We start from the raw sequence: 57,671 nt of genomic DNA on the forward strand, positions 1-57,671 counted from the left end.
GTGATTTGTAGTTTACTGGTATCCCTGCAAGTCTAGGATAAATAAAAATGAGCTCAAAGCACAATGATTTCATGTCGTTTTGTGCCTTGAGCGAAGCGAAAGGAATGGGTATAAACATGAACAAAAGGTCTCTTTCAGATCGAGGACAAGCAGCCGCTGTACGAATAAGAAGGGTAAAAGGGTTGACGATACACCATTGGAAACGTCTGCTGGTGCTGTCTCTTGGCACTGTGATGCTGCTGTCCGGCTGCAGCGGCGGCGGGGCCGGCGTTGCTCCGAAGCCCGCGAATGAGGGAACGGACGTGCCTAATTCGGATACGAGTCCCGTCACGGTCAAATTTGCGACAAGCGCAGGCATTTTCAACGAAGACGAGTTTAAACTATATGTCACCGAGCCGCTAGCGAAGAAGTATCCCCATATTACGGTCCAGTATATCAATACGTCCCAGCAAGGCTCTACGCTCACGGATCTGGTCGCGGCGGGCAACATTCCTGACATTATCGTCGGCTACGGCGGGCTGCTGAAACAGCTGAAGGATCTGGCACTGCTGTCCGACATGGACCCGCTGATCAAGAAATACAAGCTGGATCTGAACCGGATCATCCCGGAAACGCTCGAATACATTAAAGTGAACGCCAATACGAATTATTTGGGCGGGCTGCCGGCATTCAACAATACGTTCGGCTTGTTCTACAACAAAGCGTTGTTTGACAAGTTCGGCATCCCGTATCCGAAAGACGGGATGACCTGGGAGGAAGCCGGAGACCTCGGCAAACAAATGACGCGAATGTATGACGGCATTCAGTACCGCGGTTTTTTTCCGGATAACGTCAACCGGATGATCAATCAGGTCGTGCAGTATCAGCTGGACAAAAACGACAAATCGACGCTGACGACAGATCCGTGGAAAAACGCCTTCGATTTGTGGAACCGTATCTACAACTACCCCGGCAATGCGGACGCGCCGTACAATACGATGAATTTCAGCAACAACCAGAGCGCCTTCATCAAGGGAGAATTGGCGATGATTGCCGGCTCCAGCTCCACGCTGCTCGCGCTGCGCAAAGCGCCGGATGTGAACTGGGATGTTGTCACGTATCCGCAGCATAAGGCGGCCATGGGCTACAGCACGAATGTGGACACGCCGAATATGTCCATCACGGAGCAAAGCAAAGCGAAGGATGCGGCGATGCGGGTCATCGAATCGATTTTATCCGACGAAGTGCAGCTTGCCCTGGCTCGCAATGCAAAAATGTCCATTCTGGCCAGCGATAAGGTGAAGCAGGAATACGGCAAGGGCATTCCCGAATTCGCAGGCAAGACGCTCAACCTGACCAGCATGACGAAGCTGAAGCCGTCCGTGCCGCGCATCTCCAAATACCAGGGGAGCGATACGAATAAGATTGTGCTTGATGCGTACGAGGCCGTTCTCAGGAAGGAGAAGGACGTCAACACGGCGCTGAGGGATGCGGATGAGGAATTGAACAAACTCGTCGATTTCAAGAAGAAAAACGAGTAATACAAGGCGATGAAGCGGCATCCTTGGCGGTTGACGGCTTCATCGCTTTTATTGTATTTTGAGGGGGATAGTACCATGGCAGGAGATGGAGAGGACGATCGGGGATGCGTCAAGAGAAGAAGGGGTCATTTTTATTATTTGCAGGTTCGTATGCGGAAGCGCCCGAAGACGGATTGTATGCGTATGCGCTTGACAGGACGAGCGGCGCGCTGACCTTGCTGAATCGTTCGGGCGGTTATCGCAATCCGTGCTTCCTAGATCTTGATCACCGCAATCGGAGACTTTACACGGTAGCCGAACGGGAGGCTGACGGAACCGAGACATGCGCGGTCGCGCTGGCATTCGCATTCGACCCGGCAGATGGACAGCTGCAGCTGCTGAGCGAGGAGAAGACGGTTGGCCGGGCAACTTGTCATATTCAATATAATGATGCCGGCCGGTATGTCGTGGCGACCAGCTACTCCGGCGGTGCGGTCGGCTATTTGCCGGTGCTTCCGGACGGACAGCTCGGTCGCATGAGCGATGCGCACCGGCATGAAGGGGCAGGACCGCATCCGACGCGCCAGGATCGGCCGCATCCGCACTCCGCGTATACCGACCCGGAGAACCGGTACGTCTATGTGCCGGATCTCGGCCTGGACCGGATCAAGATCTACAAGCCCGATGCCGCCGGCGGAAAGCTGGAGCCGCATGGCGAAGCGATCGCGCCGCCTGCCTCCGGTCCGCGGCACATGGCGTTTCATCCGTCGAAGCCGTATGTGTACGTGATCAACGAGCTCGATTCGACGATTTCTGCGTACGAGCAGGACCCGGCAAGCGGCGCGCTGCGGCTGATCGAATCCGTGACGACGCTCCCCGAGGACTACGCGCAGCAGGACGACAATACTTGTGCGGAAATTCAGATCACGCCCGACGGGCGGTTCGTGTACGGCTCCAATCGGGGACATGACAGCATCGCGGCGTTCCGGGTCGATGACCGGACAGGGCGGCTGTCGCCGGTACAGATCGTCTCCTCGCTGGGAAGGCGCCCGCGCAACTTTGCCGTCTCTCCGGATGGCCGATATATCGTAGCGGCGCACCAAGACAGCGCGAACCTCGTCGTATTTCGCATCGATGATGAGACCGGCATGCTGCTCGATACCGGCCATCGTGCCGAAGCGTCCAAAGTCGTCTGCGTCAGGTTTTGGAACGAAGACCATACGCCGTCCGTGCAATAAGATACGCGTAGGAACTGACTCCGCCCGAGTGCCTTCGCATAATCAAGTCATGACTCCGCTAGCGCGGGGTCATTTTTTTATGGTTTTATCCAAAAATTACCTTGAAAATATTACCATATCATTGTTTACTAAATGAGGAACGAACGATTGCTGCAAAGGCAGGTGCATTTTGTTGCAGTGCTGCATACGGGAGTATAGGGCAGAGGATTTGGAGCGCGTGTTGGATTTATCCCAGTCGTATTATGCCGGACAGCATGGTTCTTTTTCATTGGTTGACCAATTGGACGGACGACGAATGATGGCGAAGTACGTGATCGCCGACAAGGTGTCCGGGATCGTGTGCGGCTACGGGCTGCTGGCCGAGCAATTTCCGCCGGCGATCAAGCTGAGGCTGGAGCTTGTCGTGCGTGAGGACGGGAGCAAAGGCGAATGGCTGCAGGAGCTGTACGCGCGGATGGAATCCGTCATCTTGAAGGCAGCGCCTTATGCCGTGGAAACGAGACTGTTCCCGGGGGATGCGGAAGAAATTCAATTTTTCAAGCGCAAAGGGTATGCGGAAAACCATCGCATGGTCAAACGGAAGCTGCACGTGCGGCAAGCCCGTCTGGAAGACTATGCGAGAGCCGAGCGGGAGCTGGGCCAACGAGGCATATTCATCAAGACGTTCGCGGAAGAGCAGACCGGCAGCCTTGAATGTATGGAACAAATGAAGCAAATCGTACTCGAAACGAATCCCGATTTCCCCAGCGAGCTTCCGCCGAGGCTGAGGCGGCCCAGTGCGAATACTTCGTGGCTCAGCCGTCCGGATTTGCTGCCGGAAGCGTTCTTTATTGCTGCTTGCCAGGGGAAATATATCGGCTATTCGTATTTGCTCGAAGGGCCGGACCGGGCGTTGATCCAGGGGAATACGGCGATCAGCCGCCCCTACCGGAATCTCGGCATCGCCACGGTGCTCAAGATGAAGGGGATTGCCTACGCGAAAAAGCATGGAATCGAAACGATCTATACCGCCAGCCGATCGACGAACGGCGCGATGGCGCGCGTCAACGAAAAGCTGGGATGGAAGACGTACGAAAGCGAAATTCGGCTGGAGAAAATTATTAATGTAGATTGGAGCTGATCTCAATCGAAGATACGGGACATATCATGATCGCGAACTCGATTGACGTTGAGAATAATTATCAACTACAATAATCCTGTGATTTCCTTATCGACCTACTTCCAAGCGTAAGGACGGGATGACATGATTGACTTGAATGAGGCTGCCGGGTATTTCGCCCGCAGCCTGCTCACGGTTGAAAGGGTGTATCATACGATATTGCCTGCGAACAAACGAATCCATGCCCATACGTCGGAGCATCCTACGCTCAAGAGCGGGTTCGTCTTTGTTATCCGGGGAAACGCTTCATTCCAATTTAATGATACGAAGTACGATCTTAAGCCTGGGATGGTTGTTCACGGGGGACCGGATATGACCCTGCAGATCCGGACCGGGGCAACGGAGCTGGACTATTTTCTCGTTCATTACGCATCGTCCGAGCCTGCAATCGATGCGGAAGGCGCTCGCTGCATGCGAGATCATTTTTTGCTGGATGCGGGTGAAAACCCTAGATTATGGGAGCTGCTCACGCAGCTTCGTGAGGAATACGGCACGCCGGGTAACATTCCGCTGCTGCGGGTGAAGACGTTATTTTATACGATCTTGTACGAGCTGTTTGTTTGCTGCCGCAACCGTCTGCATCAGCAGAACTCGACATTGATCGAGGAAGCGGTCGCCTATATTCATGATCACTATATGGAGCCGCTGAGCCTTCAAGCGCTTGCGGAGCGTTTCTCCATGAACTCCAAGGCGTTCGCCTATTTATTCGGCAAATATACGGGAATTTCGCCGATCGACTATCTCATCCGGCATCGGATCAAGCGGGCCAGCGAAATGCTGGCCCTGGGCAGCAGCCCAGTGAAACAGATTGCCGCCAGCGTCGGTTACAGCGATCCGCACTATTTCAGCCGGATATACAAAAAACATACCGGTCATTCGCCGAGCGAGATTCGGACGGAGTAAACAATAATCCACCTGCGCTTTGATTTTTGTCCATTTTCATGCGGAAGAACTCTTGCTATAATTCGTTGGTAATGAAAATCATTATCAAGGAGTGTCAGCATGTTCAAGATATCTTACCGATGGTTGTATCTGTTCAGTATAGCCGTTCTTTGCATTGCGATGATTACGGGATGCGGCAGCAGCGCGCAAAATCCGGGCGCGAAGAAGGAGTCGTCCCCATCCGCTTCGGAGCCGGCAGGCGCAAAATCCGGAGCCAAGCGAATTGTCGTTACTTATTTTCCTTACGCGGATCATTTATTTGCTCTCGGGCAAGCGGAATTGGTGAAAGGCGTCGTCGGCCTGAGTTCGTTACAGGAATTTACGGTCTACGATCCGTTTCTGAAAAACGGCAAAATCGCCGATCTCGGAACGGAAGCGAATTTGGAGAAAATCGTCGCATTGCAGCCCGATCTGATCATCGCTTCGCAAAATGAGAGCAAAATTGTGGACGAGCTGTCCAAGATCGCAAAGACCGTGACCGTGAATGCGACCTTGAATTGGCAGGATACGATCAAAGGCGTAGGAGCCGCGATTGGGGAGGATGCCAAAGTCCAAGCGTATATCGATCAATTCGTCAAGAAGCAGAACGAAGTGGCGTCCAAGATGGATCGTTCCGGGTTAAAAGGAAAAACGGCGCTGTTCATGATGCCGTGGAAAAAAGATTTCACGTACTGGAGCGGCTCCCGGATGGCTCTTTATTATGAAAAGCTCGGCTTCAAGCCTTTCGACGGATTGAAAAATGTCGGCGAAATTACGCTGGAAGGCATCAGTTCGCTCAATCCGGAATATATTTTTATCGGCAAAGACTACAGCAAAGCGAGCGCGATCAGTCTGGATGAGCTTGCTGCAAGCCCGGTATGGCAGTCGCTGGACGCTGTGAAAAATAAACGAATGTTCGTCGTCGATACGGAAATTTTGGGGCCGCTGGCCATGGGGCAGTACAAGGGACTTGAATATATGGATCAGCTGGTAGGGACCCTCGGCCATTGACAAAATCCTTCACGCTTGATAACGTGGATATGCGTTCGAAGCGTGATCGGTGAAAAGTCCGGACATGTGCCGGTTTGAAGCAACACATAGAAGAGATAAACGGTAGGAGCGGAGCGCTAATATGCTTCAGCTCCTTTTCTCGTTCCGGCGTATTCAGGCGGGGCGGGGATGGGTCCACTGATAAAATGGGAAATTGACGTACGGAGGGAATAACATGAAACCGATTTCCGAAGACGAGGCGCGAGCGCTTGGCGTTGAGGCGATTCACCATGAGATGGATAATGGAGAAAGAAGATTTCGGCTGGTCAGCTCCGACGGCAGCTCATACAGTCGCACGGAGGCGTCCGGTGCGAGCGGCTGGCAGAATAGCCATTACCATCAGGGCGTAACCGAGCTGTACGTCGTGCAAAAGGGCTGGATTGCGTATGCGGAGCTGTCTGCCGGCGGTGAACTGACGATCAGCCTGCTGCAGCAGGGGGATACGGTAACCGTTCGTCCTTACACGCATCATAATGTATATATGTCTGCGTTTGCGGTGACGCACGTGGTTAAATACGGGGATGGTACCGACAAAGGTACCGACAAGGCGGACTGGGTTCCCTCGCCGGCGCTGGACCTGCGGACCAAGCCGGTCACCGAGTCGGAGCTGCTGCATAAGTTCAATTCAACGTAGCAAATAAAGAAACAGACGATCCGCAACGGGAATCGCCTGCTTCAATGGAAAGGTTCCGGCCGACGGATTCGGCCGAAATCCGGGTTACTGCGGCATGTAGCCTTGCGGAGGCATTGGCGCGTTCGGCGCTTGGCCCGTAGGCTGGTACGTATGCAGGAATGTTTTGGCCGTATGATCGTTCATCGTCGGCACCTGATACTGGCCCTGCTGGTTCATCAGCATAAACACTTCGTACGCTTGCTCCGCGCACAAATTCGCGCCGTGCATCAGCATTTGCCTGACGTTCGGATCGGCGCATTCCAGCGCGGCCGCCATGTGCAGCTTGGCCGAGCTTTTGTGGCAGGAGAGCATGGAACGCAAGATTTGCTGGTCGTTCAGCGTACCCTGCATCGTCGGCGCTACGGGAGCGGGCTGCCGCAAGCCGTACTGAATCTGGTTCGGATTCACACCCATCGGGCTGCCGTAAGACGGTGCGGGCTGGCCCTGCGGAGCGGCGCTGTAATCATGCGTGTAGGCGACCAGCTGATCATAGGAACGCATGGCGGTATGCAGATGATGATCAATCATATTTTGCAACTGACGGTTTTGCGTCATTTGGGCATATAGGTGAAAGTGATCGATCAGGTTTAGTTTTTCGTTCAAAATTTCGTGGACTTCCATCGTTTCATGTGCGCCGAATGGCATTATAGCAGCTCCTTTTTTTACAATTCATCTGGGGGTTGTTCATCCCACAGGTTACTTTTTCCAATCGATGACCGGATTATGCATGGCAAAGGAGATGAATCCGTTATGAAGGAACCGAGGGTTCACGAGCTGCTTACGCTCAAAACGATCGCGGAAGCGTTGAATCAATCGAATGAGCTGTCTCCGATGCTGAATGTGGTGCTGAAGCAGCTGCTGGAGCTGACCGGCTTGACGGCGGGGTGGATCTTTTTGTGCGACCCGGAGATGGTCCATTTGCTCCGGGGACGCAGCGGCCATTCGGGGTACATCTGTGTTGCCGATGCCGGTCTGCCGCCGGCGCTGCAGATGAACGACAAGCAGCCGATGCGATGCGGAAGCTGCTGGTGTCTGGACCGGTTTCACAGCGGGCGGCTGCAGCATGCCGTCAATATATTGAACTGCAAGCGGCTGGAAGACGCGGTCGCGCATGAATGGGGCGATACGGAGGGAATCACGCATCACGCCACCGTACCGCTGCGGACCGGCGACCGCAAGATCGGCGTTCTCAACGTGGCGGCGCCGGGCAAGTCGCATTTCACGGAAGAGGAGCTGGCGCTGCTGCAATCGGTGGCGCTTCAGATCGGCGGCGCCGTGGAGCGGATGCGCCTGTACGCAGGCGAGCAGCGCCGGGCCGAGCTGTTCGCGCGGCTGGGCGAATTCGGCCGCGAATTGAGCGCTGCGGCCGGTGCCGATGCCGCGGCACGGCCGGAGCGGCTGTATGAACGCGCCGCGTCGCTCATCGGCGCGCATTTCGACTGGCCCGTCGCGGCGTTGTTCGAGCCGGACGGAGACGATTTCGTCCTGCGCGCTGTCTGCGCGGACGGCTGTACGACGGCGCCGCATGCGCGATTGCCGCGGGACGCCGCAGGCTGGCTCGGCCGCGCCGCAGCCGCGCGCCGCTTCGTCTCCGCGGCCGGCGGCGATGCGGCTGCGCTGATAAGCTGCGGCGAGCTGCGGCCATCGCTGCCGCCGCTCTCGGCGGCGCTGGCGGCGCCGGTGCCATTCGCGGGCCAGCCGGGCGCCGGCGTGCTGCTGGTCGGCGACGGGAATGCCGGCGAGCTGCATCGCGTCGACGGCGAAGTGCTGCAGGCGATCGGCAAGCATGTCGCCGCCGCCGTGGAGACTGCGCGCCTCGCGGAGAACCGCCGCGAGCTGGCCCGCATGGAGGAGCGCCATCGCCTGGCTCGCGACTTACACGACTCGGTCTCCCAGATGCTGTTCTCGATCTCCATGACGGCCAAAGGCGTCGAGAGCATGCTGAGCGGCCTTCCTCCCGACCTGGATTCGTCGCGCTCGGCGGTGAAGGACATGCAGTCGCTGTCGCATCACGCGCTGAAGGAAATGCGCTCGTTCATCATGCAGCTTCGCCCGCAAAGGCTCGAAGGCGGCTTGGCTACGGCGCTCAAAGCCTACGGCGAGAAGCTGAATTTGACCGTACATGTGCGGCTTGGCGCGCTCAGGGAGCTTCCTTCGGCCGTAGAGGATGCCTTATGGCGCATCGGCCAGGAAGCGCTCAACAACGTCTGCAAGCATGCCGGTACCGGCGAGGCGGACATTTGGATCGAGCTGTCTCCGGACGAAGCGGTCCTGCGCATTACCGACCGGGGGCGCGGCATCGCGAAGCGCCGGCCTTCGCCCAGACGGGAGTCGATTGGCCTGTCGACGATGCGGGAACGCGCCGAGGCGCTCGGAGGACAGTTCACGCTGACCAGCGCGTACCGGAAAGGGACGCAGGTGCAGGCGGTTATCCCGCTTCCTCCCCTGAATGAATCGAATGGACTAGGGAGGTGAACGATTACATGACGATCAAACTGCTGCTGGCTGACGATCACCCGATGGTGCGCCGAGGATTGCAGGTGTTTCTGGCAACGCAATCCGACATTCAGCTGGTTGGCGAGGCGGCGAGCGGACGGGAAGCAATCGAGAAGGCGGAGGCTTTGCAGCCCGACATTATCCTGATGGACTTAAAAATGCCGGTCCTGGGCGGCATCGAAGCGACGCGGAAGCTGAAACAATCGCATCCGGACATCAAAGTGATCGTGCTAACTTCGTTTTCCGATCAGGATCACGTGATTCCGGCCATCCGCGCCGGGGCAAGAGGCTACTTGCTGAAGGATATCGAGCCGGAGGAATTGGTCCGCGCCGTCCGGCGCGTATATCAGGGACACGTAGAGCTGCATTCCGAAGCGGCGGGTTTGCTGATGAGCATGGTCGCCGAGCCGGACTCGCTGCCTGTCGATGCGCCTGCCGCATCCGGCCGCGGTCTCGGGCTGCTGGATACGTTGACCCCGCGCGAACGCGAGGTACTGAAGCTGATCGCGCAAGGCAAAAGCAATAAAGAAATCGGCGAATCGCTGTTTATTACCGAGAAGACGGTCAAAACGCATGTCAGCCATCTGCTGGATAAGCTGGGCTTGACCGACCGGACGCAAGCCGCGATTTTGGCCGTCAAACAAGGAATGATCGAGTAAGATTTGTCCTCATATCCGTCGAAAGTCGTAGAAGCGTTCAGCCTTTAGGTTGAACGTTTTTTGCGCTGCAACTTCATTCCTTTCGCCGACGTGCGAAATCGCGGGCTGCGGTACGATAAGAGCATCAACCATCACATGATGATCGCGAAAGGATGAATTTTTATGACGATGAACATTGTCATTATCGCAGGCAGCAACCGCAAGGCCTCCACCGGCACAAGGCTGACGGAATACGCGGAGCGGCTCATGAAACAAGCGGGGCATCAGGTCGCTTTATTCGATTTGTACCGGACGCCGCTTCCTTTCTACTCACCCGACGAATCGCAAGCGGAGCACGCAGGCTTGAAGCAGCTGAAACAACTGATGGCGGCAACCGATGCCATCGTCTTGGCCTCACCGGAGTATCACGGGAGCGTATCCGGCGTTTTGAAGAACGCGCTCGATCATCTCGGGTCGGAGTATTTCAGTGGCAAGCCGGTGCTGTCGGTCAGCTCCTCGGGCGGCGCGGTCGGGGTCAGCTCGCTGCAGCATATGCAGACAATAGTCCGCAATTTGCACGGGATCAACTGCCCGGAATGGATCTCGATCGGAGGCGCGCAGCGCCGCTTTTTCGAGGCTGGCCAGGACAGCTACGAGGTAGGCCAGGAGATCGACGACCGCATCCATCGCGTACTCCGGTCGTTCCTCGAGCTGGCTGCGCGGCTTCGGGGCAAAGGCCACTCCGCTGCGGAGACCACATTATGAGGCGCCGCTCGCGCTCGCTACCGCTAACGGTGGATTGAAATGCCAGGATGGACCGATTTTACCAAAAAGCGTATCGAATGCTGGGAAGTACAGGCCGAAGCGCTGCGAACGAGAGTAAAAAGCTTGATGATGAACGAAAGGACGTGACCATGGTGATTACGCATTTTGCCGATTTGGAACTTTTGACGGTATCGATCGAAGGAGTCAAGCAATGTTACCTTGACCAGCTTGGATTTCCGGTTGTCGATCAATCCGAGGATTTCATCCGTTTTCGCCCGGCGCCTCATGTGACGCTGACCTTTCGGGAGTCGCATGAGCCCGTTTCCCCGGCCCATTTTGCCTTCGAGGTGCCGTACTCGCAATTCGACGCGGTTGTCCGCGCCGTTCGAAGCAGGAAGCTCCTGCTTGCCCGTTGGCCGGACGGCAGCGATGTGAATGCGTTCGATGGAGGGAAAAATATATACTTTCGCGACGGCGACGGCCATTTGCTTGAGTGGATCTGCCATTCGTACATTCGCGAAGACGTGATTGCCCCGCACGGCGCATCGAAGGTGTTGTATATGCGAGAGGTCGGATTCCCGATCGGCGACGTGAACGGTTTCAGGGAATGGCTCAAAAGCGCGCTGGGCATGAAGACGAAAGAGGAGTCGGACACATTCAATTTCGTCGTCGGCGGAACGGCGCATGCCATCGCAGCGTCGACGGGCCGAAGGTGGATACCGATCGGCATGCACGCGTTGCCGCCGAATATGACCGTCACGTTCGGCGTCTCGGAAGCAAGCTTCATTGAACGCGTAAGAGCGTCCCTGCAAGCGCATGAAGTGGTCGCCGAGTCGGACGGCGAGCTGCATTTGATGAAATACGGGTACCGCTTTCGGCTTCGCTGCACCTCGTTTGACCCGGGTATCCCGGCCCGGCTGCCGCTGCCGATATCGATCGAAGGGAAGGAGGAAGGTAGATCCGATGATCAAGAGCTTGTATGAGACGCATGTTCAAGTGACGAGCCTGGGCGCGTCCATTTCATTTTACGAATTGCTCGGGCTCGAGCTGCTGAGTCGCAGCGGAGATCGTCTTGCCTTTATGCGGATCGGCGGAGGGGACAGCATCAGGAGTTAGGGCTGTGGCAGACCAGAGAAGGGGAGTCGGTGTGCTCGCGCCACTTTGCCTTTGAAGTGGATATACACGGTTTGATGGGGGCCAAGCCATGGCTGCAGGAACGAGGCATTGAAACAGTCGGTGTCTTCGGTCGCAGCAACGAAGAACCGGTCGTCCATCCATCCGGACCGATCGCCTCCGTCTATTTCAACGATCCGGACGGAAACATGCTCGAATTTGCAGCCAGGCTGCCCGAGAAGCCCAGGAAGCGGGGTTACATCCCGACGTTAAGCGAGTGGCGCGCGCTGCATCGTTGATCCCGGCTTCCTTACGCCGATGGCTGCTCGCGCTCCATAAGCTGCTTCAGCTTCAATTCTGTCGGGGAATCCGGCGCCGGCGTATAAATGCTGCAGCGCAAGTCAGTATTGCCATGAACCTGCAGTGACGTAAGCTCGAACAGCATTTTCCCCGCTTTGCCATGACGAAATTCCAGCACGACCTCGGGGGCGGAGCTCACCTTGCTGTCTTCCCACAGCCGGTTGAAGTCAGGGTGAACGCTCTTCATTTCCACCAGAAACGATTCGTACCATTCATCGTCGACATATTGGCCGTAATAGGCGCGGAAAATAGCCAAAAACCCGCTGGCGAAGTGCTCCCAGTTGACCGCAAGCCGCTGGAATTCTTTTCTCGTGAACAGCAGGCGGATCATATTGCGCTGCTCGGGCGGAATTTGTTCGAAATCGAGGAAGACATGGGCGGCGGCTTTGTTCCAACCGACAATTTGACATCGCCGGTCGGAGATGATTGTGGGACAATATTTAAGCTCTTGCAATATTTTGGCTAGCGAGGGGCTGATCTGGTACGGTTCTTCCTTGGAGACGCCGGCGCCGGGACTGGTCTCCATGGCCAAGGCATACAAATATTTGCGTTCGTCTACCGTAAGCCGCATCGCGGTGGCGATGCAGTCGAGTACGGAGGCGGACACCCGGATGTCCCGCCCTTGCTCCAGCCATGTATACCAGGTCGTGCTGACGCCCGCCAGCTGAGCGACTTCTTCCCGGCGTAACCCCGGCGTCCTGCGGCGGACTCCGTCGGGCAGCCCAACGGACTGGGGCTGTACTTTGGCACGCTGCGCCTTCAAGAAGGCGGATAAAGCCTGAAGTCTTGTCTGATGATTCATTGCGAAACTCCCTTCCTCGGTATCCGAGTATCATAGTAGTTATTATACTATGATAAACTACAACTTGTAATAGGATAATCAGTGTGACATGATGATTTCCATAACAAAGGTCAGAGGGGGCAATGGATATGGAACGGGTAGTGATTACAGGAACAGGCATCATCTCGCCGCTCGGAAACGATACGGCCGCGTTCTGGAACCGTATGGTTCGGGGAGAGTCAGGCGTTGCGGCCATCGATACATTCGACACGGCGAAGCATAAATCCCGAATCGCCGGGCTCGTACGGGATTTTGACGCCGAAGCGCGATTCGGGCGCAAGGAAGCGCGGCGGATGGACCGATTCTGCCAATATGCCCTTGCGGCAGCGGAGCAGGCGATGGACGACGCCGGACTATCGCAGGCGGAATTGGATCGCGAGCGGCTCGGCGTGTATGTCGGATCAGGCATCGGGGGCATCCAGACGCTGCTCGAGCAGCATACGGTACTGCGAGAACGCGGCCCCGACCGGGTCAGTCCGACGCTCGTGCCGATGATGATCTCGAACATGGCCGCGGCGATGATCAGCATGCGGTTCAGCGCGTACGGGCCAACGCTGTCGCCGGTAACGGCATGCTCCATCGGCAATACGGCGATCGGGGAAGCGATGCGTCTCATTCGCTACGGCGGGGCCGACGTCATTATCGCCGGCGGGGCGGAAGCGGCGCTGACGGATATCGCGCTGGCCAGCTTCAGCAACGCCACCGCCTTGTCGACGAGAAACGAGGAGCCGACCCGGGCCAGCCGCCCGTTCGACGCACAGCGCGACGGCTTTGTCATGGCGGAAGGGGCCGGCATTCTCGTGCTGGAATCGCTGTCGCACGCGCAGCGCAGAAACGCGCGGATCTACGCGGAAGTGATCGGCTACGGGGCAAGCTCGGACGCTTATCATATCGTCGCCACGCATCCGGAAGGACTCGGCGCTTATTTGGCCATGAAGTCTGCGCTGGCCGATGCCGGCATTCAGCCGGATGAGGTGGATGTGATCAGCGCGCATGCGACCAGCACCGATGTCGGGGACAAGTCGGAGACGATGGCAATCAAGAAGCTGTTCGGAGCGCATGCGCATCGCATTCCGGTGACGGCGAACAAGTCGATGACGGGGCACATGCTGGGTGCGGCCGGCGGGGCGGAAGCCATCGCGCTCGTCCGAAGCTTGCAGGAAGGCATGATTCCGCCTACGATCAACCTGGAGGAAGCTGACCCGGCATGCGATCTGGACTATGTGCCGAACGAGGCCCGGCGTGCCGACATGCAGGTGGGCATATCGAATTCATTCGGGTTCGGCGGGCATAATGCGGTCATCGTTTTGAAAAAATATGCCGAGTGAGGCATGAAGCGAAATGGAACGGATAAGGGATAGGGCTTCTCGCTGGAAGAAAGCGGGAGGCTCTTTTTCATTCTTTTTTCCGTGCTGCGGGACAGGAAGCTTGATGCAAATGGACAGGGAGAATAGGCGATTTCGCTTAGAATGAATCTTGATTTATAATCATTCTAATATTATACTTAATCTAAATATTAAATTGGAGGTGCGAGATCATGTCGAGAAAAGGACAGCTGACCGTTCAGCGCAAAGCGATCTATGACGTTGTAATGGAAAGCCCCGATCATCCGAGCGCCGCCGACATTATTGACCGTTTGAAGGAACGGGGTCACAGCTTTGCTTACGGAACGATCTACAATTCCTTGCGTTATTTGACGGATGCCGGCCTCATTCGAGAATTGAAGCTGGAGGGCGATGCGAGCCGTTACGATGCGCGAGTGGAGGATCATCAGCATATCGTATGCCGCGTCTGCGGCAAAGTGGAGGAAGTGTTTACGGCGATCCCGGCGGAGTGGCTGCAAGCGGTGGCCAAAGAAACCGGTTTTACCGTGGAGGATGAGCATATTTTGTTCAAAGGAGTGTGTCCGGCATGCAAAGAACGGAACAAGTAAGTGTTGATTCTGTAGCGGGAGACACGATGCCTTACGGCGAATTTTGCGAAACGACCAGCCGCATTGTCATCGTCAGCCCGTATCCGTCGGCGTTGACGGAGCTGATTCAAGAGCTGACCTTGGGCTGCTACGACGTTCTTGTGTTCCGCCATCTGAATCCGCAGTCCTTGTCGAAGCTTTCACCCGATCTGATTATCGTCGATTTGACCGAAGATCACGGGATGGCTCTGAATGCGATCGCGGTTCCACAAGAAACGCCGTCTTTGTTTCTTGTCGACGGAGAGGGTACGGGTGCAGACGACAAAGAACATACGATGCATTGGCCTTCGGGCCGCTCGCAATTTCTTCCGCGCATCCAGGCGCTCCTTCATGCGCAGCACGGACAGCGGTCGCCCGAGAAGGAAGGCGGCGAATGGAGCTTCAAGGATCTGCGTCTCGATCTGAAACGATTGACATGCTTTATCGGCATGACCCGTGTGGACTTGACCAAGACCGAGTTCGATCTGCTGCTCGCGATCATCGAGGCCGAAGGCGCGGTATTGTCCCGTCAGTCGCTGATGGATCGCGTCTGGGGAGAGAATTACTTCGGCGGCAGCAATACGATCGACGTTCATATGAAGAGCTTGCGGCATAAGTTAAACGATAATCCGAGACAGCCGAAATATATCGCGACTGTGCGCGGCATCGGTTACCGGCTGGCCGACGCATAATTGTACCGTATCATGAGGCAGGCGATACGGGCGATGCGCGGCCAGGCACGTCGTTCCCTGGATCAAGAAAAGAGATAGCACGCGACGGCTTCATGAAATCTTCATCATTCCTTCACTCGGTCTTCATGAACGATCCGGGAGACCGTGTTATTCTATATTCAGAACTTAGATCAAGTCTAAATATAATAATAAAAGAAAGGGGTGGTGAAGCACATGTACGATGTCATCATTATCGGCGGCGGTCCCGCCGGCGCATCGGCCGCCGTGTATACCGCAAGAGGGAAGTTGTCCACGCTGGTGCTGGATAAGTCGCCCAATGCCGGAGCGCTCGCATTGACGCATAAAATCGCCAATTATCCCGGCGTGAGCGAGGAACTGACCGGGGCGCAGCTGCTGGATCGCATAAGGGATCAAGCCCGCAGCTTCGGCGCCGAGTTCAAACATACGACGATTACCGCTGTCGACCTGGAGGGAGAGACGAAATACGTCTTTACCGCGGACGGCATGTACGAAGCCAGAGCGGTCATCATTGCAACCGGCTCCAAAGGCCGCAACCGGATGCTTCCGGGGGAGGAGCGGCTGCTCGGTAAAGGCGTCAGCACATGCGCAACTTGCGACGGCGCATTTTATGCAGGCAAAGAGGTAGCGGTGATCGGCGATTCGGAGGAATCGGTGGACGAGGTGCTTGCCCTCAGCCGGATCGTATCGAAAATTCACTTTATCGTTCCGCGGCCCGAGCTGCAAGGGATTAAGACGCTTCCTGAGTTGCCCCATACGGAAGTCCGGTTCCGGACGCGTCCGCTGGAGATTGTCGGCGAAGACAGAGTGCAGGGGCTGCGCGTCAAGAGTTCTTCTGGCGAGGAGCAGGTTGTCGATGCCGACGGCGTATTCGTCTTCCTATCGGGCAGCAAGCCGGGAACGGATTTCCTGGAAGGGCAAGTACCGCTCGATGCCGACGGCTACATGATTCTCGACGAATTGATGCAAACCGCGGTTCCGGGCGTGTTCGGAGCGGGCGAGGTACGCCGCACGCCGGTGAAACAGGCGGTCATAGCGGCTGCGGACGGCGCGATCGCCGCCATGGCTGCAGATAAATACATCCATCGCCGGGAGCATGCGATCCCGCAATATAAATAAAAGGAGAGATTCCCTATGTCTAGCGAAAAAACACAAGCCATCGTTTACTCCAGCACGACGTGCACGTACTGCGCGCAGCTGAAAAAATATTTGATCGAGCAAAACGTAACGTTCGAAGAACGAAATATTGATACAAGCGAAGCGTATGCCAATGAGCTGCAAGCACTGGGCATGAGCTCGGTTCCGGTAACCGTGATCGGCGAGATGACGATCCTGGGTTTGAATCCGACACGCATCAAGAAAGCGTTGGCCGTTTAGCATCTTTCGCAGCTTCATTCGCTTATATCCATGCACATCAAACCTGAGGAGGAACTCCATATGACAACATCAGCAACAGCAACGGAAATCGTAAAAATCGGCCTGCAAGCGCCTAACTTCAATCTGCCTTCGACCAAAAATTTGCAGACGCTGGAGGAAAACGTGTCGCTCGCCGATTACCGCGGCCGCTGGCTGATCTTATTTTTCTGGCCGTTTGACTTTACTTATGTTTGCCCGACCGAAATCATTGCATTCAGCGACCATTACGACGCGTTCCAGGACTTGGACTGCGATATCATCGGCGCGTCGGTAGACAGCGTGTATACGCACCGCGCCTGGATCCAGACGCCGCGCGACCAGCAGGGCATCGGCGCGATCCGCTACCCGATCGCCTCGGACTTTAAGAAAGAAACGGCTGCCCGCTACGGCGTGCTGGACGAACAAACCGGCGCCGCACACCGCGGACTGTTCATTATCGATCCGGAAGGGATCGTACGCTACCAGGTTGTGACCGATATGAACGTCGGCCGCAGTGTGGACGAAACACTGCGTATTCTTCAAGCGCTGCAAGCGGGCGGATTATGTCCGGCCAACTGGAAGCCGGGAGAGAAGACATTAGGCTAATCGCTTCGAAATGCAGTCTCTGCACGCGTTGTGCAGGGACTTCTTTTTTTGCGCGAAGAAGGAAAAAAGCCGCGGGCATGGAATATAATTGCGTCAGATGCTTGATTCTAAAGGCAATTGTCAAACCAGAGACTTCACAGGAAAGGACTACACAGATGAATGCGTTTGAAATGAATTTGAGCAAATATGCCGAGCTGCTGATCCGGGTCGGCGTCAATATTCAGCCCGGTCAAGTGCTGTTTATCGAATCGCCGCTGGAGACCGTCGCGCTGACGCGCCTACTGGTGCAAAAAGCATACGAAGCCGGCGCAAAATATGTGCAAGTGCAGTGGGACGACGAGGGGGTTACTCGCGCCCGGTACGAATATGCGCCGGACGATTCGTTTACATATTATCCCGAATGGACGGCCCGGATGATGGAACAGCTGGCGGAAGGCGGCGGCGCGCTCCTCAATATCAAAGTGCCGAATCCGGATTTGTTCCAGGGCATTGATTCTGCCAAAGTGGCGACAGCGACAAAGGCGATGGCTATGGCCAGGCAGAAGTACCAGTCCTATGTGAGAAACAACAATTTCAGCTGGTGTCTGGTCAAGGCGCCGACCGAGGCATGGGCGGCCAAAGTATTTCCCGAGCTGCCAAGCGAAGAACGGGTCGCGGCGATGTGGGATACGATCTTTCGGATGAACCGGGTGTATGCGGACAACCCCATCGCCGCGTGGCAGGATCATATCCGCAAGCTGAAAGATGTGCAAAACGTGTTGAATGGCAAAAAATATAAACGGCTGCATTACAAAGCGCCCGGCACGGATTTAAGCGTTGAGCTGCCGGAAGGGCATTTATGGCTCGGGGGCGGCGACACGAATGAACGCGGCGTATACTTTGTCGCGAATATGCCGACCGAAGAGGTGTATACGATGCCGCATCGCGAAGGCGTCAACGGTACGGTGACAAGCACGATGCCGCTTAACTTGAACGGACGACTCGTCGATAAGTTTTCTTTGACGTTCCGTCAGGGCAGAGTGGTCGATTATATGGCCGAAGTCGGGCAAGAGCACCTTAAATCGCTGCTGGACACGGATGAAGGCGCCAAATATTTGGGAGAAATCGCTCTCGTGCCGCATGATTCGCCGATTTCCAATTTGAAACGCATTTTTTACAATACGGGCGTGGACGAGAACGCTTCTTGCCATTTTGCCGTAGGCAGCGCTTATCCGGTCAATATAACGAACGGAACGAAAATGAGCAAAGAGCAGCTGGTCGCGCATGGAGCCAACGTCAGCTTGACGCATGCCGACTTCATGGTCGGCTCGGCGGAGCTGGATATTGATGGCGAGCTGTCCGACGGTACGCTTGAACCGGTATTCCGCAAAGGAAACTGGGCGCTGTAGCACTTATGCAAATATCACCTGTACGGAGCTCAAATAGTTCGCGGTCCGGCGTGACATACTATGACCGTTCCTCATTGAACCTTTCATAATTTATTTTAAACAACGGGAGGTCCTTCCAATGGCGAAAGGCAAAAGCATGAAGCAAAAAATGCAGTCGATGGCTGCCGAAGCGAACAATGCGGCGGAAAACACGGCATTTACAAGTCCGACGTATCATAAAGACAAGCACGAACCGAACCGTCCGTCGATTTAACGATCGGCCAGCGGACGGAATGGGTTTAAACGAGAAAGCCGTCTCTTGTCTCGGTAACGAGATGAAGAGGCGGCTTCTTGTTTATGTTATACTTTGAACATGTCTGCCTGCGAACGAGAAGCAGTAGTTTAGCATTGATAAATTTAACGAGTAATGGGTGCTGATCTCATGCAGTAGAGATTCAAACCGCTTGTGCTCGGCCGTACTGTACGGCGAAGGAGGGAATATTGCACTTGAAGCTGTTATTCATTTATTTGCTCGTCATGAATGTTGCCGTATTTGTCCTGATGGGACACGATAAATCGAGAGCGAGAAAGGGAGGACGCCGCGTGCCGGAGCGGAGGCTGTTCGGGTTGTCCGCTGCCGGCGGGGCGCTCGGCGCATGGGTCGGCATGCGCGTCTGGCGGCACAAGACGAAGCATGTGTCGTTTCAGCTCGGTATCCCGGCGCTGCTGCTGCTGAATGCAGCCGTGGTGTTCGCGCTGCTCCGGTACGTGCTGCCGTTTTACAAGGGAGATTCGTAGTTTTTAGCTTTTTTAGCGCTGTCCCTACGATGGACCGGAAGCCGGTCGGAGCTTTATGCAGCGAGACGCCTTTCATTCCCAAAGCGATGGAATGAAAGGCGTCATTTTTTATGGGAAACGGTCTGTTATGGCGGAACCATTCGTTTAGACGCCGTCGACGATACCTACGCCCCATAGCATGATCAGCAGGGCGAAACCGGCGACGACGGCCAGCCAGTCCCGCCGTTGAAATGAAACCGTCTCCGCCTGGGACGCCGCGGCGGATTTGGTCGTATAGCCTCTCGCTTCCAGCGCGAAGGCCAGATCTTCCGCGTGCTTCATCATCGACAGCAGCAGCGGGATGAAGAACAGCCGTACGTCGCGCAGCCGGATCGTTCCGGGTTTGACGTATGCTTTGCCGCGAGCCGTAACAATGAGCGATAGCCGCTCGATTTCCTGCTGGAACATCGTCACAAACCGATACATCAGCATGGCTGTGAACGTCACAAGCCTTGAAGGAAATTTGAATCGCTCCAGCGGGCGAAGCGCTTGTTCGAGCGCCGTCTGCATGTGCCGCTCGTCGATCGAAGCCATCAGCAGCAGCCCGAGCGCCATAATGAGCAGGTAGCGAAGCAGCAGCTTGACGGTCACGAGCGCAGGCCCCGCCTCGATGCCGAGCTGCAGCGGCCCTGTGTCAATGCGCAAGCCGGACAGCAGGGCGGAGATGACGATGAACACGGCGAAGAAGCGAAGCGCCTTGCTCCCGAGAATCAATCGGCTTCCGCCGGAGGCTGCCGCGATAATCGTGCACAGCGCCGCCGCCGCGCCGAGGCCGGTCCAGCCTTGCTGCAGCAGCACTCCCGCGGACAAGCAGATATAGCTTATCCATTTGGCAATCGGGTGCAGCTCGCGGACCGTTGGACCCGCTCGCTCGGCAGCCCTGCTTCCGTAGGCGATGGCGGAGTCCAAGACCGGGGCGTCGTGCCCGTCCCCATCAGGCGGGCTTGCTGCCTCACGAATGTCCGGCAGGGAGGAAGCTGCCTCTGATGCCGATCCTGCCGCTGCGGTATGCTCCGCGGCCCCCCTCGCCGCTGCCGGCATGGCTGCGACAGCCTCTGCAGTAGCGGCTGCCGCCGCGACGCCCGCAGCTTGAAGCGGTGCAGCGTCGGCGGGCACAGCCGCTTGCTTCGCTCGCAGCCCTGCTGCAATCGCTGCGGCCGCGTCCTCGGGCGTCAGCGGGCAGCGGCCGATGGGGAAGCCTTGCGCGAGCAGCGCGGCCGTCAGCCGCACCTGCTCCGGCCAGCCTACTTCCGCGCGGGCCAGCAGCTCCGGCGCGTCGCAGCATTGCTGCGGCGTCAGCTCTGCGGCCACCGCTCCGTCCTTCAGCAGGACAACGCGGTCGGCGAGGGGGAGGAACGCCTCCAGATCGTGGCTGGCGACGATGACGCCGCCCCCTGCGGCACAATGGGCTTGCAGCATACGCAGCAGCGGCTGGATGCCTTCTGAATCCATGCCGGAGGTCGGTTCATCGAGCAGCAGCCACCGCGGCTCGGCGATGACGGTTGCGGCGAAGGCAACCTTCCGCTTGGTGCCCTCGGACAGCGTTAGCACCGGCTCGTCCAGCATGGACGGCGGCAGATGAACCGCGCGGAGCGCTTCCTCGATCATCCGTTCCTTGTCCTGTCTGGACGGGCGCAGCGGCCGCAGCGAATAGGCCAGCTCCTTGCGCACGCTTTCCGCGAACAGCTGGCGCTCCGGGTATTGAAAGGCGATGCCGACGGAAGCGGCCGCTTGCGGATGAGTCCGCCGCTGTTCCGTCCAGAGCGGAATGTCATCATACCGGATGTCGCCTTCGGCAAGCGGGATCAGTCCGGCCAGCGCATGCAGTAACGTGCTTTTGCCGGCACCGCTTTTGCCGGCCAGCAGCGTCATCGTCCCGGCTTCGAAGGCCGCATCGATGCGGTGCAGCAGCGGGCGATCCGCCAATGCCTGATGTCTCGGCGGACGCACCGTCACGCCGCGCATGCGGATGCTCATAAAGCGCTCACCGCCTTGCTCAGTTCCTCAGGGGAAACCGGGAGAGGGCGGAGGTTCCAGCCTGACGCCAGCAGCAGCAGGGCCGTTTGTACCGTGAATGGCGGGACGAAGCCCAATTGTTCGCAAGGGCTAGGCGCTGTCCGTTCCCCTCCGACTTCTTCTCCATAGAAGAACGATTGCTTGCTCTCGTCGAACACGATTGCTCCATCCTCCATGCCGATCACCCGGTCGCACCAGGCGAGCTCGTCGAGCAGCTGCGTAATCCAGATGATTGTTCGTCCTTCGCGGTGCAGCTCCCGCACGACGTCCAGCACGTTTTGGCGCGACTGCGGGTCCAGCATCGACGTCGATTCGTCGAATACGTAAACCGCCGGCTTCAGCGCCAGACAGGAGGCGATGTTCAGCAACTGCTTCTGCCCGCCGGACAATGCCGCCGTACGGGCGTGCCTGCGCCCGTCCAACCCGACGCGCCGCAGAGCGGCCATGGCGCGCGGCTCGATGTTCTCCGCTGCCGCGCCGAAATGCCCGAGACCGAAGCTTACTTCTTCATATACCGTATCACGGATCATTTGCGTTTCCGGATTTTGAAATACGAGCTGCACGGCCGGTCGCCGCTCCGCGCGGCATATCATATGGCCGCCGGACGGCCGCACCAATCCGGCGATTACCTTCGCAAGCGTGCTTTTCCCGCAGCCGTTCGATCCGACGACGGCGATCCATTCTCCCTGTTCGATGGACAAGCGAATGGAGCGCAGCGCCGGTTTCGCCTGATCTTCCGCGCCGTAGGTGAGCGTAAGGTCCTGCAATTCGATAATCGGATCAAATAATGAATTCATTGGAAATATACTCTTTTCTAAATCGGGTTTGTTATGTTAAAATGTCAACTGCCGGAAACAATATTAGGTTAACAAATAAAAGGAGCCATTGCAATGAAAACAAAATTGACGGTGAAAGGCATCGTATTTAGCGCCTTGTTTGCCGCACTGCTGATCGTATCCAGCTATTTAAACATTCATTTAGGTTTTTCGCCCGTCCCGATCACAATGCAAAATTTCGCCGTGATGATTACCGGTGTTCTGCTGGGACCGCTCTACGGTTTCATCGCCGTGGCACTTGTCATCGTGCTGACCGCGCTCGGACTGCCGCTCTTGCACGGAAGCGGAGGGCTGCCGCTTGTGCTCGGGCCGACAGGCGGATTCATCTGGATGTACCCGTTCGCCGCGCTGCTCATTGGTCTCGTCTCGAAGCGGATCAAGGGCAGCGGTCCTGTTGCGGTGGTACTGCTGTTTATTACGCTGGAGCTGTTCGGCTCGCTGCTGCTGTACGTCACGGGAGTTCCTTGGTATGCGCATACAGCCGGCTTCACCTTGAATAAGGCGCTTGCCCTCAGCTGCTATCCGTTTTTGCCGGGGGATGCGATCAAAGCCGTCGCAGCCGCGCTGATCACCATCCCGATCCGCCGTGTGTTTCCGCTCTCCCGCATTACCGGTTGAAGCGGCGCAGCATTTCGCAATGCTGCGGTCTCCAGCGAAGAGCAGGGCTCTCCGCTGTAATGCGACGACGCCCTTTCTCCGCATGATTATTGCTGATCGGGACACGATAAGGCATGACGGAGGAGGGATGCAGATGCCAGATCCACATCAACACAAGAGCAAGCAGCCGAGAGGCAACAAAGATACGCAGACACATGAACGGCAAGGGCTGCGGGTGAACGATGACGACCCCCATGTCGATCTGAACGAAGACGGCGCCATTCAGGAAATCGAAGGGCAGAACTTATGGGGCTAAAAGAGTCCATACATCAACGTTCTTCAAACGGCAATCAAATCATATCATAGAAAACGATAGGATGACTCGTATGGAGCCCAAAGAGGTCGAACAAAAGCTGGCCGAGCTGCTGTCCGAAGGCGAGATGGAGACGTTGCCTCAAGAGCAGGCGGTAAAACGAAAGCTGCCGTTCAAAACCGAAATCCGCATCCGGACCGAGCATGATCCGGTCGCAGCGGAAACGAAAGCATACCGCCGCATGGCCAAAGAAGTAGATGACCGGTATGACCGGTATGAAGATTAGTGCATCGTATCGCACATGAATCCGCAGGATTTGCCCTGTACGGCTCGGTGTGCTGACAGCAAACGAGGGAGAGCTCCCTCGTTTTTTCGCGCTTTATTAACGTTCCGTTGTGTGATACCCTGTTTCGTAACAGCGGACAAGGGAGGCAGCGTATGGAACGATTGCTTGTCACCGGGTATAAAGCAAGCGAGCTGGGCATATTCTCGCTCAAGCATCCCGGCATCGGCATTATCAAAAAAGCGATCAAGAAGAAGCTGATCGCACTCATGGATGACGGCCTGGAATGGGTTATCGTCAGCGGCCAATGGGGCGTGGAGCTGTGGGCGGCGGAAGCGGCGCTGGAGCTGAAGGAAACGTACGGCCAGCTTCGTTTGGCGGTCATTACCCCGTTTCTGGAGCAGGACGAGCAGTGGAGCGAAGAGAAGCAGACATATTACCGGCAAATACTGCAGCGGGCGGACTACGTGAACAGCGTCACGAAGAGCAAATACGTCGGCCCATGGCAGTTTAAGGAGAAAAATAAATTTTTGCTGCGTAATTCGGACGGATTGCTGCTGCTGTACGATGATGAGAAGGAAGGATCGCCGAAATTCATGAGAGAGCTTGCGCTGCAGCAGGCGGCTTCGCAGCCGTACCCGATCGTCGGCATTACGGCCTTCGATCTTCAAGAGCTGGCGGATGAGGAACAGCAGGCGGAGGAGAGCGGCTTCGATCGCTATGAATGATACATAGACGGCCCCGGACGTCGCTTGCGTTCAAGGCCGTTTCAACGCGCGCGAATTTCTCGCGGGAGCGCCATCGTCATCGTCGCCGCCTGACGGCTGATCGCCGCGCTGCGTCTAACTGATGCGCAGCCCGGCGGTCTGCCGCTTGCCGTCATGCGGCTCGCTAGCCCATGTCCGCCGCTCTTCGCGCTTCAGGCAAGCGTCACGTCGGGCGCTTTTTGATTTTGAACATATAGGCGATCGCGTTGATCTCGCCGCACAATATAATGATGAATGCCGACAAGTAGCACCAGGTCAGCAGCACGATGACGCCGCCGAGACTGCCATACGTCGCGCTGTAATTGCCCCAGTGATTGACATAGAAGGAGAAGCCGAGCGAGGTCAACTGCCAGCCGATTGCGGCGAGCAGCGCTCCGGGGAGCACCTCTTTGCAAGTCAGGCACGTATTGGGCGCGATAAAATAAAGGCCGAGAAACACGATGAACAAAATGGCGAAATTGATGATCCAGCTCAGCACGTTCCATAGGTGCAGCTGGTCTAGCGGAACGAGGGAGTGCAGCGCCAGCCAGCCGCCGATTGTGCGGCCGAACACGCTTAGCAGGAAAGCGGAAAAGACGACGACGAGCATGCCCAGCGTCAGCACGATGGCCAGCACCCGGGAGTGGATGATGCTTTTCCGCTCGGGGAGTCCATACGCTTTGTTGACCGCCACTACAATCGCGTTCATCGCTGCGCTGGCGCTGATCAGCGAGAGGACGAGGCCGAAGGACAGCGTGCCGCTCCGCTTGATGTCGAGTATTTCGCGGAATTCGCGCTCCAGTCCCGAGGTGACGCCCTGCGGCAAATATTGCTTGATATAGGACAGCATGTCCTCCGTGGAAATCGGCAAAAATCCGATCAAACTGACGACGAAGATAAGAAACGGAAACAGTGCCAGCAAAAAATAATACGCGCACTGCGCAGCCAGCCCGAAAGCGTCGTCGGCAATCGTCTGCTTGTACAGCTCTTTAAGGAATGATTTGATCATCAGAACAAGGCTCCCTTCGCTGGTACTTACCCCATTATTACCACGAAATAGCCAAAGTAAGCAGCCTGTCCGGAAATAGGGCTTATTCGCTATCCTATGATCGTTCGTTTATTATAGAAGTATCGTATCACATCACGGCACCGAAAGGCGGGTATTATCATGACAACGAAGGCGCAATGGACAACAATCGGTTTTATCGGCACGGGCGTCATGGGGAAGAGCATGGCGTCCCATTTGCAGCGGGCGGGCTATTCGCTGCACGTGTACAGCCGCACTCGTTCCAAGGCGGAAGAGCTGATCGAGAACGGTGCGGTATGGCATGACGCGCCCGGGACGCTGGCGGAAGCGTGCGATGCCGTCATTACGATGGTCGGCTATCCGCAGGACGTGGAAGAGATTTACCTTGGTGCAGACGGTCTTGTGAATCGCGCACAGCCGGGCAGCTTCCTGATCGACATGACGACGTCGAGCCCGGCGCTCGCCCGGCGGATCGCGGAAGCGGCAGCGGCACGCGGGCTGCATGCGCTGGACGCGCCGGTATCCGGCGGCGATGTCGGCGCGCGGGAAGCGCGGCTGTCGATCATGGTCGGCGGGGAACTCGAGGCGTTCGAGGCAGCTTTGCCGCTGCTTCAGAAGCTGGGGACCAACATCGTGCATCAAGGCGATGCGGGAGCGGGACAGTATACCAAGATGTGCAATCAGATTGCCATCGCTTCCAATATGATAGGCGTGTGCGAGGCGCTAGTGTATGCGGAGCAGGCCGGTCTCGACCCGTCCACCGTGCTGAAGAGCATCGAATCCGGCGCGGCCGGGAGCTGGTCGCTCAGCAATTTGGCGCCGCGGATCATAGGCGGCAATTTCGCTCCGGGCTTCTACGTCAAGCACTTCATCAAAGACATGCGCATCGCGCTCGATTCGGCCCGGGAAATGCAGCTGGAGCTGCCGGGTCTTGCGCTCGCCTACTCGCTGTATGAGAGGCTTGCCGCGATGGGCGAAGCGGACAGCGGGACGCAAGCGCTGTACAAGGTCATCGCCGCGCAGCGGCAGTAACAACGCATATTCATTTTACGGCTGACGGCAGCCGGCTCGCAATCGATCATTGCGGGCCGGCTTTTTTGCGGTACTTCCGGGACTGCCGTCAACACCGAGACCCACGGGCAGTGTATATCGGTTATAAGCATTGAGGCGGCAGACCTGTTAAAAATAATGCGGACTAATATTTTTCGACATAGATCTGCTTTTTAATCAGCAGTGCTCTTGTATAATGGAAAAAGTTATGCATACATAACGGCATCCATCGCGAGAAAGGAAGTAGACCCATTGAAATTATTTCCGTTGAAAACGGTAACAGCCTTGTGCGTCTTTACGCTGCTTGGCGGGATGGGCAGTGCCGCGGCACAGAACGGCAACGAAGGGAAAGTCCATTGGCAAACGGAGGAAATGAACGGCGAGGCTTATGTCAAAGCATCGGATGTCGTTCGCGCCCTGGGAGGCAGCGGCACATACCTCGCGGATGCGGGCGAATTCGTCTATACGTCGCCGGCCTCGATATCGGAAGTGGTCAAGCGCGTGTCACCCTCTATCGTCGGCATTATCGGCAAGCAGGGAGACCGGAACGGGAAGGTGTCGGATAACCGATTCAGCCTGGCGCATGGCACCGGCATTATTATCGATGCCGACGGCTTGATCGTGACGAATGCGCATGTAGTGAAAGACTTGAAGCAGATGATCGTCGTCACGTCCGACGGCAAGCAGTATGCCGGTCAAGTGATGCATTCGGATGAGGAGAGCGACCTGGCGCTCGTCTCGATCGCCGCCTCCGGCCTGCAGCCGGCGACATTTGCGGAGACGGCGCAAGTGGAAGTTGGCGAGACGGTTGTCGCCATCGGCACCCCGATCTCGTTTGCGCTCCGCAATTCGGTCACCGTCGGCGTCGTCAGCGGGATGGACCGCACGCTGCATTCGACGTACCGGCTCATTCAGACGGATGCGGCGATCAATCCCGGCAACAGCGGCGGCGCGCTCGTCAACATGAACGGCGAAGTGATCGGCATCAACTCGCTCAAGCTGGCCGCCGCCGGAATCGACGGTCTTGGCTTCGCCATTCCAGCCGATACGGTGCAGTATGTGCTGCGCCATTTCGAAGCGTACGGCAAAGTGAAGCATCCGTCGTTAGGGCTCGATCTGGAAGAAAGCTGGGCCGCGATCGTCGGCTTGCCGACGGAGGAGCCGCTCAAGGTCGCGCGCTTGCATCAAGGCTCTTCTGCAGCCGATGCCGGTATTCGCGAAGGCGACGTGCTATTCTCCATCGATCAATACAACATCAAATCGCTGGTCGACTTGAACGAGCGGTTGAAGAAATATTTGCCCGGCGACAAAGTGACCCTGACAATGCAGTCGAACGGCGACATCGTGCAAAAAGAAATTACATTAATTGAAGCGAAACAATAAAATGGAGAGTGTTTTATGCCGATTTTGCGAAAAGCTTGCATTCCCGCTATCATTTTATGCGCCGCCCTGCTGCCGTTTTCCGCATATGCGGACGAGGCGCCTGCGGCTAGCGCCGTCAGCATTCAGCTGAAGCTGGGCGAAGACCAGATTACGATTAACGAGCAGTCCGTCGCCGTGGAGAAGCCGTATGTGTCCGAAGGCGCGACGCTAGTGCCGCTTCGCGTCATTACTTCCGCGTTCGGAGCTGCGCTCAGCTGGGATTCGGAGACGCAGACGGTTGGCCTGAAGCGCGGGACGACGACGATCACGATTCAAATCGGCAGCAAAACTGCGACCGTCAACGGGAAGAGCCAGCCATTGGAGGCGGCCGCCGAGCTGAGCAACGGAACGACGATGGTACCGCTGCGGTTCATCGCCGAAGCGTTCGGCGCGAAAGTTACGTTCGACGAGCAGACGGCAAGCGTCAGCATCACCGGTGCGCAGTCCGCCGCATCATCCGACTTGGCCGGCATCGACTCCGATCTCGGGAAGACGCACATCGGCAACAGCTTCCACGGCTGGTCGATGAAATATCCTGCCGGACTCATTAAAGATTTTCAAAGCTTTACGGAGGATTACGTCTCGTTCGAGGATGCGAACGGCGAATTCACTCTGGACGTTTCCGTCGACTCGGACATGGCCGAAGGCTTGTCGCAGGATGCGCTGCTCGGCTTGTTGGCCGATCAGGCAGACGAGACGATACTGGAGAAAAACTACGTGACGGAAGGCGGACGCTCGTACGCCCGCATCGTGACCAAAGGCAGCGGCGAAATGTACGAATACCGCGCGTACCAGAACGGCGATAAGGTGTATTACCTTTATTTGACGATAAACAAAGCGGACAACTACAAAAATCCGGTCAAGTACAGCGCATATAAAGACCTGCTGGACAGCTTCAAAACGTCCTTCGCAGCCAATGATCCATCGGTGAAAGACTTGTCGATGGTCAAGGAGGGCTTGCGTACGTATACCGACGAAACGTACGGATTTTCGCTGAAGCTGCCCGCAGATTGGAAGAAAGGCTCTTCCCGGGGAGAAACGATTACGTTTACCGATGCCAAGGGCAAGAACAGCATCGGCTTTCACGTCACCTCCAAAAAGACCGGTGAAACGGTTCAAACCTGGGCGGATCGAACGCATAAGATGTTCGTCGATCTGTGGGTTCCGGAATACCGGAAATCGGAGCCGGAGCGCAAGCTGACCGTTGACGGGACGGAGGCGCTCGCCAGACGCACGCATAATACGTTTGATTCCAAGGGATGGGACGCAACGGAAAACGTATATATGATCAAGGGCGATTACAAATACTTTATGTATTTTCAGTTTGAAAAGCAGGACACGTTGTCCGAAAGCTTCATCCAGTCGACCTTGGCATCTATCAGCATCGGCAAGCCGTCCGCATCGATCGGCACGATCAAAGATGGGAGCGAGAGCTATGATCGGTCCTTGACAAGCGTGGTCAAAAACAAAAACTATAATTATTCGATCAGCATACCGACCTACTGGAAAGCCGAGTCGACCAAAAGCTCGAACGATCTCCTTCGCTTCTCTTACGATTTCGGCGGATTCTTCATCGCGGTCGAGGACGGTCTGGAGCTGACTCCGTCAGTGGTCATAAGCACCATGAAAGAGGGACTGCAGCCCAAAGGCCGGTCTATCCCGATCAAGGAGATCGAGAACCGGACGGAAACGGTTGCCGGCGTGCAGGCGCAGTGGGCCGTATGGGAGTCGCAGGAATTCGTAACGACCGCATGCTCGTTCCAGACGAACGGGATGACTTTTTTGGCGTATGCTGGTCATCCGAAGGCCGTCAACACGGATTTTATGAAAAAACTGATCAGCGATACGATCAAATCGATACAGGTTACCAAATAAAATGATGAAATGTCGAAATCGCTCCATTGCGTAGAAGGCTGCACGTCAACCGGCCGCCGAATGGGGCGATTTCGATTATACCGCGACAGGAGGATGGCTGATGCTGCATGTATACGAGGATCAATTAAACGGTTTTGAACGGACAGGAAATTTGAAGGAGGATGTGTACTGGTTTCTCGTTCACGGCAAGTGTCCGAAGACGGCAGAGCACTGTATGAAGGTCGGCGCGGAAGCAGGCAGAATCGCGCGTCTGGCCGGCGCAGATCCGGCAGCGGCGGAGGCGGCGGGTTATTTGCACGACATCAGCGCCGTATACCCGAACGACCGGCGCATAGCGGTCGCCCTCCAGCTTGGAATCGAGGTGCTGCCGGAAGAAGAGGCGTTCCCACTTATCGTACATCAGAAGATATCGAGAGCGATGGCCGAGCATATATTTGGTGTAACGGACGCATCCATCCTGGACGCGGTCGGCTGCCATACAACGCTGAGAGCGCATTCCTCGCTGTTCGACAAAGTGCTGTTCGTTGCCGACAAGATCGAGTGGGATCAGCAGGGTACGCCGCCGTACATTACGGAGCTGCTGGCGCAGCTGGACGTATCGCTGGATCATGCGGCGTTTGCTTATATCGATTATTTGTGGCAGCGGAGGGATACGCTCAAGGTTGTGCACCCGTGGCTTCGCGAAGCGCATGCGGAGCTTAAGCGGCAGCTGATGTAATCGGCTTCCGCACGGAGGGCTGCTATGCTGAGACAGCGTCTTAAGCACGCGCCGACAGCGCAACGAAAAAAATTCAAAAAAAATTTGTAAATCGACAGGAATTTAAAGCCGGATGTAGAAATGATTTTTATAACTTAATTTTTCTAATGGAAAAAGTAACTTAAAAAATGGGGAATCCAACATTGCCGAGAAAGAAAGATGTGATACGTACCGGGAATCATCAGTTGATTAAAGAGATCAATCAGGTGCTTATATTCAACGCCATTCGGCAGCGGGGTCCGATATCGCGGTCGCAGCTAGCGAAGGAGCTTTCGCTAAGCCCGACGACCGTTACCGTCATCGTCGATTATTTTATGGAGAACGGGTTTTTGATCGAAACGGGCAAAGGCGATTCCAGCGGCGGGAGAAAGCCGATTCTTGTCAAGCTGGCGCCGAACGCGGGCATTGTGATCGCCGTCGATTTGGAGCAGAACCGGGCGGCGGTGCTCAACATGGAAGCGGAAATTTTGTTCCTGAAGCAGCTGCAGTCGCCGGAGAAAACCGGCTGGGTTCCTTCATTAATCCGTGTTATTGACGAGCTGATCCACGAATACCAGGAAGTTCATAATTTGCGGCTGCTCGGCATCGGCATTGCGGTGCCGGGGATCATCGACCTGGAAAAGGGCAAGGTGATTACGGCAGCCAACATGAACATCAACCATCTGTCGTTGAAGGAAGAGCTGCAAAAGCATTTTCAAGTGCCGATCCTGCTGGAGAACGATGCGAATGCGGCAGCGTACGGCGAATACTTATACGGACGCGGTCTGATGGTGCAGGATTTCCTGTACGTTCATGTCGGCCGTGGCGTCGGCAGCGGGCTGTTCTTGTCCGGGAACTTATTTACCGGAGGCGCCGGCGGTGCCGGGGAATTCGGTCATATTACGGTCGACGAGAATGGACCGGTATGCCATTGCGGCAATACCGGCTGCGTGGGCCATATGATCAGCGAAGCGGCGCTGCTCGCCAAGTGGAATGAATGGACCGGAGGGAAGGCGCCGGTACCGACGCTAAGAGAGCTGGTGGAGCTGAGCAACAGCGGGAACGAAGCCGCGCTTCGACTGATGGATTTTGCCGGTGAACTGCTCGGCCGTGGCATCATTACGCTCGTACATTTGTTTAATCCGTCGTTGATCATATTGGGAGGTGAGTTGGCACTAGACAATACAAGACTAATCCAAAAGGTAAAGCAGCAGATCGAACGCCGCACGATGAAGATGTTTTCCCAGCATGTCCGTATCGAGGAGAGCTTCAAAAGGCTGGATGCGGGTATCGTCGGAGCGGGATCGCTTGCGCTGCATCATTTTTTTGAAAATTTAAATGTGGATCTCATTACGAGCAAGCCTATGCTTACGAAGTAGGCAAGCTTCTTGAGAAAGTGCTCTGTGGAAGTAAAGATAATGCCCGGTTTATGCTTACGAAGAAGGCATTGCTATCGCAATGCCCTGAGGAGGATATTTCATGTTCAGAATTGGATTGGTCGGAGCCGGCACGATGGGCAATACGCACAGCCGGGCATACCGCCAAATCGAAGATGCTGCAATCGTCGCCGTGTGCGATATTGACGCGGGAAAAGCCAATAAGCTTGCAGCGCCTTGGAGCGCGGCGGTGTACAGCTCGCTTGAAGAGATGCTCAAGAACGGCGAATTCGACGCCGTCGATATTTGCCTGCCGACGGATTTGCACCGTGAAGCGGCTGAGCTTGCGGCTGCATACGGCAAGCACGTATTTTGCGAGAAGCCGATTGCGCTCAATGAAGAAGACGCCTCGGCCATCATTGATGCATGCAAGAAGGCCGGCGTGAAGCTGATGGTCGGACACGTGGTCCGTTTCTTCCCGGAATACCGTTCGGCCAGAGACCAGGTCCGTTCGGGACGTCTCGGCAACCTGGGCGTCGTTCGCACAGTGCGCTCCGGCGCGTTTCCGCTTTGGTCGGAATGGTTCAAGGATGACAGCCGCAGCGGAGGTCCGCTGCTCGATCTGGCGATTCACGACTTCGACTACTTGCGCTGGACCTTCGGTCCGGTGAAGCGCGTATTCAGCCGGGTGCTGCCGGTACAGCCGGACGGCCCTGCGCATACGCTGACCGTGCTTCGCTTCGAGAGCGGGGTTATGGCTCACGTGGAAGCGAGCTGGGGATACCCGCAAGGCTCGCCGTTCCAGACCGCTATCGAGATTACCGGTTCGAACGGCATGGTGCAATTCGATAAAGACAAATCGAACTCGATCGTCCAATTCGGCGGCTCGCAGAAGCCTTCCGGCGTACCGGACAGCCCGCTGGCGAAAAGCCCGTACGCGCTGGAGCTGGAGCATTTTATCGACTGCGTCAAAAACGACAAAGAGCCTTTGACGTCCGGCGAGGAATCGCTGGCCTCGCTTCGCATCGGCCTTGCGGCCCGCCGTTCCGCTGAGACGAAGCAGCCTGTTGAATTGGAGGGTGTGCATCAATGAAAACGATCCGGATCGGAATGATCAGTCTTGCCCATAAAGGACACGCGTACGGCTACGCGAACGGGCTTCTTAAAGTGCCGGGCGTCGAAATCGTCGGCATTTACGACGAAGTGGCCGAGCGCGGTCAAGCGGGGGCGAACCAGTTTAAAACCAAATTTTACGAAGATTACAACGCGCTGATTAGCGAAGTCGACGGGGTTGTCATTTCCTCGGACAACAGTAGGCATCATCAATACGCGATGGCGGCAGCGAACGCTGGCGTACATATTTTGGTGGAAAAACCGATCACGACGGTCGGCGAAGATGCGCGCGAGCTGATCGACAAGTGCAGCGAGAAGGGGCTTGTGCTGCAGACGGCTTTCCCCGTCCGGCTGAGCACCGCGGTACATAAGGTGAAGCAGCAAATCGACAAAGGCGAGCTCGGCGACATTGTCGCGATCTCGGCAACGAACCACGGCAAAATGCCGGGCGGCTGGTTCGTCGATCCGGCGCTGTCCGGCGGCGGGGCCGTGCTCGATCATACCGTTCACGTCGTCGATATTATGAGATGGATGCTGGGGAGCGAAGTGAAGGAAGTGTACGCCGAGATGGATACGCGGCTTCACGATATCCCGGTCGACGACTGCGGCCTGTTATCGATGGAATTCGATAACGGCGTCGTGGCGACGCTGGACACGAGCTGGTCGAGACCGACCTCCTTCTCCTTCTGGGGCGACGTGACGATGCGCATCGTCGGCACGAAAGGCGTCATTCATCTGGACTGCTACGCCCAGACGGGAGAGCTGTGGGAGAACGGAGCGGCTCTTACGCACAGGTATTTGTCGTGGGGAGACAACACGAACCAGGCGCTTGTGGCCGAATTCGTCGCCGCTGTCCGCGAAGGACGCCCGTCGTTCATTACCGGCCTCGACGGCCTGCGCGCCGCCGAAACGGCTTGGGCCGCTTATGAATCGGCCAAGGCCGGCAAGCCGGTTGCCGTAACGCATTACTAAGTAGCAATACTTATTCGCACCACAACGCTTCCTCGTCAGTCAAACGCAAACACGCATACTCGCAACTCACATCACGAGATCGGATAGGCGAACCTGGTTCGTCTCTCCGGTCCTCCATAAGCCAAGCTTCCATTCCATGTTACGAATGCCTGTTTCATCGCTAAGCTTCGATCGCAATTTCTTGTCACCTTGAACATCATGAACGGAGGTGAACGCCATTGGATCAAGTTTCTTTGAACGAACGGAACATTCAGGCACGACCGCAGCATAAGCGTAAGCGAAATGTGTTCACGCCGTTTCTTCGTAACTGGGAGCTCTACGTCATTATTTCTCCCGTGCTCGCATACTACCTTATTTTTGAATATTTCCCGATGTACGGCGTGCAGATCGCGTTCAAAAATTTCGTCGCGACCAAAGGCATCTGGGGAAGTCCGTGGGTCGGCTTCCGGCATTTCGAGCGGTTTTTCGACAGTTATTATTTTTGGCGGCTGATCAAAAACACGCTCGGCATCAGCCTGTTCCAGCTGGCCGTCGGCTTTCCGGTGCCCATCCTGCTCGCGCTGATGATTAACGAAGCGAAATCCAAATGGTTCAAAAAAACGGTGCAAACCGTAACGTATGCTCCGCATTTTTTATCGACGGTCGTACTTGTCGGCATGGTCGTCATCTTCTTGTCGCCGCAAAGCGGCATCGTCAACCAGATCATCGTCCTGTTCGGAGGCCAGCCGATTTTGTTTATGATTGAGCCGTCGTGGTTCAAGACGATCTACGTCACATCTGGTGTATGGCAGCAGATGGGGTGGAGCTCGATCATTTATCTTGCGGCGCTGGCCGGCATCGATCCGCAGCTGCACGAAGCGGCCAAAGTCGACGGAGCCACAAGGCTGCAGCGCATCTGGCATGTCAATCTCCCCGGCATTATGCCGACGATCGTCATTTTGTTAATTTTGAACATGGGCTCGATTATGGGCGTCGGCTTCGAAAAAATATATTTGATGCAAAACGACCTCACGCTCGAAAGCTCCGAGGTCATCTCGACCTATGTATACAAGAGCGGCATCATTCAAGCGCAGTACAGCTTCTCCGCCGCCGTAGGACTGTTTAATTCCGTCATTAATATGATTTTGCTCGTCGCGGTGAATTATATTGCAAGACGTTTGAATGAAACGAGTCTGTGGTAGGAGGGACCATCGAATGGACCGGAGCCGGGAAGACCGCATTTTCGATAGTATCAATGTGCTGCTGCTCGTCTTGATTACGATCATCGTCTTGTATCCGCTGCTGTTCGTGCTCAGCGCTTCCGTCAGCGACCCTGCCATTGTCGTCAAGGGTCAGCTGTGGCTTTGGCCCAAAGGGTTCAACCTGGACGGGTACGAGCGCGTGTTCCAAAATAACGATATTGTCACCGGTTACGGAAATACGATTTTGTATACCGTTGTCGGCACTGTCATCAACGTCGTCCTGACGATTTGCGCCGCCTATCCGCTCTCCCGCAAAGATTTTCGCGGACGCCATGTCATCACCGCAATCATCACCTTCACGCTATTTTTCAGCGGAGGATTGATTCCGACCTACCTGCTTGTCAAAAAGCTGGGCATGCTCGGCACAATCTGGGCGCTGGTCATCCCCAATGCCGTTGCCGTATGGAATATTATCATCATGCGGACCTTCTTCCAAACGAGTATCCCTTATGAAATTCAAGAATCGGCCGCCATCGACGGATGCGGCAACTTCCGGATCATGCTCAACATCGTTCTCCCGCTGTCGACGCCGATCATTGCCGTAATGGTGCTGTTCTATGCGGTGGGCCACTGGAACGCGTTCTTTAACGCGCTGATTTACCTTAACGACCGGAGTCAATACCCGCTGCAGCTCATCCTTCGGGAAATTCTGCTTCAGGGTCAAATGCAGGCCATGATTGATATGGCGGATGACTCGCTTGCCAAAAAGCTAATGGAGGTGGAAGGCATCAAGTACGCGGTCGTCGTGATCGCCAATTTGCCGGTGTTGCTGCTGTATCCGTTTTTGCAGAAGTACTTTGTCAAAGGCATGATGATTGGGGCGCTCAAGGGGTAAGGAGAGAACATGACCTTAAGGGAGGATCAGCGTATGAACAAATCGATGAAGTGGACGTCTCTCGTATTGACCGCTGCCGTGACGGCAGGGATGGTATCCGGCTGTAGCGGGGAACAGGGGGCATCCTCGGGGAGCAAGGATGCGACGAAGGCGGGCGAAGCGGCGATCAACGGGACCGGCTTTCCGATTGTGAAGGAGCCGCTCAAGATGACATTCCTGACGGCGAAGGCGCCGACGACGGCGAACAACTGGAACGAAACGATGCTGTGGCAGGAATATGCCAAGATGACGAACATGAATATCGATTTTCAGTTGGTGCCGTTCGACGCCTTTACCGAGAAGCGCAACCTTGCGCTGGCCAGCGGCGATTATCCGGATGTGATCTATCTCGCACGCATGTCGACGGATGATTTGATGAAGTACGGAAGCCAGGGTGTGCTGATCAAGCTGAACGATCTGATCGACAAGTACGCGCCGAACTTCAAAAAGCTGATGGATCAATATCCCGAAGTGAAAAAAGCGATCACGATGCCGGACGGCAACATCTACAGCTTCCCGAACATGCTCGCTCCCGAATTTACGTCCGTACGCATGGGCGCCAAGCTGTGGATTAAGAAAGACTGGCTTGACGCGTTGAAGATGAAGGAGCCGACGACGACCGAGGAGTTTTACAATTACTTGAAGGCGGTCAAGAGCACCGATCTGAACAAGAACGGCAAAGCCGACGAAATTCCGCTGGGCGGCACGAAGCTCAAAGATATCGTCAGCCATTTCAAGGGCTTCTTCGGGCTGATGAATCGCGGAACGAGCCACCCGAACGTCGACGTCGACGCGAGCGGCAAGCTTCGGTTCATTCCGATCGACGACCGGTATAAGGAACTGCTCCAATACATGAATAAGCTGTATGCGGAAGGCTTGATCGACAAGGACATTTTGCCCAACGAGAAGGATGCGAACAAGTTTTACGCCAAGGGTGCGGAAGGCGTATACGGCGCGATCAAAATCACGAGCCCGTTCACGCTGATGAAGCAGTCCGGCTTCGTCGGACTCGGCGCGCTGCAAGGGCCGAAGGGCGACAAGCTGTACTCGGAGTTCCGTCCGTCCGTCAACGGAGCAGGTGCTTTCGTCATTACCGACAAGAACAAAAATGCGGCCGCCACCGTTCGCTGGATGGATTACTTCTACGGCGAGGAAGGCAACAAAATGTTCTTCATGGGCTTCAAGGACAAGAGCTACATCGAGAAGCCGGACGGCACGCTCGCGTATACGGACGAAATTACGAAAAATCCGCAGGGCCTCACGCTGGAGCAAGCGCTGGTCAAATACGTCACGTGGCCGGGCGGCGGTTATCCGGGAATTGTGAGACAAAAGTATTTCAGCGGAGCCGAAAGCTTGCCGGAATCGATCGATGCGGCGAAGAAGGCCGAAGCGAACTTGCCGAAGGAAGTATGGCCGGCATTCAGCTATACGGATAAGGAAAGCGAGCAAATGGTCGCGATGAGTACGGATCTCACCAACTACATCGATGAAATGACGACCAAGTTCGTGACCGGTGCGGCGCCATTCTCCGATTGGGATAAATATGTGGCCGCCATCAAAAAGATGAAGCTGGATGACTACATGAAAAATTATCAAGCGGCGTATGACCGTTACAAAAAATAATCCGCTGCGATGGAAGGCCGCATTCAATAATAAAGAAAGCGAGGGATGGCATTGATGGAGGGTAAGCGCTTAATCCAATTTCGCAGCTTATGGTTCATCGCGATGGTAGTTTTGCTGGCTACGACTCCCGTGTATCGCGCCTTCGCCTCTCCCGACTCCGGCTTGGCCGGGGACGGGAAGGGCACGGTTCAGCCTGCGCTCAAGCTGAAGGCGATGTCTTATCAGATCAACAGCGGCAAGGGGACCGACAATGTGGTCGATCTGGACCGGATCGCGGATGTCATACGCGCCTCCGGCGCCGACGTGATCGGATTGCAGGCGGTCGACAAGCATTATTCCAGCCGCAGCAGCTACGAGGATCAAGCCAAGCGAATCGCGGATGCGCTCGGCATGCACTATGCATACGGACCTACGGTGGATCTTGCGCCGGAGCAGGGCAAGACCGAGCGGCGGCAGTTCGGCACGGCGATCTTGAGCAAGTATCCGATCGAGAGCGCTGTGCTGCACCCGCTGTCCAATTCGGGAACTGAGAAACGCGCTCTGTTCGAAGCGCGGATTGACGTGAACGGCACGGCTGTCCGTTTCTACACAACGCACATGGACACGAGCGCTGCCGTGCGAGTGAAGCAGGCCGATGAGATCCTCTCGATCCTCGGCGGGCAGACCGGCCCGAAGATCGCCGCCGTGTACGCCAACGCGCTCGACACGAGCGCCGAAGTGAAGCGGCTGCTGACTTCGTTGAGCGATGCTTTCTTCGATCAGACGGGCGTCTACACGAACCCGGCCTACTTGCCGGCCAAACGGATCAGCTACATCATGCCTTCTTATGATTGGGAGCTGGGCGAAGCACGGGCGATCCCTTCGCTGGCGTCGATTCACCTTCCGATCGTGAGCGAGCTGACGCTGAACCCGGATGCGCATGCGAACCCTTCGCTGAAAGCGCTGGCGTTCACCGACAAAGCGATATCAGAAATGGTGGGGAATGAAATGAATGTGAAGCTGAATGCTTATTACACGAACGGAACCGTTAAGGAGGTTACCTCCAGCGCAAGCTACGCCAGCCGCCAGCCGGAGGTGGCCGACATGCCTTCGCCGGGGCTTGTCCGCGCTCAAGCGGCCGGCAAGACGGAGATCACCGCCACGTACGGGCAGTTGACCGCTGAGCTGCCGGTAGCGGTCTATATGACCCGAAATGCGGAGCTCGCTTCGCTTCAGATCGACGGCGAACCGTTGGCATCGTTTGCGCCGGACCGGTTGTTCTACCGGACGATCGTTCCGCGCGAAGCGAAGCAAGTGCCTGTCGTCACCGCGCAGCCTGCGGATCCGAACGCCAGCGTGGAGGTGTTGGCGCCGTCGTCGCTTCCGGGCATTGCGTATGTGGTCGTGACCGCCGATGACGGCAAGACGACGGCCGAATACCGGGTGCAGTTTACGGCGGGTCGGACGGAGCTGGATGTGCCGGTCCGGATCATGTCCTTCAACATCCACCATGGCGCCGATTCCGGCGACACGTACGATCTGGAGAAGACGGCGGATGCGATCCGGCAGTCCGGCGCGGAGGTGATCGGGCTCCAGGAGGTGGACCGGTATTACTCGACGCGCAGTAATCTGGAGGACACGGTCGCCCGGCTGGCCGACATGCTCGGCATGCATTACGCGTACGGCCCCAATCTGGACCGCGCTCCGCAGCAGCCGGGTTTGCCGAACAGCCAATATGGAACGGCGGTGCTGAGCAAATATCCGATCGTGGAGCAGCGCAATTACGCTTTGACGAGCTATGGGCAGGAGCAGAGAGGCTTGCTTGAGACGCGGATCGATATGGATGGCGTTCCGGTCTATTTTTACTCAACCCATCTGGGGCTCGACGCCGTGCAGCAGCAAACCCAGACCGACGAAATATTGGCGATTGCCGGAGAAAAAGACGGCCCCGTCATCATCGTCGGCGACTTCAACGCAAGACCGTATTCGCCGGATATGAGACGAATTGCTGCGGCGTACCAGGAGCCTTTCGTCAGCAAGCCGGATGCCTACACAATCGCGTCCAATCGGCCGTATGCCAAAATCGATTATATTTGGGCGAACGACAAGCTGCTGCTCGGCGATGCGGAGCGGGCGGAAGTGGTTCAAACCGAGGTGTCCGATCATTTCCCGATCGTCAGCGACTTGTATGTGAAGCGCGAGCTGAACGATTTGCTTCTCGGCGCAGGCGAGTAAAGCGCCTCTGCCAGCGACCGGATCGCCCGAAGCTGCAGCCGACCGGCTAGTACTGCGAAGGCTGCGCGAAGGATCATGCGGGCTGAGGCGGCGCAGGGCGTGCCCGGCGAAGCCTTGGCCACGGCAGCGGCGGAGGGCGGGAGCATGGGCGGTAAACCGCGTCCGTTGGTTTGAACCGCCGTTTGCTCCCTTGCCGCTCAATCAAAGGAAGGAAACAGCCTCCGGCATGCCTTAATGATTGCAAAAATTGTACCCGATATATACGAAGGACGAATGGTGAGGAGCTGTTATCGATGACGAAAAAAACGACCTACATGGCTTGTCTTGCGCTGATGACCGCTGCGTTGTCCGGCTGCGCCAGCGGCAGCGCGCCGGCTGGCGGCACGGGCAGCACGCCCGCTCCGGCGGCGAAGGCGGAGGATACGAAGCCCAAGGAGCCTGTGACTATCACGATGTACAATCATTTCAACAACATATCGGATGAACGAGTACAGCAGTTTATCGTCGAGCCGTTGAAGAAGGAGCTGCCGAACGTCACGTTCGAGCTTGTGAAGCATCAGAACGGATCGAAGCTGGAGGAGCTGGTAGCTGCCGGCAATTTCACCGACCTGTACTACGGCAGTAACGTAGGCTTCCCGTCGTATATGAACGTAGAGCTGCAATATGATATGCGCGACCTGATGAAGCGGCACAACATCGATACGAGCCGGTTCGAGCCGTGGAGCCTCGATGCGATCAAGCTGTACGGCGAGAAGGGAGAAGTATTCGGCATTCCGTTCTCCGCGAACTACGCCTCCCTCATTTATAATAAAGACATTTTCGACCGGTTCGGCGTCCCGTATCCGAAGGACGGCATGACCTGGGAGGAAGTGATCGAGCTGGGCCGCAAGCTGACGCGCGTCGAGAACGGCGTGCAGTACATCGGCTTCGATCCGGCCAAGCCGACCGATATGGGATCGGGCTTGTCGCTGTCCTATGTCGACGAGAAAGCCAATAAGTCGCTTGTCAACAGCAACGAGTGGAGACGGGTGCTCGGCGTGTTCAAGGATGCGTACAGCGTTCCGGGCTATGTGCAAAGCGGCAAGTTCGATTACGGGACGAACGGCTTCCTGAAAGACAAGGCCGTCGCGATGATGCCGATCTGGTCGCTGCAAATCCTGAACTTCCAGAAAGAGCTCGAGGGTATGAACTGGGATATCGTCTCGTATCCGACCTTCAAGGAGCAGCCGGAGCGGGGCCGGGAAGTCGACATCCATATGCTGGCGATCTCGACCGTGAGCAAGAACAAGGACGCGGCGATGGAAGTGCTGAAGGTGATCACGTCGGACGAGGTGCAGATGATGATGAGCCAGCTAGGGACCGCGAGCGTACTTAAGAAGGAGGACATCAAGAAGGCGTACGGCTCCAAGCTTCCGATGTATCAGGGGAAAAATATGCAGGCGCTGTTCAAGACGAAGCCCGGCGTCCCGCATGTCATTACGAAAAAAGACGGCGTCGTCCGCACGCTGGTCGATAACGTGCGCAAGGAAATCGCTGCGTCCGGAAAAGACTTGAACACGCTTGTAAGAGAGCTGGAGGAGCAGTCGAATCAAAAGCTGGCTGAGACGAAATAGGCGGGACGCGCACGATCGGCATGACCTGATATGAAAATATCCGTAGCTTAAAACGAGACGGATATTGTATGATACTGGAAGAAACAACCGTTTCGCCAAGTCATTCGCACCATCAAACTACCAAACAATCGAACAACGAACAGGACAGAAAGAGGTATTGAACGTGACTATTCAAGCGATGACGTTTAACCTGCGCTATCATGAGCCGAAGGACGGCGACGATGCGTGGCCGCACCGGATCGGCAAAGTAGCGGATATCATCGAGGCGAACGCGCCGGACGTAATTGGAACCCAGGAAGGACAAGCTCCGATGCTGGAGGATTTGCAGCAGCGTCTGGACGGCTACCGCTGGATCGGAAAGCCGCGCGACGACGGGGCGCGAAGCGAGCATTGCGCGGTGCTTTACCGCGAGGCGCGGCTGGAGCCGCTGGAGGAAGGGCAGTTCTGGCTGTCGGAGACGCCGGAAGCGACGGCATCCAAGAGCTGGGATACGAGCATCACGCGCATTTGCACATGGGTTCGATTTCGCGACAAGCAGACGGGAGATTCGTTCGCGGTATTCAACACGCATCTGGACCATCGGGGCGAAGAGGCGAGAAGAAACGGAGCGGCGCTCGTCTACGAAAGAATGTCTGCGTACCGGGAGAAGCACGGCATTCCGCTGCTTCTGATGGGCGACATGAACTGCACGCCGGCGTCGGATGCGATCCGGTTTTTCCGTGGCGAGCTGCCGCACGGGCCGGTGACGACGGATTTGCAGGATGTATTCGACCATGTGGAGAAGCCTGTCGGCGCTACGTTCAACGGGTTCAAGGGACGCGTGGAGGGGGAGCCGATCGACTATATTTTTACGACAAAGGATTGGATCGTGATTCGCGCCCTTATCGACCGGACACAGTACGGCGGCGCCTATCCGTCGGATCACTACCCGGTTATCGCCACACTGGAAATGACACGATAAGAAGCAAGACCGCAGCCCTGCCAATCGGGCTGGTGTATACATAACATTATGCAGAGCAGTCCGGACCCTGGTGCCGGGCTGCTTTTGCATGATTGCAGGACGAATGTGAAATGCCAAATTTAGCGAATCGTTTCTTTATATAACATACATAAATATATTAAAAGTATAAAAAGTATTGACAAACGGAACCTGCCGAAATAATATTTTAACAGTAAAGGAAAGCTTATCTTATAGCGCCTTGCCGTCATTCGAATTCATTTCCGCAGGAGGCTTTGTATGCCGCACCAACAAACGAACCGCAAGATGGTTACGCTCGGATTGCTCGCCGCGCTATTCATCGGGGCGCTGGACGTCACCGTCGTAAGCACCGCAATGCCACACATCATTAACGATCTCAGCGGCCTTAGCCTCGTAAGCTGGGTATTCTCGATCTATACGCTGACGACTTGCGTCGCGACGCCGATCTTCGGCAAATTGACGGATCTGTTCGGTCGGCGCTCCGTCTTCACGATCGGTCTGATCCTGTTCGTGCTCGGCTCGATTCTATGCGGAGCGGCGCAGTCCATGACCGCCTTGATCTGGTTCCGCGCGCTGCAGGGGATCGGGGCGGGGGCGCTCACTCCCGTCACGTTCACGATTATCGGCGATTTGTATCCCGGCGAGCAGCGCGGGAAGATGCAGGGCGTCTTCGCCTCGGTCTGGTCGGTCGCGGGGCTGCTGGGACCGCTGGTCGGCGGCTATTTTGTCGATTATGTCAACTGGCGCTGGATCTTTTACATGAACATTCCGATTGGGATCGTTTCTTTTTTCCTCGTATTCGTCTTTTTGCGCGAGCAGTTCGAGAAGAAAGCGAAAAGCATCGACTACGGGGGCGCGGCTGCGTTCACGATCGGCATATCGGCGCTGCTGTACGCGCTGCTGAGCGGCGGGGAGCGCTACCCGTGGACTTCCGCCACAATTCTCGGCTTGTTTGTGGTCGCAGCCGCGGCGCTGATCCTTTTCGTCTGGATCGAGAAGCACGCCAAGGAGCCGATGATCCCGTTGTCGATCTTCCGGAACCGCGTCATGAACGTATCGAATATAAGCGGCTTCCTGGCGTTCAGCGTATCCACCGGAACGTCGATTTACGCGCCGATGTGGATCCAGACGCTGCTTGGCTTCAGCGCCACCGCATCCGGACTGATGGTCATGCCGATGTCCATCGCCTGGCCGGTCGCCGCTAACTTGGCGGGGCGGTATATGTACCGCATCGGCGCCAAGAAGATCGTCATCTTCGGCGCGCTTGTCGTCCTGCTCGGCGGAGTGTGGCTGACGGCGCTGACGCTGCAGTCGCCTTACTGGTTTCTCGTCGGCATCCTGACCGTCATCGGGTTCGGCATGGGCTGCGTCTCGACGCCGGCCACCGTGCTCGTGCAATCCGTCGTTGGCTGGCAGCAGCGCGGCGTTGCCACCGCCGCCAACTCGCTGATGCGCTCGCTCGGTCAAACCGTCGGCGTGGCCGTCTTCGGCACGCTGTTCAACAGCTATCTCGTCGAGCACACACCCGCGGAAATCGCAGGGGGCATTCATGCTGTGTTCCTGGCGATCTTCATTATCGCCGTGCTGAATACCGTTGCCGTATGCTTCCTTCCGGCGCAGCGCCAAATCGTCGAGATGCAGAAGGCGAATGAAAGCTGAAGCGAAGCCCATGGTCTATTAATCCTATCCATTAAGAAAACCTCAGCAATTACTGTTTTCGGGATAGGAGAGGTCTGAGCTTTTTACGCCTTTGAACGGGTAAATGCCGTTGTTTGTACTCGCATAAGCGCGCATTTTCTTTCGGTGCGACGACCTCCCGCAGGGTAGCCCCAATTTTATAGACATTGAACTGGCGAATGGTCTGTGAAATAGTGGAAATCTTGATTCCTTAAAAGTAAACTAAAGTTACTGTTGGTTCGAAGGGATTGGTTCAATGAACATTAATTTCAGAAATGCAATTCCTAAAGATGAAGATGAACTGTTTGATTTATCCGCAAAACTTTCAACTAGTTTTAAGTTGAACAAAACGGATTTCACACGAATCTATCATGAAGTTTTGAATAACAAAGATGCAGACTTATTCGTTGCAGAGATGGAAACAGGAATAATTGGATATGTATTAGGTTTTCATCACTCCACTTTTTATGCAAATGGAATAATCAGTTGGGTAGAAGAGTTATTCGTCTTAGAAGATTATAGAGGACAGAGTGTCGGAAAGAATCTTATGGTGCTTATTGAAGAAAAAGCGGCTGACCGTGGTTCAAAGCTGGTTGCATTAGCCACAAGAAGAGCAAGTGATTTCTATAAAGCCATTGGATATGATGAATCCGCTGTATATTTCAAAAAAACCTTACCGAGAGCTGACGAAGCGGGGTACGATAGCATAATGACATAAAAGGCTATCCCCAAAAGGATAGCCTTACAACGATTACACCAGTTGCTAAAGGCTTTGGTTCATTAATTCTGACTCCACCTGAAGTCGTAGTTCCTCAACAATTGAAAAATTCGTTGCAGCCGTATAAAAGGATTTAATCTTTGAATCGATGGCTTCAGCTACCGCCAAATATGAGGTGGCTTCCTTCATTTTTGCCGAATATCGTTCTTTAATTGCGGCAATTTCAGCTGCATAGGTTTCATCCGTCCCTGGGCTCATGGTGCGTTCATACATATCCAAGATCTCATCTCCGTCCCGATCCGGGAAGTATTCATGAGGGGCGGTGCTGTCGAAAATGGCTGTGCTCAGCTTCGGGAAGATCAGCATATCTAGGCTGTTTGGATCAAAACCGCAATGATACACTTGAACCTCGATGCCTTGCTTCTCGGTCGCAGCAGCAAGCTTTTTCAGAAGCGTGGATTTACCGGATCCCGGTCTTCCTTTGATAAAAATCCGCCTGTTCAACGAAGCTGTCAAGCGTTGAATAAAATCAAACGCTCCCTTCGGAGTCGCTGCCCCGAAAAACAAGTGACGTCCAACGGTGGGTGTCCCGGTTTCATGACCAACGTACAATTCCTGAATCAGTTCCTGAGTGAGTTGGTCTGCCTTATCGAAGTCCATGCTTTCGATATAAAATTTTTCCCATTCGTCATGAATCCGTAAGGCGGTAGCAAAGGATTCATAGGCTTTGGAATAAGCATCGATAAGCTCTCCTTTGAGCTCATCAATCATTCCAAGAGTCTCCGTGGAAACACCTCTGTTATCAAGCGCCGCTCCAAAATCGAACTCAATGGTTGCACCTGGGCCGTCCTCTATGATCCACTCACAAGCTTGCCTGTCGACAATACCAACCTTTAATTCGGTTGCTATCATGCCGTCCAGTTCATCCGGTCGAAGCGGGGAATGGAAGCATTGCACGTGCTGCCCTCTGTCCGTCAGACTGTCCGCCAATCTGCGAATAATTGTGGATTTACCTGTTCCAGGTGGGCCTGTTAGGACGAGAATCTTATCAAGCCCTTGGAAAGCCGATTTATACAAAAAATGAGCTCCGTGTGCTGTGTTGCCGCGGGCAAAATAGTGGGATACATTTTCAATCAACCTGAACACTCCTTTTCGCGCTTATCCTGTACCCTGAATCGGCAGGGGCATAAGCGCATACGGGATAGATGCCTATGGTTCAACTTATTCCGGTGGGCGCACAGAGGTGTTTATAATTTTGAATAAACTAAGGGCAGTCGTGTGAAAATCAGTTGAACAATCGGTGACGATGCATTATATTTTAATTAATCAAATTGATTTATAAACTAAATGAAGGAGGTGGGGCGCAAAAGGAACGCAGACGTCAAGCCATGCGTGCGTATGGGCACTGCGCTGCGGCCTGTGTATCCCACGCGCTAGCGTGGACGGCTCAGTTTGTTTTGAAAGCGATTACGTAATGAGAAATTCGTATTTTGCAACGAACGATTGAAGAGAGAGGTGAACTCATGTTCATGTTGAACGTACCACGAATCGCCGCATGGCGTCTTGGTATTGCGATGCTTGCAGGACTATGCGTACTGTCTCTGCCTGTTCCGTTCGCCGCAGCTTCCGGCGCTTCACCGGTCTGGCAGACGTCGGAAGAGCACGGGTATGCGGTTTCTCCGGGCGTCAACCACATGACCCGTACCTTGACGGGGGGCGGGCTTCGCGAGTCCGTCCAGATGCTGGAGGTGGATCCGGCGAATCCGTACGTTCGTCTGGAGGCCGTTTCTTCTCACGGCGAAGTATCGGGCCACGAGACGGTATACGGTATGCTGCAGCAGCTGGAAGAAGCGGGGAAACGTCCGGTTGCGGGAGTGAACGGAGATTTCTTCAGCACGGTCGGCGTGCCGTCGGGTCTGATGATCGCTAACGGCGAATTGGTAAGCGCTCCTTCCACAAGCAAGATTGCGATGGCCATCATGCCCGATCATACGATTAAAATGGAAGAAAGCGTGACGATGACGTCCAAGCTGACCAAGGATAACGGGGAGTCACTGACGCTGACCATGATCAACCGGACGCGCGTCGAATCGCATACGAACCACGCCTTTCTGTACAATTGGCGATTCGGCGCAAGCACCCGCACGCCGTCCGGCGGCGTGGAGGTTGTCGTGAAAGCCGACGATCCCGGATACAAGCTTATTGCGGGGCAGCCGGTCAGCGGTACCGTCCTGTCGATCAACGAAACGTCGGACACGCCGATTGAAGACGGAACTTACATACTCTCGGCGACGGGCAGCAAGGCGGACTGGATTCGGCAGAAGCTGGCGGAAGGCACGAGACTCCGGCTGGACATCGCCTTCAGCAAAGGGTTCGGCGGCGCGGAGCAGGTGATATCGGGAAATTCTACGCTCGGCTACGTGCTGCTTAAGAACGGTGCGGTTCCAGCGGCGCTGCTGGACACCGCGGATCCGAATATGACGGAACGCCACCCCCGCACGATGGTTGCCGCCAAGCAAGGGAAGCTGTATCTGGTCGCCGTCGACGGGCGCCAGCCGGGGTACTCCGACGGCATGACACTGGCGGAAGGGGCTTATTACTTGCAAAGCCTCGGGATGGAGAATGCCCTCAATATCGACGGGGGAGGATCTACAACGTACTATGTGCGGGAGCCAGGCGATTCGGGCGTCAGCCTGCAGAATCGTCCGTCCGACGGACATGACCGGGCCGTCGGTAATGCGCTGGCCGTCTTGTCGACGGCGCCGTCCTCCGCGCTTCACCAGCTTGTTGCGTTCCCGGATTCTCCGGTGAAGGTGCTGGCCGGCAGCAAGCTGCCGTTTCGCATCAAAGGACAGGACGCGTATGGGAACGGCGTCCCGGTTCGGGCGGAAGAGCTGAGCTGGTCGGTGCAAGGGGCGATCGGTATGGTAACCGGCTCCGGTGTATTCACGGCGGCCGGCAATCCCGGGACGGGCAAGGTTGTCATCCGAAGCGGCGATGTCGTGAAGGACGTGGACATTCAAATTACCGACCGCGTGAACACGCTGTCGCTGACGCCGAGCCCGGCCGTCATCGAGCCTGGAGTGTCTTTCCGGTTCGAAGCTGCGGCAGCTGATGCGGAAGGCCGGGCCGTATGGGTTTCCCCGGACCGGATCGAATGGACGGTAGAAGGCGCAATCGGAACATTGCGGCCGGATGGCACGCTGGATGCGATCAACGGGTCCGCGGACGGCAAAGTGATCGCGCGGATCGGCAGCGTCGCCGCGCAGGCGATCGTTCAAGTCGGCAAGCAGCCCCAGATGATCGAGCCGTTCGAGAGTGCAAGCGGCATGCAGATCAGCAGCTCCAATGCGATAGCGGGATCCGTCACGATGACCGCGGTCGCGCGGCCGAATCCGGTGCGGTACGGGACGAAGTCATTGAAGCTTACCTACGATTTCACCGGGAAAAAAGGCAGCTCGAACGCCTACGTGAATTTCCTCGATTCCACCGGCGCGGCCGGCCGCGAAATCGAAGGCAAGCCTTACCGGATCGGCTTATGGGTATATGGGGATTCGAACCGCCATATGCTGCGCCTGGGCGTTGCCGACGGCGCGGGAACGAACCGGATCTTCAACCTGACCGAGCCGGGAGGACTGGATTGGAGCGGCTGGAAGTATGTTGCCGTGGAAGTGCCCGCGAATACGATCTATCCGCTGAAAGTGCGCTATATCGTCGTGAACGAAACCGACGAGACGAACAAAGGCAGCGGCGTGGTGTACTACGATAATTTGCGGGCGGAGTATATGGATCTCGGCGAAGATGTGGACGGACCTTCATTCGAGCAGCCGCTTCCGGCGCCGGATTCGGAGGTGCGCTCGCTGCGGCCGGTCATTGCGATCGGCGTCAAGGATGCCGGCAGCGGCGTCGACCCTGCCTCGATTGCTGTCACTGTCGACGGTACGGCGCTGGAGCATACGTATGACGCGACCGCAGGCATCATTCACGCCGTTCCCGCAGCGGACTTGGCGGAAGGACGGCACGAGGTGAAGGTGGAGGCGGCCGATGCTGCCGGAACGTATGCAGTTCCTCCGGCAGTGTGGAGCTTCCGCGTGAAAGCTCCGGATACCGATCCTCCGAGCTGGCCCGGAGGATCGGGCCTTACGGTGACGGACGCCACGTACCATTCCCTTCAGCTCAGCTGGAACGCGGCGGCGGACAACGAAGGCGTGCAGCAGTACCGCGTGCTCCTGAACGGGATCTCGGTCGGAACGGTGACCGCTTCCGCCTATGGCCCGCTCGTATGGAAGGCGGAAGGCTTGACCGGGAACACCGTGTACCGGTTCCAGATCGAAGCTTCCGACGCTGCAGGGAACAGCTCGCGCACGGAGGTGCTCGAAGCGCTAACGGCTAAAGACGCCGCCGCACCGGGCATGCCTGCCCATGTGCGTGTCACGGCGCTAAGCGGCCATGAGCTGTTGATTTCGTTTGCGGTGCCGGCAGACCCGGATTATGCCGGCATGCGGATTGACGTTGTACGGAAAGGCGAAGCTGGCGGCAGGGAGGGAGCGGGTGAAGCGCTGTTCGCTCCGGCCGGCACGACCGCCGTTCGTACGGGAGAGCTGATGCACGGCCAGTATGAAGTGATCGTGCAGGCGCAGGATACGAGCGGCAATGTTTCCGCTGCGGTCACGGTGAAAGCGAAGCTGAACGAGGGAGTCGGTAAAGGAAAGAACGAGCCGTAAACAGCACAAGCGATGTCGGGAGCCGCATATTCGAGACGGATCCGATAGACGCAATGAAACATGCTTCAGACACGCTTAAATAAATATATCCGGATCACGTGCTGGGGAGCTGCACAGCGTTCCGTCGAACCCCACGCGGAGCGACGGAGGCATGCAAGGGATGAAGCTCATGCGCGGCTTGGCGTAAGTATGAAGTAAAAGAGTCTGTACCTCGACGGTACAGACTCTTTTTGCTCGAAAATCATTCGACTGGTCCCCTAAATAATGCGGATGATCGAACGAAACATGGAAGCAACCGCCAACCGTCACAATAACGAAGCGGCCTACGTCTGACGGAATTCCAGACGCAGGCCGCTTGCCGATGGATGATGCATTTGCGGGTAAACGGTTTCCCCGATAGTCCGCGCTCATCGGACTGGAACGGGAATGCTTATCTATCGCCTTCGCGGTTAAGGCTCGTCGATATATTCGTCCTGGTCCGCGAACCGGTCGGCTGGCGCATCGGCCTGACCGAGATTCACATTGGCGCAAGCGTCACTGGTCAGCGCGGTTTCTTCCTGTTCCTGCCGATCCGCTTGCTTGTCGTTGTATTTCGCCATGGAAGCAACCTCCTTTCGATTGGATAGCATTCCCCATTGTCGGTCATTTCAGCCCCGTTACGCCCAAATATTGCCGAATAAAAACTTTGGTTGCCGAGGAGAGCAGCCGGTTTTTCAAAAAGGCAACGCCGATCTTGCGGGACGGAATCGGTTCGTCGAGGCGAATTTCTCGGAGCTTGCCGGCATCAAGCTCATTTTGCACGAATTGCCGCGTCACGAACGATACGCCAAGCCCGGCCTTGGCGAATTCGATCAGCAGATCGACGCTGGCCAGCTCGATTTCCGGCTCGAGCAGCACCCCGTGCGATCGGGCGAAGTTCTCGATAAATTGGCGCGAGCTGCTTGTTTTCGTAAACAGGATGAGCGGGTGGGCAGCCAGCTCGGCCAAGGGGAGCGCCTCTTCGGCCAGATGGAAGAAGCGCGGCCCCGCAACGAACCGGTCCTGCACCTCGATCGTTTCCATGACGACGAGGGCGGGATCATCGACCGGCAGGCGAACGATACCGAAATCGATGCGGTCCTCCTTGATCAGCCGAATGATCTCGGGCGTTGTCCCGTGCGCCACGTCAATGCGCAGCCGCGGATGCTCGCTGCAAAACCGGCCGAGATGCGGCAGCAAATAATATTTGCACAGCGAATCGCTGCTGCCCAGCCGCAGCTCGCCGCGCATCAGCTGGTGCCTTTCCGCGATATGCCGCTCGGCGGTCTCGATGGAGCGGAACGCTTTGTCCACCTGATCCATGAGCAGCCTGCCTTCCTCCGTCAGCTTGACCCCCTTGGAGCCGCGATGAAACAATGCGACGCCCAGCTCCGTTTCCAGCTGCTTGATCGCATGGCTGACGCTGGGCTGGGTGATGTACAGCCGCTCCGCCGCGCGGGACAAGTTGAGTTCTTTGGCTGTCCAGTAGAAGACACGGTACAGCTCCAAATTTTGAATCATGGTATTACTCCCATCTATATCAGATATGTGAATTATCGATTTCATAAATACCATCTTCGTCTATTATAATCGGTCGTAGAGCAAATGAACATCTGCAGCGAACCTGCGGAAAGTTGAAGGAGGAGTTCAAATGGTTATTCAGCCGAATCAATCGATTGAGGCGTTATCGATCACGACGATCCGCATGCTGGCCGTCGACGCGGTCAATCGCGCCAATTCGGGGCATCCCGGCATGCCGATGGGGGCAGCGCCGATGGCTTATACGTTATGGTCAAAGTATATGAAGCACAGCCCGAGCCGCCCGGACTGGATCAACCGCGACCGGTTCGTTCTGTCCGCCGGGCACGGGTCCATGCTGCTGTACAGCCTGCTGCATCTATTCGGCTACGACTTGCCGATGGAGGAGCTGAAGCAGTTTCGGCAATGGGGGAGCCGGACGCCCGGGCACCCGGAGTACGGCCATACGCCCGGCGTCGACGCAACAACCGGCCCGCTCGGGCAAGGCTTCGGCATGGCGGTCGGGATGGCGATCGCCGAGGCGCATCTGGGGGGCGTATACAACCGTGAGCATTACCCTGTAATCGATCATTACACGTACGTTCTTTGCGGCGACGGCGACATGATGGAAGGGGTGACGGGTGAGGCGGCATCGCTGGCCGGCCATTTGCAGCTTGGCAAGCTGATCGTGCTGTACGATTCGAACGATATTTCGCTTGACGGCGATTTGAGCATGTCGTATTCGGAAAATGTGCAGCTGCGCTTTGCCGGCTACGGCTGGCATACGGTGCGGGTGGAGGACGGCAACGATCTGGAGGCGATCGGCCGGGCGTTGTCTGCTGCGCAGACCGACCCGCGCCCCTCGCTCATTGAGGTGAAGACGGTCATCGGCTACGGCAGTCCGAATAAGAGCGGCAAATCGGGAGAGAACGGATCCCACGGCGTCCCGCTCGGTCAAGAGGAGGCGCTGCTGACGAAGCGGTTTTTCGGCTGGCCGGCGGAGCCGGAGTTTTACGTTCCCGAGGAAGTGAAGCCGCATTTTGCCGCGCTGAAGCAAGCGGGCGACCGCGAGGAAACGGCATGGCGCGAGATGATGGGAAGCTACCGCAACGCTTACCCGGAGCTTGCTGCGCAGTTCGACACAGCGGTCGCCGGGCGGTTGCCGGAAGGCTGGGACGCAGCACTGCCGCAATACGGCCCCGATGACCCGGCCATCGCGACGCGCTCGGCATCCGAACGGGCAATTCAGGCCATCGCCCAGGCGATGCCGTCATTGATCGGCGGGGCGGCGGATCTGGAGTCGTCCGTCAAGACGAACATTAAGGGATCAGGCCGGCTGGCCTTCCCGGATTATGCCGGCCGCAACGTGTTTTTCGGGGTGCGGGAATTTGCGATGGGCGCAGCGGTCAACGGGATGCTGCTCCATCGGGGAGTCCGCCCGTTTTGCGCCACGTTTCTCGTCTTTTCCGATTATTTGCGGCCGGCGATTCGGCTCGCTTCGCTCATGCGGCTGCCGGCGGTATACGTCTTCACGCATGACAGCATCGCGGTCGGCGAAGACGGTCCGACGCACGAGCCGATCGAGCAGCTCGCCGCGCTCCGTGCCATACCGGGACTCACGGTGCTGCGTCCGGCCGACGCGAACGAAACGACGGCGGCGTGGAAGTTTGCCGCAGCGCAGAGCGACGGTCCTTGCGCGCTCATACTGACGCGGCAGCCGCTGCCGATTTTGCCGCGTACGGCAGAGCGGGCGCCGGACGGCGTCGAGCGCGGGGCGTACGTCCTGTCGGACGGAGAGGGCGCCGTCCCGGACGCCCTGCTCATCGCCACGGGCTCGGAAGTGCAGCTGGCCTTGGAAGCGCAGCAGCTCCTTCGGCGGCAGGGGATTGAGGCGCGGGTCGTCAGCATGCCGAGCTGGGAGCTGTTCGAGAAGCAGCCGGACGACTACAAGCGCGCGGTGCTGCCGCCGGAGTCTGTCCGGCTCACCCTGGAGATGGGGGCGACGCAAGGATGGCGGGAATATGCGGGAGACCGGGGAGCGATGCTCGGCATCGACCGGTTCGGCGCCTCCGCTCCGGCTGCTCAGTTAATCAAGCATTTCGGATTTACGGCCGAAGAAGCCGTGCGCCGGGTGGAGCGGCTGCTGAAATCTCCAAAAGCAGAATAAGAGGAACCTCTCGCGCATATGCTAGATTAACAGCGACTACATTGAAAATGAGAGATTGCCATGGAGCGAAATTGGTTTACCGAATTGCTGCTGGATTTGTTCAAAATCGTATTATTTCAACTGTATATTATTGTGTTCAAGCATGCCCCGTGGATTCGTCTGCCCATGGTGAAGGAGATCATGCTGCTCTATTCGCTCGTCTTCTTCGGCATCTTTTTTGCCTCGCTTTGCTCGCCCTTCGGGGCGGCCAAGTCTGCGAAATCCGGCATGCGCCGGGAAGCGGCTTGACGAGGGGAGCGGAATCGTCACATGCGTACACAGCAAGAAAGACAGCCTCGCGAGGCTGTCTTTTTTGCTGTTCCTTATGACTAGGCGGTCATGTGCTGTTCGCTTTCATGCTCCTTCAACCATTGGGACATGACTTGCAGCGAGTCGCGCAAGTCGATCAGCTCCCTTGCGGAAGCTTGGCGCATCGTCGACTGCAACTGCTGCGACAGCTCTTCCCCCAAAATATCCGACAAATGCAGCTCCAACTCCGGCACGGGTGTTGTTTCGCAATTTTTGTTCATCATACTGCCTCCTCGAATGGTGTGCTGCAGCCGGAAGCCGCTGATGTGCGGGCATTCCTTGCTTTACGCGAAAGGAAGGCAGGATGTACAGCCTTATCTTTCGGCAGCTGGCTGACATTGTGCATGTACACTGTAGTCCCTTTAGCTTTGCGTCCCTGACTTTCGTCAGGTTTGCCGTTATCGAGATAAACGTAATATGAGTTCATTATACTACAAGACTCGCTAAAAATCGAGTTTATCACGCTGTTCGTAGTTCCGAATGCCTATGACTTGCCGTCTCGTCGTGAATCGGAGGCATCCAGAAGCGGAACCAGGTCGCTGAGCGTTGTGACGGCGTGGAAAGGCTGCGTGCTGAGGGAAGCGGTGTCCTGCCCCCGGTGATTGATCCAGATCCCCTTGATCCCGAGCCGCTGCGGCGCTGCCACTTCCCATTCGAAATTGTCGCCGGCCATCCACGACTCTTCCGGCTCCACTTGCAGACGGTTCAAGACCATCTGATAAATGGCATGCTCCGGTTTGCCGACCCCGCATTCTTCTTCGACAAAAATATCGTCGAAGTAAGAGGGAAGCGCAAAGCGGTTGATTTTGCTCCGCTGACCTGTCGAGCTCCCGTTCGTAATGAGCGCGAGCTTGATCCCGCGCGCGCGGATGTGCTCTAGCGTCTCGATCGCGCCGGGGAAGGGACGAATCGCCGCATCCCGCGACCGGCCGTAGTCGTCGGCGATCGGATGCACGCTGGACGCTTCGTTCTGCGTCAGGAGTCCCGCCCCCATCAGCGCAGTTTCGACGATATACCGTCTCGTCTCATCCATGCGCAGCCGGCCGGTACGGTGTCTATCCGCATCGCTCCAGTACCATCGGGCGCGTTTTTTAATCGCTTGGACCGCCTCGTCGACAGCCTCATCAGTCCACTCGGGAAAGCGGCTCGCGCAGGCGTTTTTCCAGCAGGCATCCAGGTCGATGCCGTAATCGAAAGTCGTAATCGTATCGTCCAAATCCAGCAATATCGCTTTTGGCAGCATGAGCTGTCCACCTCCGGAAAGTTCTTCCATGATTATAAAGGAAACGGGCTGTTTCGTCTGTCTATTTTCCAAATTATGCTATAATGGAAATCAAAGATTCCAAGTCAAGCAGGTGGTTGAATGGAAGCCGAGAAGGCAAGGACGTGTCCGATCTGCGGCGGCGACAACGATTGCGGCAATGCCGCAGACAGACCGCCGGGGACATGCTGGTGCGGCAGCGAATATTTCCCGCAAGCGATCTTTGCGCTCGTGAAGCCGGAGCTGCGGGGCAAAGCTTGCATCTGCATCGCTTGCGTGCAGCGATTCAGGGAGCGACACGAAACGACATCATAGGGCCGAGCGGTTTACTGTGGCGCGGAGGAGATGAATGCACAAGGAGGAACGGCCATGACTGTAAGCAGAAGCGTATTGGACCGTCTGCGCTGGAAGCCGATGTGGGTGTCGCATCTGGGAAGTATGAAAGGTTGTCTCGATTATTTGAATATTCCGGTTACGGAGGCATGGCTGATGGGAGCGACAGGGCATGCGTTCCTGCTCAATATGGACTCCCGCGCGACGGCGGCCGGGCCTACCGCATGGAATAACGAGAGGCTGATGCGCCTTGCAAGCAACGTAGGCTGCGTCATTCATGCCGTGCGCGGATGGGAGTCGGCGCCGGATTTTCACACCAGACAGCAGCTGGCCTGGGACCATACGAAACGAGCGATCGACCAAGGATTGCCGTGCTACGGGTGGGAGCTCGGGCTGCCCGAATATTACGTCGTCTGCGGGTACAACGAGCAAGGATATTATTATTCTGGGATTGGCACGGCGGATTACCGGGCGGAGGTAGACCGAAGACATAAAGCCGATCTGATGGAGGGCCGCATGTCCGCCGGCCTGCAGGCGGAGCTGGCGCAATTCGGCATTGCCGTATCCACGGAAACCGAGGTCCGGCAGCGCTTCGGCTGCTTCGTATTCACGGACGTGAAGACCGGCAAGCTGCATTCCGTCCTGGAGGCGGCGGACGGCAGGCTGCTGGTCCACGACGATTACGACCGGAGCGGCGGCTGCAAGCCGTGGCGGGAGCTTGGCGTCTCGCGAACCGGCTTCATGGAAATGTGCTGGGTCGAGCCCGGCCTTACGCCGGACGATGCCGTTACGGTGAAGCAAGCGCTGGAGTTCGCGCTGGACGCTGCGGAGGAAGGCTCCCCATGGATATTCCCCGGCTTCAAGTCCGGGCTGGCCGGCTTCGACTTGTGGATCCATGCGGTGGAGACGAGGACAGCCGACGGACTCGGACTCGCCTATCATGCGGCGGTGTGGAGCGAATGCCGGTATTTCGCCGCGCAGTTCATGCGGGAAGCGAGGGAACGGCTGCCAGGACCGCTAAGCGGGCTGTTCGACGAAGGCGAAGCGTTGTATGCGCATGTTCACCATCATCTCCAATGCGTGGCGGAGCTGTTCCCGTTCCACCAGCGGCAGCCGAGTCACATAAGTGACACGGACCGGCTGGAAGCGGCGTTACGTCATTTGCGGGAAGCCAAGCAGTACGAGGACCGAGCGCTCGAAACGCTTCGTTCGATTTACCGAAAGCTGGATGAAACGACTTCCTGCCTGTAACCTTCCAAATGATAGCTCTTATACCACATTGTGCAGCGATCAACGCGGCCATTTCCTATGGTCTCGCTCTGAATGAATAGAGTGAGGCTTTTCTTTTGTTAGGGTCGAAAAGCAACTGCCAGAACCGGTTTATATGAACGTTCCTGCGGAAAACAGAGCGGATAGGGACGGTAGCGCCCGCCAGTGCAGGATTAGCCTCCAATTTGCGACATTTCAATTTTGGGCAAGGAGTGCGTATTGGTCATTCGATCTTCCGAATAGCTGTCTGACCTTGCGGTCCAAACGTCTTCAATGAACTTGGCGATGTCGCGATCCGTTTGATCGGATCGAAGAAGCGCACGCAAATCGTGCCCACGGGAAGCAAATAAACAAGTGTACAGCTTCCCTTCTGCGGAAATTCTCGCACGTGAGCATGTAGAGCAAAAAGCTTCGCTGACCGACGAGATAATTCCGATTTCTTCATTACTCCCCTTGTAGCGGTACCGTGAAGCGACCTCACCGTTGTAAAGCGCGTCCACCGGTTCAAGCGGCATGCTCTCCTGGATGATTTCCAGTATTTCTTTTTTGGTGACTACGTTATCCAGCTTCCAGCCGTTCGTATTGCCGACATCCATAAATTCGATGAATCGAAGCGAATGCTTCCTTTCCCGGAAATACGATGCCATCGGTAAAATATCCTGATCGTTGATCCCCTTCTGGACGACCATATTAATTTTCACTTTCATGCCTGATTGCTCTGCCGCTTCAATGCCATCCAATACAGGCTGAACCCCGCTTTTTCCGCCGTTCATCAAACGGAATCGCGCATCGTCCAGGGAATCGAGACTGACGGTAACCCGCTTGAGGCCCGCTTCCCTAAGCGCTTTGGCGTATTTCGGAAGAAGGACGCCATTGGTCGTCATCGCGATGTCCTCAACGCCCTCAATCTGGTTCAACGCGCGGATGAGCGTAGGGAGGTCTTTCCTCATCAACGGCTCTCCGCCGGTAATACGCAATTTTTTGACGCCAGAAGAGACGAAGATTCGGGCTAAGCGGGTCATCTCTTCGTAGGTCAGTATGCTGTCTTTAGGCAAAAATTCATAATCTGGCCCGAAAATTTCGGAGGGCATGCAATAGCGGCAGCGGAAATTG

At 56.3% G+C, this 57,671-nt stretch carries 56 protein-coding genes and 1 riboswitch (1 of these 57 running past the window's edge); of the genes, 45 read left to right on the top strand and 11 right to left on the bottom strand.

Annotated features, from left to right (window positions below):
* Positions 1-182 precede the first annotated feature (182 nt).
* The 6 genes from KXG62_RS22220 (at position 183) to KXG62_RS22245 (ending at position 6,501) form a co-directional block, all read left to right on the top strand.
* A complete protein-coding gene (locus tag KXG62_RS22220; protein ID WP_218094207.1) occupies positions 183-1,520 on the top strand; it encodes an ABC transporter substrate-binding protein in 1,338 nt (445 codons plus the stop codon).
* Between the two features lie 104 nt (positions 1,521-1,624).
* Positions 1,625-2,737 (top strand): lactonase family protein, encoded by a 1,113-nt coding sequence (locus tag KXG62_RS22225; protein ID WP_218094208.1) that lies wholly within the window; start codon positions 1,625-1,627, stop codon positions 2,735-2,737.
* Positions 2,738-2,954: 217 nt separating this feature from the next.
* Complete coding sequence (locus KXG62_RS22230) at positions 2,955-3,857, top strand: GNAT family N-acetyltransferase (RefSeq protein ID WP_218094209.1); 903 nt, start codon at positions 2,955-2,957, stop codon at positions 3,855-3,857.
* A 123-nt stretch (positions 3,858-3,980) separates the two neighbouring features.
* On the top strand, positions 3,981-4,799 hold the full coding sequence (locus KXG62_RS22235) for an AraC family transcriptional regulator (protein ID WP_218094210.1): 819 nt from the start codon (positions 3,981-3,983) through the stop codon (positions 4,797-4,799).
* A gap of 99 nt (positions 4,800-4,898) precedes the next feature.
* Positions 4,899-5,828: an ABC transporter substrate-binding protein gene (locus tag KXG62_RS22240; protein WP_218094211.1), complete on the top strand. Its 930-nt coding sequence runs from the start codon at positions 4,899-4,901 to the stop codon at positions 5,826-5,828.
* Between the two features lie 214 nt (positions 5,829-6,042).
* Positions 6,043-6,501 carry a hypothetical protein gene (locus tag KXG62_RS22245; RefSeq protein WP_218094212.1) on the top strand — a complete coding sequence of 153 codons (459 nt, stop codon included), beginning with the start codon at positions 6,043-6,045 and terminating at the stop codon, positions 6,499-6,501.
* Positions 6,502-6,585: 84 nt separating this feature from the next.
* On the opposite strand, the gene KXG62_RS22250 is transcribed toward KXG62_RS22245, so the two are convergent.
* The gene (locus KXG62_RS22250; RefSeq protein ID WP_218094213.1) at positions 6,586-7,185 is read right to left on the bottom strand and encodes a spore coat protein; all 600 of its coding nucleotides are present in this window, start codon (positions 7,183-7,185) and stop codon (positions 6,586-6,588) included.
* Between the two features lie 105 nt (positions 7,186-7,290).
* Between KXG62_RS22250 and KXG62_RS34415 the strand changes: the two genes are divergently transcribed.
* The 6 genes from KXG62_RS34415 (at position 7,291) to KXG62_RS34185 (ending at position 11,851) form a co-directional block, all read left to right on the top strand.
* Positions 7,291-9,015, top strand: a complete 1,725-nt coding sequence (locus KXG62_RS34415) for a GAF domain-containing sensor histidine kinase (RefSeq protein WP_281426948.1) — start codon at positions 7,291-7,293, stop codon at positions 9,013-9,015.
* 8 nt (positions 9,016-9,023) lie between these two features.
* Complete coding sequence (locus KXG62_RS22260; RefSeq protein ID WP_246627582.1) at positions 9,024-9,695, top strand: response regulator; 672 nt, start codon at positions 9,024-9,026, stop codon at positions 9,693-9,695.
* 162 nt (positions 9,696-9,857) lie between these two features.
* Positions 9,858-10,439: an NADPH-dependent FMN reductase gene (locus tag KXG62_RS22265; RefSeq protein ID WP_425517370.1), complete on the top strand. Its 582-nt coding sequence runs from the start codon at positions 9,858-9,860 to the stop codon at positions 10,437-10,439.
* 47 nt (positions 10,440-10,486) lie between these two features.
* A complete protein-coding gene (locus tag KXG62_RS22270) occupies positions 10,487-11,422 on the top strand; it encodes a VOC family protein (protein WP_246627583.1) in 936 nt (311 codons plus the stop codon).
* Complete coding sequence (locus tag KXG62_RS34180) at positions 11,403-11,555, top strand: VOC family protein (RefSeq protein ID WP_246627584.1); 153 nt, start codon at positions 11,403-11,405, stop codon at positions 11,553-11,555. The genes KXG62_RS22270 and KXG62_RS34180 overlap by 20 nt, the downstream gene beginning before the upstream one ends.
* A gap of 29 nt (positions 11,556-11,584) precedes the next feature.
* On the top strand, positions 11,585-11,851 hold the full coding sequence (locus KXG62_RS34185) for a VOC family protein (protein ID WP_246627585.1): 267 nt from the start codon (positions 11,585-11,587) through the stop codon (positions 11,849-11,851).
* 11 nt (positions 11,852-11,862) lie between these two features.
* Here the strand turns inward: KXG62_RS34185 and KXG62_RS22280 are convergent, their stop codons facing one another.
* Positions 11,863-12,714, bottom strand: a complete 852-nt coding sequence (locus tag KXG62_RS22280; RefSeq protein WP_218094214.1) for a helix-turn-helix transcriptional regulator — start codon at positions 12,712-12,714, stop codon at positions 11,863-11,865.
* A gap of 128 nt (positions 12,715-12,842) precedes the next feature.
* On the opposite strand from KXG62_RS22280, the gene fabF reads away from it, so the two are divergent.
* The 9 genes from fabF (at position 12,843) to KXG62_RS22320 (ending at position 19,580) form a co-directional block, all read left to right on the top strand.
* On the top strand, positions 12,843-14,081 hold the full coding sequence (gene fabF / locus KXG62_RS22285) for a beta-ketoacyl-ACP synthase II (RefSeq protein ID WP_218094215.1): 1,239 nt from the start codon (positions 12,843-12,845) through the stop codon (positions 14,079-14,081).
* A 209-nt stretch (positions 14,082-14,290) separates the two neighbouring features.
* Positions 14,291-14,686 (top strand): Fur family transcriptional regulator, encoded by a 396-nt coding sequence (locus tag KXG62_RS22290; RefSeq protein WP_218094216.1) that lies wholly within the window; start codon positions 14,291-14,293, stop codon positions 14,684-14,686.
* Entirely contained in the window at positions 14,665-15,396 is a 732-nt protein-coding gene (locus tag KXG62_RS22295) for a winged helix-turn-helix transcriptional regulator (protein ID WP_246627586.1), read from the top strand. The genes KXG62_RS22290 and KXG62_RS22295 overlap by 22 nt, the downstream gene beginning before the upstream one ends.
* Positions 15,397-15,609: 213 nt before the next feature.
* A complete protein-coding gene (locus KXG62_RS22300; RefSeq protein WP_218094217.1) occupies positions 15,610-16,533 on the top strand; it encodes an NAD(P)/FAD-dependent oxidoreductase in 924 nt (307 codons plus the stop codon).
* A gap of 15 nt (positions 16,534-16,548) precedes the next feature.
* Complete coding sequence (locus KXG62_RS22305; protein ID WP_218094218.1) at positions 16,549-16,791, top strand: glutaredoxin family protein; 243 nt, start codon at positions 16,549-16,551, stop codon at positions 16,789-16,791.
* 60 nt (positions 16,792-16,851) lie between these two features.
* Entirely contained in the window at positions 16,852-17,415 is a 564-nt protein-coding gene (locus KXG62_RS22310; protein ID WP_218094219.1) for a peroxiredoxin, read from the top strand.
* A gap of 155 nt (positions 17,416-17,570) precedes the next feature.
* On the top strand, positions 17,571-18,803 hold the full coding sequence (locus KXG62_RS22315) for an aminopeptidase (protein ID WP_218094220.1): 1,233 nt from the start codon (positions 17,571-17,573) through the stop codon (positions 18,801-18,803).
* A 118-nt stretch (positions 18,804-18,921) separates the two neighbouring features.
* Entirely contained in the window at positions 18,922-19,056 is a 135-nt protein-coding gene (locus KXG62_RS34420) for a hypothetical protein (protein ID WP_281426950.1), read from the top strand.
* A 233-nt stretch (positions 19,057-19,289) separates the two neighbouring features.
* Positions 19,290-19,580 carry a DUF1294 domain-containing protein gene (locus tag KXG62_RS22320; RefSeq protein ID WP_218094221.1) on the top strand — a complete coding sequence of 97 codons (291 nt, stop codon included), beginning with the start codon at positions 19,290-19,292 and terminating at the stop codon, positions 19,578-19,580.
* A gap of 144 nt (positions 19,581-19,724) precedes the next feature.
* On the opposite strand, the gene KXG62_RS22325 is transcribed toward KXG62_RS22320, so the two are convergent.
* Both KXG62_RS22325 and KXG62_RS22330 read right to left on the bottom strand, forming a co-directional pair.
* Positions 19,725-21,596, bottom strand: a complete 1,872-nt coding sequence (locus KXG62_RS22325; protein ID WP_218094222.1) for an ATP-binding cassette domain-containing protein — start codon at positions 21,594-21,596, stop codon at positions 19,725-19,727.
* The gene (locus tag KXG62_RS22330) at positions 21,593-22,432 is read right to left on the bottom strand and encodes an energy-coupling factor ABC transporter ATP-binding protein (RefSeq protein ID WP_218094223.1); all 840 of its coding nucleotides are present in this window, start codon (positions 22,430-22,432) and stop codon (positions 21,593-21,595) included. Before KXG62_RS22330 ends, KXG62_RS22325 begins: the two co-directional genes overlap by 4 nt.
* Before the next feature lie 93 nt (positions 22,433-22,525).
* Between KXG62_RS22330 and KXG62_RS22335 the strand changes: the two genes are divergently transcribed.
* The 4 genes from KXG62_RS22335 to KXG62_RS22350 all read left to right on the top strand — a co-directional run bounded on the left by KXG62_RS22335 (position 22,526) and on the right by KXG62_RS22350 (position 24,392).
* Positions 22,526-23,089 (top strand): biotin transporter BioY, encoded by a 564-nt coding sequence (locus KXG62_RS22335; RefSeq protein WP_218094224.1) that lies wholly within the window; start codon positions 22,526-22,528, stop codon positions 23,087-23,089.
* A gap of 133 nt (positions 23,090-23,222) precedes the next feature.
* The gene (locus tag KXG62_RS22340; protein ID WP_218094225.1) at positions 23,223-23,384 is read left to right on the top strand and encodes a hypothetical protein; all 162 of its coding nucleotides are present in this window, start codon (positions 23,223-23,225) and stop codon (positions 23,382-23,384) included.
* A gap of 70 nt (positions 23,385-23,454) precedes the next feature.
* Positions 23,455-23,667, top strand: coding sequence for a hypothetical protein (locus KXG62_RS22345; protein ID WP_218094226.1), 213 nt, complete (start codon positions 23,455-23,457; stop codon positions 23,665-23,667).
* A gap of 152 nt (positions 23,668-23,819) precedes the next feature.
* Positions 23,820-24,392, top strand: a complete 573-nt coding sequence (locus KXG62_RS22350) for an SLOG family protein (protein WP_218094227.1) — start codon at positions 23,820-23,822, stop codon at positions 24,390-24,392.
* Positions 24,393-24,594: 202 nt separating this feature from the next.
* Here KXG62_RS22350 and KXG62_RS22355 read toward each other — a convergent pair whose 3' ends face one another.
* Positions 24,595-25,419 (bottom strand): YihY/virulence factor BrkB family protein, encoded by an 825-nt coding sequence (locus KXG62_RS22355; RefSeq protein WP_246627587.1) that lies wholly within the window; start codon positions 25,417-25,419, stop codon positions 24,595-24,597.
* A 159-nt stretch (positions 25,420-25,578) separates the two neighbouring features.
* Between KXG62_RS22355 and KXG62_RS22360 the strand changes: the two genes are divergently transcribed.
* The 15 genes from KXG62_RS22360 to KXG62_RS22430 all read left to right on the top strand — a co-directional run bounded on the left by KXG62_RS22360 (position 25,579) and on the right by KXG62_RS22430 (position 44,920).
* Entirely contained in the window at positions 25,579-26,469 is an 891-nt protein-coding gene (locus KXG62_RS22360; RefSeq protein WP_218094228.1) for an NAD(P)-dependent oxidoreductase, read from the top strand.
* 270 nt (positions 26,470-26,739) lie between these two features.
* On the top strand, positions 26,740-27,870 hold the full coding sequence (locus KXG62_RS22365; RefSeq protein WP_246627588.1) for a S1C family serine protease: 1,131 nt from the start codon (positions 26,740-26,742) through the stop codon (positions 27,868-27,870).
* Positions 27,871-27,885: 15 nt separating this feature from the next.
* Positions 27,886-29,784, top strand: a complete 1,899-nt coding sequence (locus KXG62_RS22370; RefSeq protein WP_218094229.1) for a copper amine oxidase N-terminal domain-containing protein — start codon at positions 27,886-27,888, stop codon at positions 29,782-29,784.
* A 100-nt stretch (positions 29,785-29,884) separates the two neighbouring features.
* Complete coding sequence (gene yqeK, locus KXG62_RS22375) at positions 29,885-30,502, top strand: bis(5'-nucleosyl)-tetraphosphatase (symmetrical) YqeK (protein ID WP_218094230.1); 618 nt, start codon at positions 29,885-29,887, stop codon at positions 30,500-30,502.
* A gap of 182 nt (positions 30,503-30,684) precedes the next feature.
* Positions 30,685-31,899 (top strand): ROK family transcriptional regulator, encoded by a 1,215-nt coding sequence (locus KXG62_RS22380; protein ID WP_218094231.1) that lies wholly within the window; start codon positions 30,685-30,687, stop codon positions 31,897-31,899.
* 100 nt (positions 31,900-31,999) lie between these two features.
* Entirely contained in the window at positions 32,000-32,989 is a 990-nt protein-coding gene (locus KXG62_RS22385) for a Gfo/Idh/MocA family protein (protein ID WP_218094232.1), read from the top strand.
* Positions 32,986-33,981, top strand: a complete 996-nt coding sequence (locus KXG62_RS22390; protein WP_343223505.1) for a Gfo/Idh/MocA family protein — start codon at positions 32,986-32,988, stop codon at positions 33,979-33,981. The genes KXG62_RS22385 and KXG62_RS22390 overlap by 4 nt, the downstream gene beginning before the upstream one ends.
* Before the next feature lie 248 nt (positions 33,982-34,229).
* Positions 34,230-35,162, top strand: coding sequence for an ABC transporter permease (locus KXG62_RS22395; RefSeq protein ID WP_246627593.1), 933 nt, complete (start codon positions 34,230-34,232; stop codon positions 35,160-35,162).
* 13 nt (positions 35,163-35,175) lie between these two features.
* Complete coding sequence (locus tag KXG62_RS22400; protein ID WP_218094233.1) at positions 35,176-36,057, top strand: carbohydrate ABC transporter permease; 882 nt, start codon at positions 35,176-35,178, stop codon at positions 36,055-36,057.
* Between the two features lie 33 nt (positions 36,058-36,090).
* Positions 36,091-37,719 carry a type 2 periplasmic-binding domain-containing protein gene (locus tag KXG62_RS22405; protein WP_218094234.1) on the top strand — a complete coding sequence of 543 codons (1,629 nt, stop codon included), beginning with the start codon at positions 36,091-36,093 and terminating at the stop codon, positions 37,717-37,719.
* Positions 37,720-37,773: 54 nt separating this feature from the next.
* Entirely contained in the window at positions 37,774-39,933 is a 2,160-nt protein-coding gene (locus KXG62_RS22410; protein WP_218094235.1) for an endonuclease/exonuclease/phosphatase family protein, read from the top strand.
* Positions 39,934-40,226: 293 nt separating this feature from the next.
* Positions 40,227-41,546 carry an ABC transporter substrate-binding protein gene (locus tag KXG62_RS22415; protein ID WP_218094236.1) on the top strand — a complete coding sequence of 440 codons (1,320 nt, stop codon included), beginning with the start codon at positions 40,227-40,229 and terminating at the stop codon, positions 41,544-41,546.
* A gap of 163 nt (positions 41,547-41,709) precedes the next feature.
* Complete coding sequence (locus tag KXG62_RS22420; RefSeq protein ID WP_246627589.1) at positions 41,710-42,507, top strand: endonuclease/exonuclease/phosphatase family protein; 798 nt, start codon at positions 41,710-41,712, stop codon at positions 42,505-42,507.
* Between the two features lie 276 nt (positions 42,508-42,783).
* Complete coding sequence (locus KXG62_RS22425) at positions 42,784-44,184, top strand: MDR family MFS transporter (protein WP_218094237.1); 1,401 nt, start codon at positions 42,784-42,786, stop codon at positions 44,182-44,184.
* A gap of 274 nt (positions 44,185-44,458) precedes the next feature.
* Positions 44,459-44,920: a GNAT family N-acetyltransferase gene (locus KXG62_RS22430; RefSeq protein WP_218094238.1), complete on the top strand. Its 462-nt coding sequence runs from the start codon at positions 44,459-44,461 to the stop codon at positions 44,918-44,920.
* A gap of 45 nt (positions 44,921-44,965) precedes the next feature.
* Here KXG62_RS22430 and KXG62_RS22435 read toward each other — a convergent pair whose 3' ends face one another.
* A complete protein-coding gene (locus KXG62_RS22435) occupies positions 44,966-46,057 on the bottom strand; it encodes a PRK06851 family protein (RefSeq protein ID WP_218094239.1) in 1,092 nt (363 codons plus the stop codon).
* Between the two features lie 392 nt (positions 46,058-46,449).
* Between KXG62_RS22435 and KXG62_RS22440 the strand changes: the two genes are divergently transcribed.
* Positions 46,450-49,644, top strand: coding sequence for a phosphodiester glycosidase family protein (locus KXG62_RS22440; protein ID WP_218094240.1), 3,195 nt, complete (start codon positions 46,450-46,452; stop codon positions 49,642-49,644).
* A gap of 449 nt (positions 49,645-50,093) precedes the next feature.
* Here KXG62_RS22440 and KXG62_RS22445 read toward each other — a convergent pair whose 3' ends face one another.
* Together KXG62_RS22445 and KXG62_RS22450 are read right to left on the bottom strand one after the other, a co-directional pair.
* The gene (locus tag KXG62_RS22445) at positions 50,094-50,243 is read right to left on the bottom strand and encodes a hypothetical protein (RefSeq protein WP_218094241.1); all 150 of its coding nucleotides are present in this window, start codon (positions 50,241-50,243) and stop codon (positions 50,094-50,096) included.
* Between the two features lie 43 nt (positions 50,244-50,286).
* Positions 50,287-51,183: a LysR family transcriptional regulator gene (locus KXG62_RS22450; RefSeq protein ID WP_218094243.1), complete on the bottom strand. Its 897-nt coding sequence runs from the start codon at positions 51,181-51,183 to the stop codon at positions 50,287-50,289.
* Between the two features lie 130 nt (positions 51,184-51,313).
* On the opposite strand from KXG62_RS22450, the gene tkt reads away from it, so the two are divergent.
* Together tkt and KXG62_RS22460 are read left to right on the top strand one after the other, a co-directional pair.
* Complete coding sequence (gene tkt, locus KXG62_RS22455) at positions 51,314-53,347, top strand: transketolase (RefSeq protein ID WP_218094244.1); 2,034 nt, start codon at positions 51,314-51,316, stop codon at positions 53,345-53,347.
* Positions 53,348-53,407: 60 nt separating this feature from the next.
* A complete protein-coding gene (locus KXG62_RS22460) occupies positions 53,408-53,635 on the top strand; it encodes a hypothetical protein (protein ID WP_218094245.1) in 228 nt (75 codons plus the stop codon).
* An 80-nt stretch (positions 53,636-53,715) separates the two neighbouring features.
* On the opposite strand, the gene KXG62_RS22465 is transcribed toward KXG62_RS22460, so the two are convergent.
* Both KXG62_RS22465 and KXG62_RS22470 read right to left on the bottom strand, forming a co-directional pair.
* Positions 53,716-53,919, bottom strand: a complete 204-nt coding sequence (locus tag KXG62_RS22465) for a hypothetical protein (protein ID WP_218094246.1) — start codon at positions 53,917-53,919, stop codon at positions 53,716-53,718.
* Positions 53,920-54,015: 96 nt separating this feature from the next.
* Positions 54,016-54,102, bottom strand: a riboswitch (cyclic di-GMP riboswitch).
* A 77-nt stretch (positions 54,103-54,179) separates the two neighbouring features.
* A complete protein-coding gene (locus KXG62_RS22470; RefSeq protein WP_218094247.1) occupies positions 54,180-54,938 on the bottom strand; it encodes an HAD family hydrolase in 759 nt (252 codons plus the stop codon).
* 120 nt (positions 54,939-55,058) lie between these two features.
* On the opposite strand from KXG62_RS22470, the gene KXG62_RS22475 reads away from it, so the two are divergent.
* Entirely contained in the window at positions 55,059-55,271 is a 213-nt protein-coding gene (locus KXG62_RS22475; RefSeq protein ID WP_218094248.1) for a cysteine-rich CWC family protein, read from the top strand.
* A 54-nt stretch (positions 55,272-55,325) separates the two neighbouring features.
* Positions 55,326-56,540 carry a hypothetical protein gene (locus KXG62_RS22480; protein WP_218094249.1) on the top strand — a complete coding sequence of 405 codons (1,215 nt, stop codon included), beginning with the start codon at positions 55,326-55,328 and terminating at the stop codon, positions 56,538-56,540.
* 191 nt (positions 56,541-56,731) lie between these two features.
* On the opposite strand, the gene moaA is transcribed toward KXG62_RS22480, so the two are convergent.
* Positions 56,732-57,671 carry the 3' portion of a GTP 3',8-cyclase MoaA gene (gene moaA, locus KXG62_RS22485; protein ID WP_218094250.1) on the bottom strand. Its footprint extends 71 nt past the window's final position, so only the last 940 of its 1,011 coding nucleotides appear in the window; the start codon falls outside the window, past its right edge; the stop codon is at positions 56,732-56,734.

The organism is Paenibacillus solanacearum (assembly GCF_910593845.1).
GTDB classification, from domain to species: Bacteria; Bacillota; Bacilli; order Paenibacillales; family NBRC-103111; genus Paenibacillus_G; species Paenibacillus_G solanacearum.

Coding starts and splice junctions, on each gene's coding strand:
- KXG62_RS22225 (WP_218094208.1), top strand. CDS start 1,625: ATGCGTCAAGAGAAGAAGGGGTCATTTTTATTATTTGCAGGTTCGTAT.
- KXG62_RS22235 (WP_218094210.1), top strand. CDS start 3,981: ATGATTGACTTGAATGAGGCTGCCGGGTATTTCGCCCGCAGCCTGCTC.
- KXG62_RS22240 (WP_218094211.1), top strand. CDS start 4,899: ATGTTCAAGATATCTTACCGATGGTTGTATCTGTTCAGTATAGCCGTT.
- KXG62_RS22245 (WP_218094212.1), top strand. CDS start 6,043: ATGAAACCGATTTCCGAAGACGAGGCGCGAGCGCTTGGCGTTGAGGCG.
- KXG62_RS22250 (WP_218094213.1), bottom strand. CDS start 7,185: ATGCCATTCGGCGCACATGAAACGATGGAAGTCCACGAAATTTTGAAC.
- KXG62_RS34415 (WP_281426948.1), top strand. CDS start 7,291: ATGAAGGAACCGAGGGTTCACGAGCTGCTTACGCTCAAAACGATCGCG.
- KXG62_RS22260 (WP_246627582.1), top strand. CDS start 9,024: ATGACGATCAAACTGCTGCTGGCTGACGATCACCCGATGGTGCGCCGA.
- KXG62_RS22265 (WP_425517370.1), top strand. CDS start 9,858: ATGACGATGAACATTGTCATTATCGCAGGCAGCAACCGCAAGGCCTCC.
- KXG62_RS22270 (WP_246627583.1), top strand. CDS start 10,487: ATGGACCGATTTTACCAAAAAGCGTATCGAATGCTGGGAAGTACAGGC.
- KXG62_RS34180 (WP_246627584.1), top strand. CDS start 11,403: ATGATCAAGAGCTTGTATGAGACGCATGTTCAAGTGACGAGCCTGGGC.
- KXG62_RS22280 (WP_218094214.1), bottom strand. CDS start 12,714: ATGAATCATCAGACAAGACTTCAGGCTTTATCCGCCTTCTTGAAGGCG.
- fabF (WP_218094215.1), top strand. CDS start 12,843: ATGGAACGGGTAGTGATTACAGGAACAGGCATCATCTCGCCGCTCGGA.
- KXG62_RS22290 (WP_218094216.1), top strand. CDS start 14,291: ATGTCGAGAAAAGGACAGCTGACCGTTCAGCGCAAAGCGATCTATGAC.
- KXG62_RS22295 (WP_246627586.1), top strand. CDS start 14,665: ATGCAAAGAACGGAACAAGTAAGTGTTGATTCTGTAGCGGGAGACACG.
- KXG62_RS22300 (WP_218094217.1), top strand. CDS start 15,610: ATGTACGATGTCATCATTATCGGCGGCGGTCCCGCCGGCGCATCGGCC.
- KXG62_RS22305 (WP_218094218.1), top strand. CDS start 16,549: ATGTCTAGCGAAAAAACACAAGCCATCGTTTACTCCAGCACGACGTGC.
- KXG62_RS22310 (WP_218094219.1), top strand. CDS start 16,852: ATGACAACATCAGCAACAGCAACGGAAATCGTAAAAATCGGCCTGCAA.
- KXG62_RS22315 (WP_218094220.1), top strand. CDS start 17,571: ATGAATGCGTTTGAAATGAATTTGAGCAAATATGCCGAGCTGCTGATC.
- KXG62_RS34420 (WP_281426950.1), top strand. CDS start 18,922: ATGGCGAAAGGCAAAAGCATGAAGCAAAAAATGCAGTCGATGGCTGCC.
- KXG62_RS22325 (WP_218094222.1), bottom strand. CDS start 21,596: ATGAGCATCCGCATGCGCGGCGTGACGGTGCGTCCGCCGAGACATCAG.
- KXG62_RS22330 (WP_218094223.1), bottom strand. CDS start 22,432: ATGAATTCATTATTTGATCCGATTATCGAATTGCAGGACCTTACGCTC.
- KXG62_RS22335 (WP_218094224.1), top strand. CDS start 22,526: ATGAAAACAAAATTGACGGTGAAAGGCATCGTATTTAGCGCCTTGTTT.
- KXG62_RS22340 (WP_218094225.1), top strand. CDS start 23,223: ATGCCAGATCCACATCAACACAAGAGCAAGCAGCCGAGAGGCAACAAA.
- KXG62_RS22345 (WP_218094226.1), top strand. CDS start 23,455: ATGGAGCCCAAAGAGGTCGAACAAAAGCTGGCCGAGCTGCTGTCCGAA.
- KXG62_RS22350 (WP_218094227.1), top strand. CDS start 23,820: ATGGAACGATTGCTTGTCACCGGGTATAAAGCAAGCGAGCTGGGCATA.
- KXG62_RS22355 (WP_246627587.1), bottom strand. CDS start 25,419: ATGATCAAATCATTCCTTAAAGAGCTGTACAAGCAGACGATTGCCGAC.
- KXG62_RS22360 (WP_218094228.1), top strand. CDS start 25,579: ATGACAACGAAGGCGCAATGGACAACAATCGGTTTTATCGGCACGGGC.
- KXG62_RS22370 (WP_218094229.1), top strand. CDS start 27,886: ATGCCGATTTTGCGAAAAGCTTGCATTCCCGCTATCATTTTATGCGCC.
- yqeK (WP_218094230.1), top strand. CDS start 29,885: ATGCTGCATGTATACGAGGATCAATTAAACGGTTTTGAACGGACAGGA.
- KXG62_RS22385 (WP_218094232.1), top strand. CDS start 32,000: ATGTTCAGAATTGGATTGGTCGGAGCCGGCACGATGGGCAATACGCAC.
- KXG62_RS22390 (WP_343223505.1), top strand. CDS start 32,986: ATGAAAACGATCCGGATCGGAATGATCAGTCTTGCCCATAAAGGACAC.
- KXG62_RS22400 (WP_218094233.1), top strand. CDS start 35,176: ATGGACCGGAGCCGGGAAGACCGCATTTTCGATAGTATCAATGTGCTG.
- KXG62_RS22405 (WP_218094234.1), top strand. CDS start 36,091: ATGAACAAATCGATGAAGTGGACGTCTCTCGTATTGACCGCTGCCGTG.
- KXG62_RS22410 (WP_218094235.1), top strand. CDS start 37,774: ATGGAGGGTAAGCGCTTAATCCAATTTCGCAGCTTATGGTTCATCGCG.
- KXG62_RS22415 (WP_218094236.1), top strand. CDS start 40,227: ATGACGAAAAAAACGACCTACATGGCTTGTCTTGCGCTGATGACCGCT.
- KXG62_RS22425 (WP_218094237.1), top strand. CDS start 42,784: ATGCCGCACCAACAAACGAACCGCAAGATGGTTACGCTCGGATTGCTC.
- KXG62_RS22430 (WP_218094238.1), top strand. CDS start 44,459: ATGAACATTAATTTCAGAAATGCAATTCCTAAAGATGAAGATGAACTG.
- KXG62_RS22440 (WP_218094240.1), top strand. CDS start 46,450: ATGTTGAACGTACCACGAATCGCCGCATGGCGTCTTGGTATTGCGATG.
- KXG62_RS22445 (WP_218094241.1), bottom strand. CDS start 50,243: ATGGCGAAATACAACGACAAGCAAGCGGATCGGCAGGAACAGGAAGAA.
- KXG62_RS22450 (WP_218094243.1), bottom strand. CDS start 51,183: ATGATTCAAAATTTGGAGCTGTACCGTGTCTTCTACTGGACAGCCAAA.
- tkt (WP_218094244.1), top strand. CDS start 51,314: ATGGTTATTCAGCCGAATCAATCGATTGAGGCGTTATCGATCACGACG.
- KXG62_RS22460 (WP_218094245.1), top strand. CDS start 53,408: ATGGAGCGAAATTGGTTTACCGAATTGCTGCTGGATTTGTTCAAAATC.
- KXG62_RS22465 (WP_218094246.1), bottom strand. CDS start 53,919: ATGATGAACAAAAATTGCGAAACAACACCCGTGCCGGAGTTGGAGCTG.
- KXG62_RS22470 (WP_218094247.1), bottom strand. CDS start 54,938: ATGCTGCCAAAAGCGATATTGCTGGATTTGGACGATACGATTACGACT.
- KXG62_RS22475 (WP_218094248.1), top strand. CDS start 55,059: ATGGAAGCCGAGAAGGCAAGGACGTGTCCGATCTGCGGCGGCGACAAC.
- KXG62_RS22480 (WP_218094249.1), top strand. CDS start 55,326: ATGACTGTAAGCAGAAGCGTATTGGACCGTCTGCGCTGGAAGCCGATG.